Origin of the sequence: Glaesserella sp., from assembly GCF_041814905.1 — a bacterium.
In the GTDB taxonomy this organism is placed as follows: domain Bacteria; phylum Pseudomonadota; class Gammaproteobacteria; order Enterobacterales; family Pasteurellaceae; genus Glaesserella.
Genome location: NZ_JBGXYA010000036.1, coordinates 1 through 57,243, shown reverse-complemented (window position 1 = coordinate 57,243; position 57,243 = coordinate 1). Strand labels below are relative to the sequence as shown.

58 protein-coding genes and 1 other RNA gene (1 of these 59 only partly in view) are annotated in these 57,243 nt (G+C 42.2%); 23 read left to right on the top strand and 36 right to left on the bottom strand.

Annotated elements, in window-relative coordinates; all coding sequences use genetic code 11:
• A protein-coding gene (locus tag ACEYJ7_RS05650; RefSeq protein WP_373778110.1) for a cytochrome-c peroxidase crosses the window boundary here: on the top strand, positions 1-458 show its 3' end. The gene continues 706 nt to the left of window position 1, outside the view; the window shows 458 of its 1,164 coding nt (coding positions 707-1,164); its start codon lies beyond the left edge, outside the window; its stop codon occupies positions 456-458.
• 84 nt (positions 459-542) lie between these two features.
• Here ACEYJ7_RS05650 and tyrS read toward each other — a convergent pair whose 3' ends face one another.
• The 8 genes from tyrS to ACEYJ7_RS05610 all read right to left on the bottom strand — a co-directional run bounded on the left by tyrS (position 543) and on the right by ACEYJ7_RS05610 (position 5,164).
• Positions 543-1,733, bottom strand: coding sequence for a tyrosine--tRNA ligase (gene tyrS, locus ACEYJ7_RS05645; RefSeq protein WP_373778109.1), 1,191 nt, complete (start codon positions 1,731-1,733; stop codon positions 543-545).
• 249 nt (positions 1,734-1,982) lie between these two features.
• A complete protein-coding gene (locus tag ACEYJ7_RS05640; protein WP_373778108.1) occupies positions 1,983-2,738 on the bottom strand; it encodes a phosphotransferase in 756 nt (251 codons plus the stop codon).
• Complete coding sequence (locus ACEYJ7_RS05635; protein WP_373778107.1) at positions 2,735-3,106, bottom strand: YcfL family protein; 372 nt, start codon at positions 3,104-3,106, stop codon at positions 2,735-2,737. The genes ACEYJ7_RS05640 and ACEYJ7_RS05635 overlap by 4 nt, the downstream gene beginning before the upstream one ends.
• A 1-nt stretch (position 3,107) precedes the next feature.
• On the bottom strand, positions 3,108-3,467 hold the full coding sequence (hinT, locus tag ACEYJ7_RS05630; RefSeq protein ID WP_373778106.1) for a purine nucleoside phosphoramidase: 360 nt from the start codon (positions 3,465-3,467) through the stop codon (positions 3,108-3,110).
• Between the two features lie 93 nt (positions 3,468-3,560).
• The gene (locus ACEYJ7_RS05625; protein ID WP_373778105.1) at positions 3,561-4,004 is read right to left on the bottom strand and encodes an isoprenylcysteine carboxylmethyltransferase family protein; all 444 of its coding nucleotides are present in this window, start codon (positions 4,002-4,004) and stop codon (positions 3,561-3,563) included.
• Complete coding sequence (locus ACEYJ7_RS05620) at positions 4,004-4,582, bottom strand: 5-formyltetrahydrofolate cyclo-ligase (RefSeq protein WP_373778104.1); 579 nt, start codon at positions 4,580-4,582, stop codon at positions 4,004-4,006. Before ACEYJ7_RS05620 ends, ACEYJ7_RS05625 begins: the two co-directional genes overlap by 1 nt.
• Before the next feature lie 6 nt (positions 4,583-4,588).
• Positions 4,589-4,770, bottom strand: a non-coding RNA gene (ssrS, locus tag ACEYJ7_RS05615) — 6S RNA.
• 67 nt (positions 4,771-4,837) lie between these two features.
• Complete coding sequence (locus tag ACEYJ7_RS05610) at positions 4,838-5,164, bottom strand: cell division protein ZapA (RefSeq protein WP_373778103.1); 327 nt, start codon at positions 5,162-5,164, stop codon at positions 4,838-4,840.
• 74 nt (positions 5,165-5,238) lie between these two features.
• Here ACEYJ7_RS05610 and ACEYJ7_RS05605 point away from each other — a divergent pair, with 74 nt between their 5' ends.
• Complete coding sequence (locus ACEYJ7_RS05605; RefSeq protein ID WP_373778102.1) at positions 5,239-5,787, top strand: UPF0149 family protein; 549 nt, start codon at positions 5,239-5,241, stop codon at positions 5,785-5,787.
• Between the two features lie 103 nt (positions 5,788-5,890).
• On the opposite strand, the gene nrdD is transcribed toward ACEYJ7_RS05605, so the two are convergent.
• The 8 genes from nrdD to ACEYJ7_RS05565 form a co-directional block, all read right to left on the bottom strand.
• Positions 5,891-7,672: an anaerobic ribonucleoside-triphosphate reductase gene (nrdD, locus tag ACEYJ7_RS05600; RefSeq protein WP_373778101.1), complete on the bottom strand. Its 1,782-nt coding sequence runs from the start codon at positions 7,670-7,672 to the stop codon at positions 5,891-5,893.
• Positions 7,669-8,142, bottom strand: a complete 474-nt coding sequence (nrdG, locus tag ACEYJ7_RS05595; protein ID WP_373778100.1) for an anaerobic ribonucleoside-triphosphate reductase activating protein — start codon at positions 8,140-8,142, stop codon at positions 7,669-7,671. Before nrdG ends, nrdD begins: the two co-directional genes overlap by 4 nt.
• Before the next feature lie 173 nt (positions 8,143-8,315).
• Entirely contained in the window at positions 8,316-8,879 is a 564-nt protein-coding gene (locus ACEYJ7_RS05590) for an anthranilate synthase component II (RefSeq protein WP_373778099.1), read from the bottom strand.
• Between the two features lie 108 nt (positions 8,880-8,987).
• The gene (gene rmuC / locus ACEYJ7_RS05585) at positions 8,988-10,595 is read right to left on the bottom strand and encodes a DNA recombination protein RmuC (RefSeq protein WP_373778098.1); all 1,608 of its coding nucleotides are present in this window, start codon (positions 10,593-10,595) and stop codon (positions 8,988-8,990) included.
• A gap of 131 nt (positions 10,596-10,726) precedes the next feature.
• Positions 10,727-10,891, bottom strand: coding sequence for a DUF5363 domain-containing protein (locus ACEYJ7_RS05580; protein ID WP_373778097.1), 165 nt, complete (start codon positions 10,889-10,891; stop codon positions 10,727-10,729).
• An 81-nt stretch (positions 10,892-10,972) separates the two neighbouring features.
• Positions 10,973-12,928, bottom strand: coding sequence for a heme lyase CcmF/NrfE family subunit (locus ACEYJ7_RS05575; protein WP_373778096.1), 1,956 nt, complete (start codon positions 12,926-12,928; stop codon positions 10,973-10,975).
• Positions 12,925-13,446 (bottom strand): cytochrome c maturation protein CcmE, encoded by a 522-nt coding sequence (gene ccmE / locus ACEYJ7_RS05570; protein WP_373778095.1) that lies wholly within the window; start codon positions 13,444-13,446, stop codon positions 12,925-12,927. The genes ACEYJ7_RS05575 and ccmE overlap by 4 nt, the downstream gene beginning before the upstream one ends.
• 100 nt (positions 13,447-13,546) lie before the next feature.
• Positions 13,547-13,921: a winged helix-turn-helix transcriptional regulator gene (locus tag ACEYJ7_RS05565; protein WP_373778094.1), complete on the bottom strand. Its 375-nt coding sequence runs from the start codon at positions 13,919-13,921 to the stop codon at positions 13,547-13,549.
• Positions 13,922-14,392: 471 nt separating this feature from the next.
• Here ACEYJ7_RS05565 and ACEYJ7_RS05560 point away from each other — a divergent pair, with 471 nt between their 5' ends.
• Genes ACEYJ7_RS05560 through ACEYJ7_RS05535 form a run of 6 tightly spaced genes read left to right on the top strand, consistent with a single transcriptional unit; the run spans position 14,393 to position 23,494 of the window.
• Positions 14,393-15,592 carry a glycosyltransferase family protein gene (locus ACEYJ7_RS05560; RefSeq protein ID WP_373778093.1) on the top strand — a complete coding sequence of 400 codons (1,200 nt, stop codon included), beginning with the start codon at positions 14,393-14,395 and terminating at the stop codon, positions 15,590-15,592.
• Between the two features lie 35 nt (positions 15,593-15,627).
• Positions 15,628-16,857: a glycosyltransferase family 4 protein gene (locus tag ACEYJ7_RS05555; protein WP_373778092.1), complete on the top strand. Its 1,230-nt coding sequence runs from the start codon at positions 15,628-15,630 to the stop codon at positions 16,855-16,857.
• 11 nt (positions 16,858-16,868) lie between these two features.
• The gene (locus tag ACEYJ7_RS05550; RefSeq protein ID WP_373778091.1) at positions 16,869-18,050 is read left to right on the top strand and encodes a glycosyltransferase family 4 protein; all 1,182 of its coding nucleotides are present in this window, start codon (positions 16,869-16,871) and stop codon (positions 18,048-18,050) included.
• An 11-nt stretch (positions 18,051-18,061) separates the two neighbouring features.
• Entirely contained in the window at positions 18,062-19,927 is a 1,866-nt protein-coding gene (locus tag ACEYJ7_RS05545) for an ABC transporter ATP-binding protein (RefSeq protein ID WP_373778090.1), read from the top strand.
• Positions 19,928-19,968: 41 nt separating this feature from the next.
• A complete protein-coding gene (locus tag ACEYJ7_RS05540) occupies positions 19,969-22,269 on the top strand; it encodes a phosphotransferase (protein ID WP_373778089.1) in 2,301 nt (766 codons plus the stop codon).
• Positions 22,270-22,324: 55 nt separating this feature from the next.
• A complete protein-coding gene (locus ACEYJ7_RS05535) occupies positions 22,325-23,494 on the top strand; it encodes a nucleotide sugar dehydrogenase (RefSeq protein ID WP_373778088.1) in 1,170 nt (389 codons plus the stop codon).
• A gap of 148 nt (positions 23,495-23,642) precedes the next feature.
• On the opposite strand, the gene murA is transcribed toward ACEYJ7_RS05535, so the two are convergent.
• From murA to ACEYJ7_RS05480, 11 genes are all read right to left on the bottom strand, one after another.
• Complete coding sequence (murA, locus tag ACEYJ7_RS05530) at positions 23,643-24,917, bottom strand: UDP-N-acetylglucosamine 1-carboxyvinyltransferase (RefSeq protein ID WP_373778087.1); 1,275 nt, start codon at positions 24,915-24,917, stop codon at positions 23,643-23,645.
• Positions 24,918-25,029: 112 nt separating this feature from the next.
• A complete protein-coding gene (locus ACEYJ7_RS05525) occupies positions 25,030-25,287 on the bottom strand; it encodes a BolA family protein (RefSeq protein ID WP_373778086.1) in 258 nt (85 codons plus the stop codon).
• A gap of 17 nt (positions 25,288-25,304) precedes the next feature.
• A complete protein-coding gene (locus ACEYJ7_RS05520; RefSeq protein WP_373778085.1) occupies positions 25,305-25,628 on the bottom strand; it encodes a lipid asymmetry maintenance protein MlaB in 324 nt (107 codons plus the stop codon).
• Between the two features lie 6 nt (positions 25,629-25,634).
• Positions 25,635-26,273, bottom strand: a complete 639-nt coding sequence (gene mlaC, locus ACEYJ7_RS05515) for a phospholipid-binding protein MlaC (protein WP_373778084.1) — start codon at positions 26,271-26,273, stop codon at positions 25,635-25,637.
• A 76-nt stretch (positions 26,274-26,349) separates the two neighbouring features.
• Positions 26,350-26,859, bottom strand: a complete 510-nt coding sequence (gene mlaD / locus ACEYJ7_RS05510) for an outer membrane lipid asymmetry maintenance protein MlaD (RefSeq protein WP_373778083.1) — start codon at positions 26,857-26,859, stop codon at positions 26,350-26,352.
• 16 nt (positions 26,860-26,875) lie between these two features.
• Entirely contained in the window at positions 26,876-27,652 is a 777-nt protein-coding gene (gene mlaE / locus ACEYJ7_RS05505) for a lipid asymmetry maintenance ABC transporter permease subunit MlaE (RefSeq protein ID WP_373778082.1), read from the bottom strand.
• On the bottom strand, positions 27,645-28,448 hold the full coding sequence (gene mlaF, locus ACEYJ7_RS05500; protein WP_373778081.1) for a phospholipid ABC transporter ATP-binding protein MlaF: 804 nt from the start codon (positions 28,446-28,448) through the stop codon (positions 27,645-27,647). The genes mlaE and mlaF overlap by 8 nt, the downstream gene beginning before the upstream one ends.
• A 148-nt stretch (positions 28,449-28,596) precedes the next feature.
• Positions 28,597-29,187 (bottom strand): division/outer membrane stress-associated lipid-binding lipoprotein, encoded by a 591-nt coding sequence (gene dolP, locus ACEYJ7_RS05495; RefSeq protein WP_373778080.1) that lies wholly within the window; start codon positions 29,185-29,187, stop codon positions 28,597-28,599.
• A gap of 20 nt (positions 29,188-29,207) precedes the next feature.
• Positions 29,208-29,798 carry an SIS domain-containing protein gene (locus tag ACEYJ7_RS05490; protein ID WP_373778079.1) on the bottom strand — a complete coding sequence of 197 codons (591 nt, stop codon included), beginning with the start codon at positions 29,796-29,798 and terminating at the stop codon, positions 29,208-29,210.
• 1 nt (position 29,799) lies between these two features.
• Complete coding sequence (locus tag ACEYJ7_RS05485; protein ID WP_373778078.1) at positions 29,800-30,144, bottom strand: YraN family protein; 345 nt, start codon at positions 30,142-30,144, stop codon at positions 29,800-29,802.
• A 2-nt stretch (positions 30,145-30,146) separates the two neighbouring features.
• Positions 30,147-31,901 carry a penicillin-binding protein activator gene (locus ACEYJ7_RS05480; protein ID WP_373778077.1) on the bottom strand — a complete coding sequence of 585 codons (1,755 nt, stop codon included), beginning with the start codon at positions 31,899-31,901 and terminating at the stop codon, positions 30,147-30,149.
• Positions 31,902-31,977: 76 nt separating this feature from the next.
• On the opposite strand from ACEYJ7_RS05480, the gene rsmI reads away from it, so the two are divergent.
• Positions 31,978-32,841 carry a 16S rRNA (cytidine(1402)-2'-O)-methyltransferase gene (gene rsmI / locus ACEYJ7_RS05475; RefSeq protein ID WP_373778076.1) on the top strand — a complete coding sequence of 288 codons (864 nt, stop codon included), beginning with the start codon at positions 31,978-31,980 and terminating at the stop codon, positions 32,839-32,841.
• Between the two features lie 82 nt (positions 32,842-32,923).
• On the opposite strand, the gene parE is transcribed toward rsmI, so the two are convergent.
• Positions 32,924-34,840: a DNA topoisomerase IV subunit B gene (parE, locus tag ACEYJ7_RS05470; RefSeq protein WP_373778075.1), complete on the bottom strand. Its 1,917-nt coding sequence runs from the start codon at positions 34,838-34,840 to the stop codon at positions 32,924-32,926.
• Positions 34,841-34,979: 139 nt separating this feature from the next.
• Positions 34,980-35,366, bottom strand: coding sequence for a Cu(I)-responsive transcriptional regulator (locus tag ACEYJ7_RS05465; RefSeq protein ID WP_373778074.1), 387 nt, complete (start codon positions 35,364-35,366; stop codon positions 34,980-34,982).
• 69 nt (positions 35,367-35,435) lie between these two features.
• Between ACEYJ7_RS05465 and ACEYJ7_RS05460 the strand changes: the two genes are divergently transcribed.
• The 3 genes from ACEYJ7_RS05460 (at position 35,436) to ACEYJ7_RS05450 (ending at position 38,651) form a co-directional block, all read left to right on the top strand.
• Positions 35,436-35,639, top strand: a complete 204-nt coding sequence (locus ACEYJ7_RS05460; protein ID WP_373778073.1) for a heavy-metal-associated domain-containing protein — start codon at positions 35,436-35,438, stop codon at positions 35,637-35,639.
• Between the two features lie 151 nt (positions 35,640-35,790).
• Positions 35,791-37,944 carry a heavy metal translocating P-type ATPase gene (locus ACEYJ7_RS05455; protein WP_373778072.1) on the top strand — a complete coding sequence of 718 codons (2,154 nt, stop codon included), beginning with the start codon at positions 35,791-35,793 and terminating at the stop codon, positions 37,942-37,944.
• A gap of 26 nt (positions 37,945-37,970) precedes the next feature.
• The gene (locus ACEYJ7_RS05450; RefSeq protein ID WP_373778071.1) at positions 37,971-38,651 is read left to right on the top strand and encodes a hypothetical protein; all 681 of its coding nucleotides are present in this window, start codon (positions 37,971-37,973) and stop codon (positions 38,649-38,651) included.
• A 99-nt stretch (positions 38,652-38,750) separates the two neighbouring features.
• Here the strand turns inward: ACEYJ7_RS05450 and dctM are convergent, their stop codons facing one another.
• From dctM to ACEYJ7_RS05435, 3 genes are all read right to left on the bottom strand, one after another.
• A complete protein-coding gene (gene dctM, locus ACEYJ7_RS05445) occupies positions 38,751-40,034 on the bottom strand; it encodes a C4-dicarboxylate TRAP transporter large permease protein DctM (protein ID WP_373778070.1) in 1,284 nt (427 codons plus the stop codon).
• Positions 40,031-40,657 (bottom strand): TRAP transporter small permease, encoded by a 627-nt coding sequence (locus tag ACEYJ7_RS05440; protein WP_373778069.1) that lies wholly within the window; start codon positions 40,655-40,657, stop codon positions 40,031-40,033. Before ACEYJ7_RS05440 ends, dctM begins: the two co-directional genes overlap by 4 nt.
• Positions 40,658-40,735: 78 nt before the next feature.
• Positions 40,736-41,734 carry a TRAP transporter substrate-binding protein gene (locus ACEYJ7_RS05435; protein ID WP_373778068.1) on the bottom strand — a complete coding sequence of 333 codons (999 nt, stop codon included), beginning with the start codon at positions 41,732-41,734 and terminating at the stop codon, positions 40,736-40,738.
• 309 nt (positions 41,735-42,043) lie between these two features.
• On the opposite strand from ACEYJ7_RS05435, the gene trpE reads away from it, so the two are divergent.
• From trpE to ACEYJ7_RS05410, 5 genes are all read left to right on the top strand, one after another.
• Positions 42,044-43,591 (top strand): anthranilate synthase component I, encoded by a 1,548-nt coding sequence (trpE, locus tag ACEYJ7_RS05430; protein ID WP_373778067.1) that lies wholly within the window; start codon positions 42,044-42,046, stop codon positions 43,589-43,591.
• Between the two features lie 9 nt (positions 43,592-43,600).
• Positions 43,601-44,179, top strand: a complete 579-nt coding sequence (locus ACEYJ7_RS05425; RefSeq protein WP_373778066.1) for an aminodeoxychorismate/anthranilate synthase component II — start codon at positions 43,601-43,603, stop codon at positions 44,177-44,179.
• Between the two features lie 99 nt (positions 44,180-44,278).
• Complete coding sequence (trpD, locus tag ACEYJ7_RS05420) at positions 44,279-45,283, top strand: anthranilate phosphoribosyltransferase (protein WP_373778065.1); 1,005 nt, start codon at positions 44,279-44,281, stop codon at positions 45,281-45,283.
• A gap of 147 nt (positions 45,284-45,430) precedes the next feature.
• Positions 45,431-46,294 carry a DUF808 domain-containing protein gene (locus ACEYJ7_RS05415; protein WP_373778064.1) on the top strand — a complete coding sequence of 288 codons (864 nt, stop codon included), beginning with the start codon at positions 45,431-45,433 and terminating at the stop codon, positions 46,292-46,294.
• A 1-nt stretch (position 46,295) separates the two neighbouring features.
• Positions 46,296-46,904 (top strand): glutathione S-transferase, encoded by a 609-nt coding sequence (locus ACEYJ7_RS05410; protein WP_373778063.1) that lies wholly within the window; start codon positions 46,296-46,298, stop codon positions 46,902-46,904.
• A 70-nt stretch (positions 46,905-46,974) separates the two neighbouring features.
• Here the strand turns inward: ACEYJ7_RS05410 and plsB are convergent, their stop codons facing one another.
• A complete protein-coding gene (plsB, locus tag ACEYJ7_RS05405; protein WP_373778062.1) occupies positions 46,975-49,440 on the bottom strand; it encodes a glycerol-3-phosphate 1-O-acyltransferase PlsB in 2,466 nt (821 codons plus the stop codon).
• Between the two features lie 153 nt (positions 49,441-49,593).
• On the opposite strand from plsB, the gene lexA reads away from it, so the two are divergent.
• The 3 genes from lexA to recQ all read left to right on the top strand — a co-directional run bounded on the left by lexA (position 49,594) and on the right by recQ (position 52,432).
• Positions 49,594-50,223, top strand: coding sequence for a transcriptional repressor LexA (lexA, locus tag ACEYJ7_RS05400; RefSeq protein WP_373778061.1), 630 nt, complete (start codon positions 49,594-49,596; stop codon positions 50,221-50,223).
• Between the two features lie 79 nt (positions 50,224-50,302).
• A complete protein-coding gene (gene cyaY, locus ACEYJ7_RS05395) occupies positions 50,303-50,611 on the top strand; it encodes an iron donor protein CyaY (protein WP_373778060.1) in 309 nt (102 codons plus the stop codon).
• Positions 50,612-50,617: 6 nt separating this feature from the next.
• Positions 50,618-52,432: an ATP-dependent DNA helicase RecQ gene (gene recQ / locus ACEYJ7_RS05390; protein ID WP_373778059.1), complete on the top strand. Its 1,815-nt coding sequence runs from the start codon at positions 50,618-50,620 to the stop codon at positions 52,430-52,432.
• Between the two features lie 63 nt (positions 52,433-52,495).
• Here the strand turns inward: recQ and ACEYJ7_RS05385 are convergent, their stop codons facing one another.
• The 3 genes from ACEYJ7_RS05385 to ACEYJ7_RS05375 all read right to left on the bottom strand — a co-directional run bounded on the left by ACEYJ7_RS05385 (position 52,496) and on the right by ACEYJ7_RS05375 (position 54,877).
• Positions 52,496-52,909: a DUF2251 domain-containing protein gene (locus ACEYJ7_RS05385; RefSeq protein WP_373778058.1), complete on the bottom strand. Its 414-nt coding sequence runs from the start codon at positions 52,907-52,909 to the stop codon at positions 52,496-52,498.
• 117 nt (positions 52,910-53,026) lie between these two features.
• A complete protein-coding gene (eno, locus tag ACEYJ7_RS05380; protein WP_373778057.1) occupies positions 53,027-54,337 on the bottom strand; it encodes a phosphopyruvate hydratase in 1,311 nt (436 codons plus the stop codon).
• Positions 54,338-54,538: 201 nt separating this feature from the next.
• Positions 54,539-54,877 (bottom strand): carboxymuconolactone decarboxylase family protein, encoded by a 339-nt coding sequence (locus ACEYJ7_RS05375; RefSeq protein ID WP_373766182.1) that lies wholly within the window; start codon positions 54,875-54,877, stop codon positions 54,539-54,541.
• 132 nt (positions 54,878-55,009) lie between these two features.
• On the opposite strand from ACEYJ7_RS05375, the gene lolD reads away from it, so the two are divergent.
• The 3 genes from lolD to ACEYJ7_RS05360 form a co-directional block, all read left to right on the top strand.
• Positions 55,010-55,696, top strand: a complete 687-nt coding sequence (lolD, locus tag ACEYJ7_RS05370) for a lipoprotein-releasing ABC transporter ATP-binding protein LolD (RefSeq protein WP_373778056.1) — start codon at positions 55,010-55,012, stop codon at positions 55,694-55,696.
• Positions 55,696-56,946 carry a lipoprotein-releasing ABC transporter permease subunit LolE gene (gene lolE / locus ACEYJ7_RS05365; RefSeq protein WP_373778055.1) on the top strand — a complete coding sequence of 417 codons (1,251 nt, stop codon included), beginning with the start codon at positions 55,696-55,698 and terminating at the stop codon, positions 56,944-56,946. Before lolD ends, lolE begins: the two co-directional genes overlap by 1 nt.
• 51 nt (positions 56,947-56,997) lie before the next feature.
• The coding region (locus ACEYJ7_RS05360) for a transposase (RefSeq protein WP_373778054.1) at positions 56,998-57,243 on the top strand (246 nt) is incomplete at its 3' end.

The following is a 57,243-nucleotide window of genomic DNA, read 5'->3' as shown; positions in this document are numbered from 1 at the left end:
CGCAGACAAATCATCGACAAGAAACCTTTACTAACTATCGCTATTACAATATCGGTGTGCCAAGTAATCCGTATTTGATTGAACATAACCGACTGCCTGCAGACTTTGTTGATAACGGTTTGTTGGATAACCCGATGGTAAGAGGGGATATTAATCAAAAAGGTAAATTTAAGGTGCCGACGTTACGCAATGTTGCGGTTACCGCTCCTTATATGCACAACGGTGTTTTTCGTGAGCTACGTACAGTATTGCTTTATTTAGATCACTTCAATAATCCTGTAAGAACGCATAATCCGGAAACCGGTAAAGTGTGGGAGGCTTCGGAATACCATCCGACGATCGCTTTTGACGATCTTAAAAGTAAACCGTTATCCGATGAAGATATCGATGCGCTAGAAGCATTTCTAAAAACGTTAACGGATGCACGTTATGAAAGGCTAATCGGGAATAGCAAATAAATCGGAAGGCATTTTTGTCTCATTAAATAAAGCAAATTAAAAGCGTAGAATAAATCTACGCTTTAAATATATGGGGAAATAAGGCTATTTCACTGTTACTCTTGCAAATTTACGTTTACCGACTTGATAAACAAAAGTCCCTTTTTGCGCATTTTGTTTCACATCATCGATTTTTTCGCCATCAATTTTCACGCCGCCTTGCTGTGCAGAACGAATTGCTTCAGACGTGGAAGGTACTAAACCGGCTTCTTTTAACAATGCCGCTAAGCCGATTTCGCCTTCAAAGGTGAATTCAGGCATTTCATCCGGTAATGCACCTTTTTGGAAACGATTGATAAACTCTTGCTCTGCAGTATCGGCATCGGCTTCTGAGTGGAAGCGTGCGATAATCTCTTTCGCTAACAGAATTTTCACATCACGCGGGTTTTTTCCTGCTTCAACATCGGCTTTTAATTGGGCGATTTCTGCCAATGGACGGAATGAAAGTAAGTTATACCAATCCCACATCAATTCATCCGAAATCGACATAATTTTACCGAACATTTCGTTAGGAACTTCGGTCACACCGATGTAGTTGCCCAGGGATTTTGACATTTTTTTCTCGCCGTCTAAGCCGACCAAAAGCGGTAAAGTCATTGCCACTTGCGGTTTTTGCCCTGCGGCTTTTTGCAATTCACGACCGATCAACAGGTTGAAAGTTTGGTCTGTACCGCCAAGTTCAATATCCGCTTCCAAAGCAACAGAATCATGACCTTGCAATAACGGGTAGATAAATTCGTGAATCGCAATAGATTGGTTATTGGCAAAACGTTTTTTGAAATCATCACGCTCAAGCATACGAGCGACCGTATAGTTTGATGCTAAGCGAATCATACCAATGGTACCCAATTCACCTAACCAATCGGAGTTAAACACGATACGGGTTTTTTGCGGGTCGAGAATTTTGTAGATCTGTTCTTTATAGGTTTCCGCATTGCGTAGCACATCTTCACGAGAAAGCGGCGGGCGGGTTGTGTTTTTACCCGAAGGATCGCCCACGGTTGCGGTGAAGTCACCGATTAAGAAAATCACTTCGTGACCAAAATTCTGGAATTGACGTAGTTTGTTTAATACTACGGTATGACCTAAATGAATATCGGGAGCGGTTGGATCTGCGCCAAGTTTTACGCGCAACGGACGGTTTTCTTTTAATTTTTCGATGAGATCTGCTTCGGAGTAAACTTCTTCTACGCCACGTTTCAGTTCGGCGAGAATAGTATCAATAGATTGAGTCATTATGTGTCCTTATTCTGTATAAAGCGAAAAATACTCGGTATTATAACGGGATGAAATGAAAATCATAGGGAAAAGGCGAAAAAAAACGCCTCATTTTGTGGGGGAATGAGGCGTAAGAGTTGGAGTGATTACCTATTATTTTTGAAGTGACTAAATGATATTGATTCTCAAAAACAAAGACAAGTCGGTTTACACTCTTTTACAAATAAAAATGGTTCTCAATTGGGTGATAATTTTATCTACAATATGCTAAAGCGCAAACCATAATCGATTAAGTTTTTCAATTTCAGGCAGATATTCTTTCATTTTGGCGATACAAGCGGTGCGATTGAGCGGATTTTTTGCAAAATAACCGTTCAAAAAGACCGCTTGTTGTGCGGAAATCAGTGCGTTGCCGTGAATAATCATCGCAAGTTCCAATGCCGGATCGGAGACGGCTGCATATTCCCAATCAATTAAAAACAATCTATTTGAACGGGTAACCAAATTGGCAAGGTGGATATCGTGATGGCAAAGTGCCGCTGCAAACGGTTCGACCCGGTTAAATGGCGGTGAAAAGCCCAATTCAGCTTGTTGATTTGAGGAGAGTGTTTTCCATAAAGTATAACAACGCTCGGCAAGATCGAGTTTTGCCAATTTTTTGCCGAAAAAGACCGTTTGTAAATCCAAACGGTGCAGTTTGGCGAGCAATGCTGCCAGTTGTTGCAACAACTGATCGTCGAATTGTTTCGGCTGCTCGCCTTCAAGCCAGTGAAGCAAGGTTTCTTGTGAAGAGACGTAGCAGGGAACCGGTGAGAATCCGAATTCGGCTATGGCTGCCAATATCACCGCTTCTTGCGAGTAGTTTATGCCATAATCCGTTGCCCGTCTGCTCTGCTTGCGCCATACGTAGCGTTCGCCGTTTTCCAGTTCTATCAATTGGCTACACGCGGTCAATCCGTGCAATGGTTGCACGGAACGAACCGCTTGCGCTTTGGTTTGCGTCAACCATGCTAATGCGTTCATCGACTACTGCGTAGGTAAATACGGTAGTTTTCGCTTTCTGTACTCGGTTTGTCTAGCTGCAGGGCAGATTTCTGTTCCGCTTCGAGCTGTAAAGTATGCCAAGGCGGGTTTTCCGCGCCGTTTGTCGTTTGGGTTACACCATCTTTATCGTACCAAATCAGCGTATAGAGCAAGCTAAGCGGGCGAGCCGTTTTGTTAACGACGGTTAAGGCATTCGATGACGCTTCAACATTGATCAACGAATTGATATTCGCCTCAATGTTGACAATCGGCTGAGTTCCATTTGGCAAATAGCTGGTCGGCGAGCTGGAACAGGCACCGAGAAGTAAGCCAAATAGTGCAGGCATGAAGAATTTTTTGAATAACATATTATTTTGCCAACATTTTACCGAGCGGCTCGCCGCCAACAAGGTGCATATGAATATGGAATACTTCTTGTCCGCCATGTTTGTTGCAGTTCATGATCAAACGGTAGCCGTCTTCGGCAATACCTTCTTCTTTGGCAATTTTGGCTGCAACAGTGAATAAGCGTCCTAACGTTTGCTCATCTTCAGCCGTAACATGATTAACGGTTGGGATAAATTTGTTCGGAATAATCAAAATGTGGGTTTTAGCCTGCGGCGAAATATCGCGGAATGCGGTGACCAGTTCATCTTGATAAACAATGTTTGCCGGAATTTCTTTGCGGATAATTTTACTGAAAATAGTTTCAGGGTATTGAGTAGACATAATTTGTTCCTTTTAATCGATACAAGCGGTGAGATTGTCCGATTTTTTTGCAAATTTTGCAAAATTTTCTCACAAACCGACCGCTTGTCTGCGCTACCAAAGCCACCGTGGTACTTTTTGTTGATAGGTGCGGTATTCTTCGCCGAATTTTTGTTCGAGAATCCGCTCCTCCGGCAGAATTTGGAAGCGGGTGATGTAGGCGATAAATCCCCAAACGACCAAAAATGCGAAAGCATTGCCCAGCCACAGCGACCATGCAATCAATAAGCTTGCCAAACCGAGATACATTGGATTTCGGGTAAAACGGTAGATGCCATGCGTAGTGAGACGGACCGTTTTACTTGGATTTAGCGGATTAATTGTCGTTTTGTTTTGGTAAAACGCAATCAGCCCTGAAATATCGACAACCGCGGCAAATAATATAAAAAACAGTGCAGCGGCGCGGTAAATCAGATTGGGTTCGGCATAATTCGGAAGAAAATAGATAATGATTGCACAGATTAACGCCACAAGCGGTGGGGGAAGTTTGAGCGCCATTATTCGCAATCTCCGAGAATTAAATGCGTAAGAGGTTCATCCCAACTTTCAACGGGCAGTTGTTCAACTTGTTGGTTGCGATGAGCCAAACCTACGCTCACTAAATGTTTGGCTTGAGCAAGGGTTCTATCATAAAAACCACCGCCCATACCTAAGCGATTGCCTTGTTGATCACAGGCGACAAGCGGCACGAAAATCATCTCTAATTCGTTTAGCGGTAGAACATTACGTACATCAAGTTTGGGTTGAAGGATGCCGAAGCGGTTGGTTTCCAAATCCTGCGGTGAGTGATATTCCAAAAACAGCAGTTGATGTGCACTAAAAGGATGTAGTACCGGTAGATAAATTTTTTTGTTCAGCGTTTGTAGCCGTTCAATTAACGGAATCGGAGAAATCTCACCGTTAAAAGGCAGATAAAAAGCAAGACGGGTTGCTTGATAGTGTTCAATTAATGTTAATGCCTTAGGAATAATTTGTTGCGCGGCAAAGGTTTGTTGTACCGGTGTTAAGCCGAGACGCAATGCACGCATGGTTTGGCGTAATTGCTGACGAAGTTCGTAAGGGGAAGATTTTGTCATAAATAAAAAAGACCCGAAGTGCCGTCATTCGTTGTGGTCCTTGAACCAGACGGTTCAAGGGAGTCGAACATTACCGTTTTTAGGCTTCTCGTCGAACGAGCCTGCTCACCAACAATATAAGAGCTCAACTCAAAGTGTTTTAAATATCGGCTCAGGGACGTAACTCACAACGTACACCTCAGGCAATAAGAATACTAACGGAATTTGATCGTTTTTCCTAGTGTTCAGATCAAGAAAATGCAGGAATTTATGCTATTAGTCATTTTCTTGAGCAACAGACATGGCATCAATATTCGTTGACTGAAATTTTGCCAATGAATTGTCTAATTGCTGCACACATGCCATTAACACATTTTTATTTTCTACGTTTTTGCGCTGTTCTTGCTCCAGCTCGTAATTTAAATTCAGTGCCACGATAGAAAGCACTTTTTCAAGCTGGATAATGCCGGATTGCTCTTTAAGTACGGCGACACGTTCTTCTAAACGTTGCGCGGACGCTAATAACGCTTCTTGCTGTTCCGGCGGGCAGTAAAGGCGAAGCACCTGCCCAAAAAGCGATAATTCAATATTATTCTTCGACATTGTCGGGAAATCCTCACGAACACAAAAATTTTTGCTATTATGCCACCCTTTGAATAAATCACAAATAATAGGCTATGGCTATTTTGCAATCAAACGAATTTAAACAGCTGATTTCTCAGCTTCAAATCGATTATTCCCCAGCCGAATTTCACGGTTTTTTAAGCGGATTAATCGCCGGCGGTATTCAAGACGACTCTTGGAAAACCTTAACATATCAGTTTATGAACGATGGGCACGCCTTTTCTCAAGCGCCTTTAGCGGCATTGAGCGAATTTTACCGACAATTAAGCGAAAGTTTTGATGAAGCCAATACGCTTTTTTCATTGTGGCTACCTGAAGAGGAAGACGGTTTTGTCTTAGCCGATAATATTGCTGATTGGACGGGGCATTTTATTTCGGGGTTAGGTTTGGCTCAACCGAAATTGTCGCGTGAAAATGATGAAGTGAATGAAGCGATCGATGATTTAGATGAAATCGCCAGACTTGGTTATGATGAAGACGAAAGCAGTGAAGCGTTGCTTGATGCCGGTGAAGAGATTGTTGAATATCTACGCATAGTCACACTGTTTTTACACAGCCATTTTGCCTCACCGAAAATGGCGGAAAAGCCGAAGTTACATTAACGTCTTGAATTTGCAAAAAATCGTTGAAAACTGACCGCTTGTTTTTTCTTGTTTCCTCCTCCACTTGTGGAGGAGGCTTTTCTATTATGAAACTCAAGCGGTTTTACGCGGCTTTACGGTGATAATGCCTTAATGAATGTTCTTTCTGACGGGCGGAGCTGAAAGCGGAAACCCGTTTCAAATAACCAATGACTCTTGTGCCGTAATCAATGTTTTGTGAGCCGCAGCAACTACACAAGCGTAAAGTGCGTTTGTCGATATGCGCGCATTCGTTACAGATGGTGATTTTTACGTTGATACAGAAATAGTTGCAGCCGGTTTGCGCCGCGATATCCAATAGCGAGCGGTAGCCACTGAAACTGAGTGCTTCGTCTAAATTTAAATGCAAGGCAGAACCGCCGTCTAACCACTCCACAAGTTCTTTTCCGTGCAGCATAAATTTATCCAGCGCATTGATCTCTTCATCTTCCACAATATAGAAATAGGAATTGTAGCAATCGCGTGGCACAACATAACCCGCGGCTTTATCCCATTTGGCATTTTTTACCCCAAGATTTTCCGCCGGGACAAATTCGGTATTAAATTTCACGCCGTATTGTTTACAAGCGGTCTGATTTGCTGAATAAATTGCAAATAAACGTTGGCGGACAAAATCAACATATTCCGGATTATAGCCGACTTTAATGCTATGAAATTCCGCGGCTTCCGCCATACCGTTAATGCCGATGGTGAGGAATTGCTTATTCAGCGAGATAAATCCGGCATCATAAACCGGCAGCATTCCTGCGGATAAATATTCTTCCATCAATTTGCGGTACGCATATTGATATTGATGAATTTTACCGACTTCTTCAGTTAAATTCCGCCCGTCTTGTTCCAAACGGTTCATATTTAGGGTGATGACATTAATCGAACCGGTCGCCACGCCGCCTGCACCTAACGAGTAGGAAAACGTATGGTCGCTGATTTCGTTACGTAAACGGCAGCAGGAGGCGAGAGAATCAGGGTTATCCGATTGATAGATAAAGAAAGAATTTCCTTCGGACAGCTCTTGTGCCATTTTATCGGCAAAATGGCCGTCTTTACATTTGCCGTTTTCGGTCAGCATGGCGGCGGTCACGACCGGAAAAGTCAAGATGGCTTTGCTACGCTCTTTATTGAACCAACGCATAAAGAAATCTTGTAAAGCGGAAACGGTGTGCCAATTCGGTGCGGATAAATCGGGGAATACAAAATCACCGAACATTGCATCGAAATAATAGCGGTCGAAAACCGAAATATTCCAAAATACACTTTGATAACCGCGTGCTGCTGCGGGTTGGTTCAAACTATAGATGACTTGCTGTAGATGGCTTTCGACTTCATTATGGTGCGTTTCAAGATAATTCTCTCCATAATCTCGGCGGGCGAAATAGTCAAAATAAGTTAAAAACTCCACGGTAGCCACCGCCCCGGCAAATTGTGAGCTGATGGCGAAGACTAAATTGATAAAAGAACCGCAAAAAGATGCCAGATGGTTTGGCGCTTTGGATTCGCCGCCGAGCTTACTCAATCCGTCGTGCAAGAAAGGGTAGAGTGTCACTGAAACACAATAAGGTTTCAGGCTGGTTTCATCGTGAACGTAGATTTCATGATCTTCAATTTGACGTAAATATTCTGCGGCTAAATCTTTTCCGAAAAGTTCTGCTATTTTATTACTGACTTTAGCGCGATTAACCTGCACAAAGAAATCCTTCATAAGTTCATTTTCCATTGTAGCAATGTTCTTTTGGCTGACATTGGCATTAGCATCCATTTTTGAGCCGTCCGCCGCATTATTTGCTTGAATATAATGGTCGATAAAATCCAGCTTCCCTTGGAGTTGTTCCGCATTAAGTCTGATCATTTCGTTGTTTCCTTCAGAAAAAGAGGGTTGAGATTTTCGCCGCTGCGTAAATCGATAAAACGTTGATTCGTCGTTAAACTGTTCAGTCCGCCACGTTCGGCAATCCACCTGCCGGTTTTTAGGTAAGTGAGATACTTGATGAGTGCTTGCGGTAATTCATGCCGTTCCAACCCGGTATAAAGACAGGTTTTTAAACCGTGTTGACGAACTAACTTTAACAGACGGATGAGTGTTTCCGCTTGCCATTCGCCCCCCATAAACAGTACGCAACTGATCAAGCCTTGATATTGGGTTAAACGCTGTTGAAGATATTCTTCCGTTAAAAGTATGCCGCTATCAGCTTTCCAACTATCGGCACTATGGCAGCCTTTGCAACCTAGCGGGCAGCCGTTAATTAAAAAGGCAAGAGAAGTTTCATTCGGCACTTCCTGCCAGACAATTTGTTCGCTGCTGAATCTAAGCTGTTGCATATATTAATTCACTATATATTGTGTTTTTTTGTTGTTTGAAACACAATATGTAGTGTATAAGGTTTAAGGGTAAAGAAAATTGATAAAAATCAAAATTAGGCGAATCCTTTCAAACTGTCAAAAAACAGATTAAAGAAATCAATGAATTAGGATTTGTAAATTTGAGGCGTGAATTACTTCGTCAGCCAGTTGCGCAATATTTGTTCACCGTGTTCGGTGATAAATGATTCCGGATGAAATTGCACGCCGTAAATCGGCAAGTATTGATGGCGGATTGCCATCAATACGCCTTGATCGCAAGAAGCGGTCATGACAAGCGGTGTGTTTGCGAGAGAATTTTGCAAAATTGCCCAAGAGTGATAAAGCCCGATATGAAAAGAATCGGGTAACCCTTCAAACAAGGGATTAGGAGAATGCTGAACCAATGAGCGGCGCTGACCATGGCGGACTGTTTCAAGGTTGTACAAAGCTCCGCCGAAAAATTGACAGAGGGTTTGATGCCCAAGGCAAACGCCCAAAATCGATTTAGCATGGTGGTAACGCTCTAACAGGGCAAACAGTTGAGGATAAGCACTCGGCACATCAGGACCGGGTGAGATCATAATGTGGCTGAAATGTTCCACGGCGTCTAAATCAAGGTCTTCGACGGAGACGACTTGCATCTCAACCCCGATTTTTCGCACCAAATCAACTAGGTTAAATGTGAAGGAATCGTGATTATCAATAATAAGTAGCATGTTGTTGTGTGATACGGATATTCATAGCACGAAATTATACGTGATATTCGTCATCGCCAAAAATGATCTTGTTTGATTTTTCAAAAATCTGCTCGATGGTGATTTGCTTCATGCTTTATCTTCTTGCTCTTTTATTACTTCCAATTTTGCGACATCCCAATCGCTTTCCAGTAATTCTACTTTCGGAACGATTTGGCTTGCTTTGCTTGAAAGATGTTGGAAGCGGTCGACTTTGCCTAACAACCCTTGTCTGCCGACTAACGATGTAACTGTTTGGTTGTATTGATGACTGGCGCTGTTCAGAGTGCTGCCAAGTTTTGCCAAACGGTCAGCAACCATACAAACCTGATTGTAAATATCGCCTGCTTTTTCACTGATTTCACGCGCTTCCGTATTTCCGCGTTCGATACGCCATAAGTTTGCTACGGTGCGTAAAATCGGCATTAAAGTCGTATGCGAAACCAAAATGACATTACGTTCGTAGCCGTAGTTAAATAGTTGAGGATCGTGTTTCATCGCTTCAATATAAGCGGGTTCTATCGGCACAAACATCAGCACGAAATCGGGGCTTTTAATCCCAATAAGATTGCGATAGTCCTTTTTAGAAAGCCCGTCTATATGCGTGCGCAACGAACGGCAATGTTCATCCAACGCCTGTTGAATTGCAAAATTTTCTTCAGATCTGACCGCTTGATCGTAAGCGACCAGCGATATTTTACTGTCAATGATAAGATGTTTGCCGTCCGGCAAGTTCACCACAAAATCCGGCGCAAACCGTTTACCTTCTTCATCGCGATAACTCTCTTGTTCAACATAATGTTCACCTGCGAGTAACCCCGCCGATTGCAATGCACTTTCCAACTGAATTTCGCCCCAGTTACCTGCAATTTTATTATTACCTTTTAATGCGGTAGTGAGGTTTTGCGCCTCTTGCGACATGGATAAACCAATTTCCAGTACCCGTTTAATTTCCGATTCCAAATTGGTGTGACCTTTAATGGATTCGCTATGGATTTCGTTCACCCGTTTTTGAAATGCGTCGATTTGCTCTTTAAACGGCTTGAGCAGCAGGTCTAAAGCGGATTGGTTGGTTTCCGAAAAAGATTTGCTTTTTTCGTCCAAAATCTGTTGAGCCAGATGTTGAAATTCCACATTCAGTTGTTGGCGAACCTCCATAAATTGACGTTGTTGAGCATCAAAATTGCTCTGTTTTTCATGCAGTGTTGTGCGTAATTCCACTAATTCTTGTTGTACTTGAGAAAGTTGTACTTGTAGCGATTGTCTCTCTTTTTCCTTATTGATTAAGTTGAGTTGGGCATTTTGCAGTTGATCTTCCAACCCATCGGCTTTGGCTTGTGATGAACCGATGCGTTCTTTGAGTTCATTGATATAGCTTTCCAATTGGTTTTCTTGGTTTTCGGCAAATTCCAGTTTCTGTTGTAGTTTTTGAATGGAAAGATCCCGCTCCGCTAAACGTTCGTCAATAGACTCGGCGCGGGTTTGTTGTTGAATCGCCCACTGCTCAACCTGATTTTTTTCTGTATTTACGGCTTCGTATTTTTGTGAAAGCTGTTCAAGTTGAGTTTGGATTTGTTGGAGATCTTGCTGTAACTCAATGGCATCGCGTTTATAACGTGATTGTGTAAATAGCAGCAAAATTCCGATCAATGTTAAGCCGGCGATTGCCGCATATAGCCAAATTTCGTCAATAATCATAATCAAAATACTGTAAAAAAATATAGTGGTATTTTACGGATTTTTAAGGGCGGAAATCAATGAAAAAATGCGGGAGGGTAGAGGCATAAATCTGCCGGGATATGTGATACCCGACAGTGGTGTTAATGAGATTACTCTTTTTTCTCAGTTTTGTTATCGCCTTCTTCTTTTTCTGGATCGAATTTGACGACAGGAATACAACCGCGACATCCACCTTGGTCGACGCCGAGATCCTTGCAAAGCTCATCATATTTATCGAGTAGGTTTCGAAAAAAGCCTTTTTGTTGTTCCGCCATATTGTCACCTCTTTTTGCAAAAAATGGGGGAAAAATGACCGCTTGTAACGACTTTCCTCCAAACAAGGAGAAAAGGATAAACTATATCGTCGCAGTTTTGGGCACAACTTTCAAGCGGTAACGCTTATCCGCCATACACAGCACCCCGCCGAATACCATAAACAGACCGCCGAACCAGATCCAGCGGATAAACGGTTTGTAGTAAAGTCGTAGCGCCCAAGAACCGTCCTCTAAGCGCTCGCCTAATGCCGCGTATAAATCCCGAGTGAAACCCCAATCGATAGCGGCTTCAGTCATTCCCATTTTACTGACATTATAAAAACGTTTTTCTGCATATAATGTCGATGCATATTTGCCGTTTTGGGTAATTTCAAGCTCCGCTGTACCGCCGATATAGTTCGGGCCGTTGCTATCACGAATGCCTTTGAACGTGAAGTTATAATCTAAAATTTGTGTGGAATCGCCGACCTTCATTCGCACATCTCGTTCAATACTGAAGTTTTGGCTAAAGGCGATACCGAATACCGTGACCGCCACGCCCAAATGCGCGAGTATCATTCCCCAATGAGAGCGGGAGAGTTTCAATAATCCGGCAAAGAAAGTATGACGGTGGGTGGCGCGTTGATGTAACTCATACAGGCTCAGCGCCACGATGATCATAGACATCATGGTACCGAGAACGACGCTAACAGTGATTTTACTCGCAAAGAAATAAGGCAGAGCAAAGCCGAGAGCAATCATCACGACTAACGAAATGACTACCGGTTTACGGATTGCAGAAACTTGGTCGCGACGCCATTTGACTAACGGACCGATTCCTAATAAAAAGGCGAAAGGTACCATTAAAATCATAAACATTTGATCAAAGAATGGCGCACCGATAGATATTGTACCTAAACCGATCTGTTTGTGAATTAGCGGTAAAATCGTGCCTAAAAAGACTACTGATAAAAATGCCATCAGTAACACGTTATTCAATAGTAATAGTGATTCGCGTGAATAGCGTTCCGAATTGTCCGTACTTTTAATTTTGCTGCCTTGATAGGCGTAAAGCAGTAGTGAACCGCCAATCACGATCACCAAATAGGCCAGAATATATAAACCGCGGGTTGGGTCAGAAGCAAAAGCGTGAACCGACACTAAAATTCCCGAACGAACTAAAAATGTACCGAGCAAGCAGAGAGAAAATGCCATAATTGCCAATAACACAGTCCATGCTTTAAAGGTGCTGCGTTTTTCGGTGACGGCGAGTGAGTGAATTAAGGCTGTTCCGGCAATCCACGGCATTAAGGAAGCGTTTTCGACCGGATCCCAAAACCACCAACCGCCCCAACCGAGTTCATAATATGCCCACCAAGAACCAAGTACGATTCCTAATGTGAGAAACACCCAAGCAGCAATTGTCCATGGGCGAGACCAGCGCGCCCAAGCGGTATCTAAACGCCCGGTCATTAAGGAAGCGATTGCAAACGCGAAAGCCACAGAAAAACCGACGTAGCCCATATAGAGTAGCGGCGGGTGGAAAATCAATCCGATATCCTGCAACATCGGGTTGAGCTCACGTCCGTCAACCGGGAAATCCGGAAATGTGCGGTCAAACGGGTTAGATGTAAAAATAATAAATACTAAAAAGCCGATACTGATTAAGCCCATGACCCCCAGCACTCGCGCTACCGCTTCTTCCGGCATTTGACGACTGAATGTTGCCACTGCAACGCTCCACAAAGAGAGTAGCCAAATCCAAAGTAGTAATGAACCTTCATGGGAGCCCCATACCGCAGATAAACGGTATTCAAGTGGTAAGGTACTGTTAGAATTATTCACGACATATTGCACGCTGAAATCATTGACAGCAAATAAATAAAAAAGCGAACCGAACGAAATCGTCAGCGCAATGAACATCGCCCAAGTCATCGGGCGAGCAAGGGAGGTTAATGTGGCATTATGTTTTTCGGCACCGATAATCGGTAATACCGCAACCAACAATGCGATTGCCAAGCTGAGTGCAAGGGTATAATTACCTAATTCTGCAATCATTTGTTGTCTCCCAACTGATAGCGATCACGCTCCGATTTGCCTTTCAGATCCGCATCGGAAATCCCCATCGGTTGATGCTGTTTTTTCATTTGATCGTTTAATTCCGGCGGCATATAGTTTTCGTCGTGTTTTGCTAGCACTTCTGTTGCTTTCAGTTTGGTTGGTTCGATTAACGTCCCTTGTGCAACAATACCTTGTCCTTCACGGAATAAATCCGGCAGAATGCCTTCATATTCAACCTGAATAGACGGACCGATATCGTTAAGGTCAAATACCACTTTGAGGGTTTTATCATCACGTTTCACCGTTCCGTCAACCACCATTCCGCCTACACGAATACGTTGACCGACTTCCGGCTTGGTTTTTGGGTCATCATTTTTGCCATACACGATTTCTGACGGCGTATAGAATAAGTCAATATTTTGACTCAATGCATAGAGCGTTAGACCAGCGGCAACAGCAACCCCACTTAATACTGCTACTACCACTTTCAGTCTTGATTTACGTCTTGGATTCATAAATAACCCTTAAAAAATAAATAAGTAATCACACATATTGTTTTATATACAATCACATATATGAAAGTATTTTATCAAAATTCCCTCATCGGGTCGCTGGTTATTTTGTTGATTGGCGCGTTTGCAAAAGCCCGTTCACATTACATTCTAACCAATCGACTAGTTGATAAATCCGTTCAGCCGCTTGTCTGCCATAATCGGTTAGTGAATATTCCACGTGTGGCGGCACGGTATGAAAAGATTTACGGTTAATCATCCCGTCCCGCTCAAGTTGTTGTAACGTTTGCGTCAGCATTCGTTCACTTACACCGTCGATCTCTTTACGCAGCTCGCTGAAACGTTTCGTGCCTTTTAATAACACAATCATAATCAACCCGCCCCACCGACCGGTTAGGTGCAATAACATTGCTCGCGAAGGGCATTTTGCGGAGAGAACATATCCCCGCTTAATGTTCTGTGACGCTTTTTCTTGCATAGGATTTCCTGAGTATTTAAGCGATAAAAAATAGAACTTACCTTTTTAATGTACTTCTTAAAAGTAAGTTGGTGAATGGTAAGGTATCACGGTAGGAAAGACAATCCGAGAATCTGCTTTTATTGATTTATCGCAAACTCGTTACAGAGAAATACAAGCGGTCTGAATCGGCAAAAATTTTGCAAATTCAAATAGTTTTCATTGGTTGTGCAAATTAAAAATTCATTTTTAATTTGTTTTACATATCATTTACCTTTCTTGGGTTGAAATAACAATGTGTATAAATCATGATATTGCCAGTGATTTATTTTTATCCAATAAATTGGAATGCACCTAGAGTACCAAGGCTAAAATTATCTGAGAACTAAACATTTTTAGTTTTGTCTATCGGCGAAATAAATTAAAAACGATAAATAGATATGAACATTTTTTATCCATCTAATCTGTGCGAGTAATTTAGGAAGAATTATCGTGAAAAATACATTAACAGATCGCAATTTATTATCAATGGAGCAACGGATTGCATTCTATTCTCATGATACCATGGGGTTGGGGCATATTCGTCGTAATATGCTACTTGCTCAATCGGTACTCGAAGCCTGTCCTCAAGCGGAAGTGTTGTTATTATCCGGAGTCCGTGAATCGGGGGCTTTCCCTCTACCAAAAGGGGCTGATTCAGTAACGATGCCAACCTATTTCAAAACGAAGGAAGGTAACTACATTCCTCGTTCATTAGGTAGCGATATAAAACGTTTGGTTAATATCCGTAGCCAAATTATCCGTGCGGCGTTGGATGCTTTTGAGCCGACAGTTTTTGTAGTGGATAATGTCCCACGAGGTGCCATGAATGAATTGGACAGCATTTTGCCGGTTTTGGCTGCAAAAGGCGTACATATTGTTCTTGGCCTACGCGATATTATTGATGAACCGGATGCGGTATTACATCAATGGAATCGATTGAAGAATATAGAAATTATCCGTCTTTACTTCTCCGAAATTTGGGTTTACGGAGACCCTCGTTTATTTGAGCTTACTAAAGAATATGAATTTGATGCAGAAATTAGCACTAAACTTCGTTATGTCGGCTATTTAGATCAAGCTCGCCGGATTGAACATCATGGGGTAGATTCGGTTTTAACCGAAATTGAATCACCATATGTGCTTTGTGCGATGGGAGGTGGGCAAGACGGTTTCCAACTGGCTAAAGCCTTTATGCAATCTACTTTACCTCATGGCTGGAACGGATTGTTGATTTGTGGTGCGTTAATGCCAGAAGAACAACGTGATGAGATCCATGAGATGGCACAACAACGAGATGACATTCATGTTATTGATTTTGTCTCTGAGCCACTGAAGTTAATGCAGAATGCTGAGCGTATCATTTCAATGGGTGGCTATAACACTACGACTGAAATCTTATCTTTTTATAAGCCCGCATTAATTGTTCCACGAATTATTCCAAGAACGGAGCAGCTTATTCGTGCCGAACGTCTGGCGGAAATGGGAATTATTGATTGTTTGCACCCGAACGAATTAACTCCTAAAAAACTTACCGAATGGATGGCAACATCGAAATCTTTTTCTAATGCTCGTGATGTATTGGATTTTGATGGTTTGGATAATGTTGCGAACCAAATTCTCCATATTTTTAAAAATAGCTCATCTATTTAATTAGTTAACGACTTATTGTTAGGGAGGCCTTGGTTATGAATACACATTTAGATGTGACACCACTCTATATTGGTTATGTACTTAAACGTTATCCGCGTTTTTCAGAAACCTTTGTTGTAAATGAAATCCTAGCGCATGAACGCGCAGGTACAAAAATTGATATTTTTGCCCTTGGTCCGGTCATGGAAACCCATTTCCAAGACGGTATTTCGCAGGTTAGAGGACCGGTTACCCGCCTAATTGACAAACAGCGTAATACGGAAAGTTTATGGGAATTATTCCAACAGGCTTTTGTTGAATTACCTAATTTTGCAACTAAGCTTGCAGAAGCGAAAGGAAATATCCACGAAATTGCTCAAAGCATATTGCTAGCAATGGCGGTAAGAGAACGAGGTATTCAACATCTTCACGCACATTTTGGTACACAGGCAACTACAGTAGCAAGACAAGCAGCGATTTTTGCAGAGGTAACTTATACCTTCACAGCTCACGCTAAGGATATTTACTATCAATATAAGGAATCAACAGAGTTAGGGCTAAAAATGCACGATGCAGTGGCCACAGTCACAGTTTCTGATTACAATCTCTCCTATTTACGTGAGCAATATGGTAGTGACGCTGATAAAGCCGTACGTATTTACAATGGTATGGATTTACGTAAATTCCCTTATCACTCGATGGAATCGAGAGAGCGTCATATCTTAGCTGTAGGACGTTTAGTACCGAAAAAAGGATTTTGTGTATTACTCGATGCGTTAGCTATTTTAAAACAGCGTGGAGTGAATATGTATTGTACTTTAGTCGGTGATGGTGGTTTGAGAGAGTCATTACAGGAACAGATCGATACATTGAATATTGGCGATATAGTAAAAATGGTAGGACCGATGCCTCAGCCTGAAATTATTAATTTAGTCACTAAAGCCAGTATGATGGTTGCACCTTGTGTGATCAGTGATGATGGTGATCGAGATGGTTTACCGACAGTATTGCTGGAGTCTATGGCACTTGGAACACCGGTTATTTCCACACAAGTGGCGGGTATTCCGGAATTAGTGCAAGACGGTATAACGGGATTATGTATTGAAGCTCAGAATCCAGAAGCATTAGCTCAGGCAATCGAACGATTATTAAATGATAAAGAGTTGAGAAAACACCTTTCACAACAAGCAAGGGCTTTGATAGAACGTGATTATGATGAGGATAACAACTCAGCATTATTGCGTGAAATTTTTAAACAAGCCATTGTAAATACGGATGTTAAATAGTGGGGAGGGATATGATGCGAGTTGCTTATATTTGTGCTGATCCGGGTATTCCGGTATTCGGAACTAAAGGTGCATCGGTACATGTACAGGAAGTGATTAAAGGGATGCTAAAACGCGGATTAGAAGTCACTTTATTTGCTCAACGTTTAGATGGTGATGTGCCGGAAGAATTAAAAAATATCAAAATTCATACTTTGAATGCTCTACCTAATACTTCTAAGGAAGAGCGAGCTCGTGCAGCTTTGGCTGCCAATGACGAGGTTATCGCGTTGTTGGAAAAAAACGGCCCGTTCGATTTAGTGTATGAGCGTTATTCTCTATGGAGTAATGCAGGTATGCGTTTTGCTAAAAAACACGGGTGCGTCGGTTTGTTAGAGGTAAATGCACCGTTAATTGAAGAGCAGAAAAAACACCGAGAGTTGCCATTGGAGAACGAGGCGCAAGCAGTAGCAGAAGAAGTGTTTGCGAAAGCGAATGCAATGATTGCTGTTTCTCCGGGGGTACAACACTATTTAGATAGCTTTAAAAAAGCTCTTGGTAAAACCTATGTGGTAGCAAATGGAGTTGCATTAGAACGCTTTGTTCCTGCCGCCACAACAAATGCGTTAAGGTTAGCACAATTAGGCAGAGATTCTGAATTGACAGTTGGTTTTTTAGGTACACTTAAACCGTGGCACGGAGTTTCAATTTTAGTTGATGCTTGGTCGATATTACGTTCTCGAGGGTATAAAGTCCGCTTGTTGATTGTGGGGGACGGTCCTGAATACCAAACGCTTTATGACGATATCAAACGACAAGGATTATCCGATTATGCCCATTTTACTGGAGCTGTGCAGCCAGAAAGTGTGCCCGAATGGCTTGGTCAGATGGATGTTGCCGTTGCCCCTTATCCGAATATGGAGAAGTTTTATTTTTCGCCATTAAAAATTTATGAATATATGGCAGCAGGTATACCTGTTATTGCTACTAATGTGGGACATTTAGATAGTGTAGTAGAGCACAATCATAATGGTTTATTAGTTGAAGCTGAAAATCCTTCAAAAATGGCTGATGCGATTGCAACTTTATTTGATAATCCTCTTGAAGCCCAACGTTTAGGGGCTGCAGCTCGCTTAACTGCAGAACAACACCACAGTTGGTTAGCCGTGGTAGATCGTATTCTGGATATCGCATGTTCTTGCAGAGTTAGCTAAGCGAGGAATACATGAATAAAAAGAAAAGCGGGAATGCTTGGTGGGCGGTCGCTTATCGATTTAAAGATTATATCCGTCCGGAACGTATGCTGATCATCGGTGCTTTGTGTGCCTTATTACTCGCCACCGCAATGCGTTTACTAAAACCTTTACCATTAGCTTTTGTTGTCGATTATGTGCTATTGGATGCTGTGAATACTAGTGATATTAGTTCGACTAAAGAGGTTAAAGCCCATGGGGGGATTATTGATTCATTACTGGTAGGAATAGATTCTACCTATTTATTATGGGGATGTGCAGCTGCGGTAGTTGTTATTGCCTTATTAATGGCGGGAGCAAGCTTTTTTAGTACTGTAGGTTTAGCGTTAGCCGGTAGCCGTATGTTGAGTCATGTTCGCAGTAATTTATTTATTCATCTCCAGCGCCTTTCATTGAAATTCCATTCTCAGGCAAAAACTGGTGACCTGACGATGCGTTTGATTAACGATATTGGTATGTTACGTGAGGCTGTTGTTACTGCATTGATGCCAATGTTGGCCAATGTCTTTATTTTAGTCGGTATGTTTGGTGTGATGCTCTATATCAATTGGCAGTTAACATTATTAGCTATTGCTTCATTACCGATTATGTGGTGGACAACTAATCGAACGGGTAAACGTATTCACGAAGCAAGCCGAGCACAGCGTAAACAGGAAGGGGCTTTAGCTTCTAAAGCAGCAGAATATATGAGTTCTATTCGTACTGTGCAATCGCTTTCTTTAGAAGATGAAACGGTCCGTAGTTTTGCCGGAGACAATGCAAAAAGTCGCCAGCAAGATGTGAAATCTAAGCGTTTAGCAGCAGGTTTGGAACGCCGAGTTGATGTGCTGGTTGCTATTGTTTCTGCACTTGTATTATTACAAGGTGCTTATTCGGTATTAGCCGGCAAAATGTCTCCGGGAGATTTGCTTATTTTCGTCTCTTATTTGAATAATTCTTTTCGACCAGTACGTGAATATGCCAAATATACGGGGCGGCTTTCTAAGGCATTGGCAGCAGGAGAGAGAGTTGTTGATCTGCTAGATCAAGTGCCTGAAATCCAAGATAAACCGGATGCTAAGGAACTAACAAATGTTGTAGGAAGAATCAATTTTGAACATGTCAGTTTTGGTTATACCGAAATTTCTGAAAATCCAATGCCAGTACTCAAAGATATTCACTTCCAGATTGAAGCAGGTGAGAGTGTTGCAATTGTTGGTCCATCAGGAGCCGGGAAAACTACAATTACTAGTTTATTATTAAGGCTATATGAAACCAATAATGGAACGATACGTATTGATGGACATGACATTTGTGATTTTACCATTGCTAGTGTGCGTAAGCAGGTTGCAATGGTTCCGCAAGATAATTTACTGTTTGGACTAAGTATCCGTGAAAATATCGCATTAGGCGCAGCCAATAACTTTGAACAAGTGACAGATGAGCAGATTATTGAAGCGGCTAAATTAGCAAAAGCTCATGATTTTATTGTGGCATTACCTGAAGGTTATGACACGATATTGAGCGAACGAGGAGGGACACTTTCCGGTGGTCAACGTCAGAGAATTTCGATTGCTCGAGCTGCTATTAATCAAAGTGCGATTCTTATTTTAGATGAACCGACGGTCGGTTTAGATAAAGAGAGTGAAAGTTATGTGATTAATGCTCTCCATGAACTAATGAAAGGACGCACAACAATCATGATTACCCATGATTTAGCCTTTGCGGCACAAACCGATCGAATTCTTTTTGTTGATGATGGAGTCGTAGTCGAACATGGCAACCATAAAGAGTTATTAGCAAAAAACGGTAATTATGCTCATTGGTGGAAAATGCAAGTAGCCACTCAGGTTGTTTAACTACTATATTGGTCTATCAACAGGAATAGGTATTAGAAATTATGCTTATAAATGCAGATAAACAGATGATTGCAAGAGATTTGAGGTTACCCGGCTTAGTTGTGCTTCTAGACAGAGAATTATTACTAGAAAAAATTCAGCAAATTCCTCAATTGAAACATGCGCTGAATGCTGAAGTGCAATATTTACGCTACAAACCCGGCAATAGTTGTGCTTGCACAGTAAAAGTGGAATTTAGTGAGGGTAAAGCCAGCTACTATTTCGTTAAAGCCTTGACAAAAGCTCGTTTTGAAGAGTCATGGAATCACCCGCAACGACAAAAATTGATCCAAGAAAAAGATCCGAATGCACCTTTGGCGATCTTTGAACTAAATATTATGTTTTTACATCCGGCTTATGATCGAGGTATTCGCCATTTAGGTTGGTTGGTCGATGCTAAAGCTCGCCAACGTTTGTTGGCTCGGAGCGGGTTTTCCGAAATAGAAAATGGAGAATTTGAGATTGACATCCTGCGCTATAAACCTGAACGCAGGCTAGTGGCATGTATTCGTCAAGGAAAAAACGCTTTAGCGGTTATTCGCTGTATTAATCCGAAGGACTTCGGAAAAGTACTAACGGGAGCGACATTCGGTGCTGCGCAAGGGAGTATTAAATTATTGAATACAGACGGCGCACACTGTACTTTAGTCACCAATTGGCAACAGGGAATAAGTTTGTGCCCGGAAGACGGTATTTTGCCTTCTAAAGATATTATTGCTGAAGTGGCAAAACTACTTGCTTCTATACATGGTACGAGCTATCGACATCCAATTGAATATAAACATCAACATGAAATTAAATCGATACAAGGTGTATCGGAAACCTTCAGACATATTTTGCCACAATATTCAGCATGGTTTGATTCCTTAACCGAGCGAGTTACTCAGCATATCAACGCTCAGTCGGAACAATTTACTCTGATTCACGGAGATTTTTCGTTAGACCAGATAGTGTTAAATCAATCAAAGCAGACAGAATGCAAATTGGCGATATTAGATTGGGATCGTGCGGCAAATGGTAACCCGTTATTAGATTTAGCAACTTTTCAAGCCCGATTGGAGTTGCAAGTCATTGAAGGAGTCCTTGCTCGTTGGCAAGCTGATGAACTGTTACAAACATTTTTAACCGCATACCAGCAAGAGACTGCGTGCAGTTTAGACGGTTTAGATTTCTTTGTTGCTTCAGCGATGCTGCGTTTAGCGGCTGAGCCGTTTCGTAAACGCGGAGCTATGTGGGATCAATATAGCTTACAATTACTTCAACGAGTTGAACAAGTTATTGCGAAAGTCACAGTACAGTCCGAGATTATCACTGAAACTATCCAAGATTTTTCCGCCGATCCGTTGTTATCGACTTTTCTGGATCGTGACGAAATGCAACAGCTACTGATGAGAGCGTTACCGGAAACGGAACACGGTGAATTAGAAAGCATAAAACTAAGGCGTTACAAAACTCACCGTCGTGCATTGATTGACTACGTGATTAATGGTAAGCAAGGAAAAATCGGTGTCATTGGCAAATATCGTAGTAAAGGCCTGGATAAACGTTCCTACCTTGTTCAACAAGCCTTATGGAATGCTGGTTTTAACCATAATGCCCCCATTTGTGTGTCACAACCTTTAGGTGTATTAAATGAGCAACATATGTGGTTACAACGTCGGGTAAGCGGATGGAATATTGGCGAATTACTATTTCCTGAAAATCAACGTTTAGCTTTTTTAGGTGAAGCAGTTGCCAATGCTTTGATTACCTTACATCAGAGTAACGTTGCGCAACAACAAGGCTTGCCGATTTGGACCGCCGAACATGAAATGCAAATTCTTCGTGATCGTCTGAATCAAGCACAATCCTTGCTGCCTCAATGGAAGGAGCGTATCGCAGTGATATTAAGCAGCTGCGAATGTTTAGCGCAAAGCTTACCACCAATACCATTGGTTTCGGTACACCGAGATTTTTATCAGGATCAGGTTTTGGAATGCGACGGACAGCCCGGTTGTATGGTTTTACTTGACTTAGATCTGTTCTGTCAAGGTGTGCCGGCTCTTGATGCCGGGAACTATCTTGCCCATATTCAAGAGTTTGCTCTTCGCCGATATGGCGATATTGCTGCATTGGAAAAACATCAAAATGCCTTTGTTCGGCGTTTTTTAGCAGCAGATGGCGTCACTCAGTACGATATTGAGGTGTTTATCACACTGTCATTAGCCCGTCATATCTTTATCAGCACACAGTTTAATGATCGCCGTCATACAACGGAGAGTTTAATTGCATTGTGTGAACAAAGATTAGGGCTAACTCAATAAAACGTATTTTTTAAGTTAAACATCCAATATCCCAATGTAATACGAGAGGAAATGTATGAAAATTACAGTGGTAGGTGCCGGTTATGTAGGTATTTCCAATGCAATTTTATTGGCACAACAACATGAAGTGACCTTATTAGATATAAGTTTAGAAAAAGTCAATATGATTAATAATAAGATTTCACCTCTTCAAGATAACGAAATCAGCGAATATTTAGCGACTAAAAAGCTGGATTTACACGCAACGATTGATGCATCGGAAGCTTATATCGGAGCAGAGTATGTCATTATTGCGACACCGACGGATTATGATCCGATCACCAATTATTTTAATACTAATTCGGTAGAATCCGTGTTAAGAGCTGCAACTGAACAGAATTCGCAAGCATATCTGATTATTAAATCGACGATTCCTGTCGGTTTTACTCAAAAAATGCGTAAGCAGTTCAATACCGAACGCATTATATTTTCACCGGAATTCCTGCGCGAAAGTAAGGCGTTGTATGATAATTTGCATCCTTCACGTATCGTTGTGGGGGATACTCATGAAGCGGCAGCAAAATTTGCTCATACTTTAAGGGACTGTAGTTTGAAACCAAATGCTCGAATTATTTTAACCAATCCGACAGAAGCTGAGTCGATCAAGCTGTTTGCTAATACTTATTTGGCATTGCGCGTCGCATTTTTTAACGAGTTGGACTCTTTTGCTGCAACATACAACTTAGATACCAACCATATTATTGATGGGGTATCAGCAGATCCACGTATTGGCTCGCATTACAATAATCCGTCTTTTGGTTATGGCGGTTACTGCTTACCGAAAGACACTAGACAATTGCTAGCGAACTATGAAAATATTCCACAAAATTTAATCAGTGCCATTGTACAGTCGAATACGACCCGTAAGGATTTTATTGCCGATGATATTTTGAAAAGAAATCCTTTTGTTGTTGGTGTATATCGTCTCACAATGAAATCAGGCTCGGATAATTTCCGTAGTTCGAGTATTCAAGGCGTGATGAAACGGATTAAAGCCAAAGGCATTCCAGTAATTATTTATGAACCTGAATATCAAGAAAAAACATTTTTCAATTCACCGGTGATCAATGATTTGGAAGAATTTAAGCGAAGAGCAGATATTATTGTGGCAAATCGTGTAACAGAAGAGATCGAAGACGTTATCAAAAAAGTCTATACCCGCGATATTAAAGGTAGCGATCTATAAACGGTTTCAGAAAATCAACAAGCGGTCTGAATCGACAAAAATTTTGTCCACTATGCCGAAATTTGCAAATTTTTTGCCGTAACAGACCGCTTGTAATAAGGGGAAAATAAAAACAGCCCGCAGAGGGCTGTTTATTGATAGGATGGAATTATTCACTGAACGGCTCGTTGAAACGTTCGATACGTGCGCCTAATTTTTGTAGTTTGGATTCCACATTTTCATAACCGCGGTCGATGTGATAAATACGATCAACAATGGTTTCGCCGTTTGCGATACAGCCGGCAAGGACAAGACTGATGGACGCGCGTAAATCGGTTGCCATCACTTGTGCGCCGGAAAGCTGTTCAACACCGTGGCAAATGGCGGTGTTGCCCTCAATTTCCGCTTTAGCGCCCATGCGAATTAATTCGGGAATGTGCATAAAGCGGTTTTCAAAAATCGTTTCTGTGATTTTGCTGGTGCCGCTGGCAATGACGTTTAATAGCGTAAATTGCGCTTGCATATCGGTTGGAAAACCCGGGTGAGGCATTGTGCGTATATTTACTGCTTTCGGGCGGAAACCAAGAGAATCTAAGGTGATGGTATCTTCGGTGACATCAACTTGCATACCGGCTTCGCGCAGTTTTTCGATCACCGCATCTAAAGTATCCGCTTTGGTGCCGCGACAAGTGATTCGACCGCCGGAGATTGCAGCGGCAACAAGGAATGTTCCTGTTTCAATACGGTCAGGCACAATGTGATGTTGACAACCTTGCAGATGTTCAACGCCTTCAATGGTGATCATATCTGAGCCGGCACCGACAATTTGGGCTCCCATTTTATTTAAGAATACGGCGGTATCGACGACTTCCGGTTCGCGTGCAGCATTTTCAATAACGGTTGTGCCTTTGGCTAGAGTGGCCGCCATCATGACCGATAAGGTTGCGCCTACACTGACTTTGTCCATTAAGATGCGCGCACCTTTTAAGCGGTTGGAAACGTCAGCTTTTACATAACCTTCGTCAAGAGTGATATTCGCGCCCATTTTTTCTAAACCGGCGATATGCATATCAACAGGGCGTGCGCCGATGGTGCAGCCGCCCGGTAAGGAAACCTGACCTTGATGGAAACGAGCTAATAAGGGAGCGAGTGCCCAAATAGAGGCTCGCATGGTTTTGACTAATTCATAAGGAGCAACGTAATGGTTGATTTTGCTTGCGTCAATTTGTACTGCACCAGTGCTGTCACGTTCTACAACCACACCTAATTTACGTAGGATTTTGAAAGTGGTATCGACATCTTTGAGATTAGGTACATTAGTTAGGGTAACCGGTTTCTCAGCAAGAATTGAAGCAAAAAGAATAGGTAACGCGGCATTTTTAGCGCCGGAAATATCAACGGTGCCGTTTAAAGTAAACGGACCGTGAACACGAAATTTTTCCATTGGAGATTCCTTTAGTTATTAATGGAAAATTGAAAAAGGGCTTCAACAAGCGGTCGGTTTTTGTCGATATTTTGCAAATATCTACGCCGATTTTCAATTTTCTATCCGAAAATTAGCCCGGCATATTTAACAGGCGTTCTTTTTTCCACTGCTCGGTTGTGAAGGTTTTGATCGTTAATGCGTGAATTGCATTGGTTGCAAAAAATTCGGTTAACGGTGCGTAGATCATTTGCTGTTGTTTGACTTTAGAAAGCGAGGCAAAGGCATCACTGACGGCAATGACACCGTAGTGTGAATTTTCGCCTTGGACATAAACTTCGGTAAGATCGAGAGTATTTTTTAAAATCTCTTCAATTTGTTTTGGTTCCATTTGTTTTTATTCTCGTATTATAAAAATTGTTTAAACCATTCCGATAAGTCAAATACTTCCGCTAAACTGGTAACCGTTTCGGGCGGACTGATGACGTGGTTACGGTTTTTTTGTTGGTAGTGGTTAAGCATTTCAGCTAATAGAGTAAAACCGGCTGAATCAATCGCATCCAGTGATTTGAGATCCCAATAAATACGTTGGTTTGCTTTTGGCGATAAAAAAGAAGCACGTTGCTTCCATAATGGAAACAACGTGTCGCGGGTGAGCTTGCCATATATTTGGACTATCAGGCTTTCATTATTTTGCTGAATGTTCCATTGTAATGGTTTTTGGCTGTGCATAAAGAATTATTTGCTTAGAGTAATTGGTTGTTTTGCTGATTGTGCAACTTGTGCTGTAAGGGCATCGATCCCTTTTTGGCGTAAAATACCGCTCCATTCGTTCTGTTTTGTCGCTACCATGCTCACACCTTCCGCGGCCATATCGTATGCTTGCCATTCGCCGGTTCTGCTGTTTTTACGCCATTTAAAATCAAGTTTAATCGGCTGTGCATTGCCGGATTGCAAAACATTTACACGGATACTGACAATGGATTTGTCACCAACGGGTTTTTCACTTTCAATTTGCACTTGCTGATCGCTGTATTGAGTTAACACCTGTGCATAAGCTTGTTCGATAAATTGACCGAAGGCAGTAAAAAACGCTTCGCGCTGTGCTTCCGTTGCTGAAGATAAGTTTTTACCCAATACGAGCTGTCCTGCATATTTTACATGAATATGTGGCATTAAGTCGTTACGTACGATGGTACGTAAATAATTCGGATCTTTTTGGATTTTACTTTGATTCGCTTTGATGTCACCGAATAATTTATCTGCCGTTTGTTGCATTAATACATAAGGACTGGTTGATGCCAATGTGGTTGTTGAAATCAATGTAGAAAAAGCAACAACACCGGCTACAAGTATTTTTTTAAGGGTTTTGATCATATAAAAACTCCATATGTAAGGTGGATTATCGCCCACCAAGCTTATTTAATTGGTGAGCATTATTACTCACCTGTGGTTATTCCGCTTTAGGTTCTGCGGTATCTTCGCTTTTGTCAGATTTCTTATCGCCATATAAGAACTGACCGATTAAATCTTCCAATACCATAGCCGAATTGGTATCGACAATGGTTGCTCCGTTTTTGAGTATTTCCGTTTCTCCTTCAATCATAAAGCCGATATTTAGCGCAATATATTGTTCGCCAAGTAAACCTGCGGTTTTAATTGAAAGTGAGCTTGTGTCCGGAATTTTATTAAACTCTTCGTTTACAGCAAGTGTTACCTTCGGAGTATAAGTTTTGGAATCTAATTGAATTTCCGAAACCCGACCGACTACGACACCGCCTACTTTAATCGGAGCACGGACTTTTAGTCCCCCGATATTATCGAAAGTTGCATAAAGAGTATAAGTTTTTTCGGATGCAAAACCTTGTACGTTTGCAACACGCAAGCCTAAAAAGATGAGTGCTCCTAAGCCGAGAAGTACAAATAATCCTACCCAAAAATCATATTTAATTGATTGACGCATTTTGTTTCCTTTTAAATCATCCGCCGAACATAATCGCGGTTAATACAAAGTCTAATCCTAAAACAACCAGTGAAGAGTGTACTACTGTTCGGGTTGTGGCTTGGCTGATTCCTTCTGAAGTCGGTGTGGCATCGTAGCCATTGAAAAGTGCAATCCAAACAACAGCGAATGCAAATACAAGGCTTTTGATAAAACCGTTGAACAGGTCGTTGACAGTAACGGTACTTTGCATTACCGACCAAAAACTACCCGAATCAACACCTTTCCAATCCACTCCAACCAATGCTCCGCCCCAAATACCGATTGCGGTAAATATGACAGCTAAAATCGGCATCGCGATAATTCCCGCCCAAAAACGAGGTGCAATAACTCGTCTTAGCGGATCAATCGCCATCATTTCAAGGCTGGAAAGCTGCTCGGTTGCTTTCATTAAGCCAATCTCTGCAGTCAGAGCAGATCCAGCCCGACCGGCAAAGAGTAAGGCGGTAACAACCGGTCCTAATTCTCTTAATAATGAGAGAGAAACGAGTTGCCCTAAACTGGTTTCTGCCGAAAAATCAACCAAAACGACATAGCCCTGTAAACCAAGTACCATGCCGATAAATAAGCCTGAGAGCATAATGATCAGTAATGATTGTACCCCTAATACATAGAGCTGTTTCACTAATAACGGTGCATGTTTACGAATATTCGGTTTACCGACTAAAGCCCCCCATAACATAAAGCTGGAACGACCTAATGCACGAATAAACCGAGTAACGGGAGCTCCAAGTGATGAGATAAAATCATTCATTGAATAGCTCCTCCGTATATTCTTTGGCTGGGTAGTGGAATTTTACCGGACCATCCGTTTTACCGGATAAAAATTGCACGACTTGCGGATCCTGACTGGAACGTAATTCGGACGGTGTTCCCTCGGCGATAATACGTTTATCCGCAACAATATAAGCATAATCTGCGATACTTAATACCTCTGTAACATCATGTGATACGACAATGGAGGTAAGATTGAGGGCGTGATTTAACTTTTTAATTAAGTCAACGATGACGCCCATGCTGATAGGATCTTGTCCGGTAAACGGCTCATCATACATGATGAGATCTGGGTCTAACGCAATCGCCCTGGCAAGCGCCGCTCGACGAGCCATACCACCGGATAATTCAGATGGCATAAGTTGTGCGGCTCCACGAAGCCCTACGGCTTCAAGTTTCATTAGCACTAGTTTTCTAATGAGCTCTTCAGGTAAACGAGTGTGTTCGCGAATAGGAAAGGCGACGTTATCAAAAGTAGATAAATCCGTAAACAACGCACCGGACTGAAATAACATTCCCATGCGTTGACGAATTTTATAAAGCTCTTTATTTGACGCAGTACAAACATCTTGACCGTCAAATAAGATCTCTCCCGATTCAGGGATAATTTGACCGCCAATTAAACGTAGTAGGGTCGTTTTGCCAATCCCTGACGGCCCCATAATTGCGGTTATTTTACCTTTCTGTACGCGTAAATTGAGGTTGTTGTAAATTACCCTTTCTCCCCGTTTAAAGGTAAGGTTTTTTACTTCAACAAGATTTATGGTTTCACGCATTGAATATTTTTGTCTCTTATTCTAAATGAGCTCGGGATAATCCGTTAGGATAACGTGAATGTCAAATTATTTAATTTTATTTGACAAAACGATTTCAATTCAAAAAGCATATTGAAGTCATATTCAATATGCTTTTTTATTGAATTTATCATTGAGCGTAGGTAATTACTTTAATGACTTTTTTGACACCACTGACATGACGAGCAACTTCGGCTGCCGCATTAGCTTGGGTTTCCGATAGATTTCCCATCAAGAATACTTCACCGTTTTCAGTAATCACTTTAACCTCAGTGGTTTTAACTTCAGCATTGACGAGTAATTTTGATTTAATTTTAGTGGTAATCCAGCTGTCTTCGCTAATTTGAGCTACGCCAATTTTTTCACCGATACGAATTTCGTTATATACCATTGATACACCTTCTACGCCGGCTGTAACACTTTTGGCTGCATCTTTAACGGACTCATTAGGTGCCTGCCCGATTAAAAGTATTTTTCCGTTATAGGATACAACACTAATTCGAGCTTCCTCTTTGATTTGTGCATCTTTATTTAAATTATAAGCGACTTTTTCTTCTAAGGTTTCATCATCTAATTGACGACCCGCAGTACGCGGATCCGTCGCTACTTTGGTTGCAACGGCAGCTCCGCCAACCACTGCAGTGGCAAGACAACCTTGTAAAGAAACAAAAGTCATTGCAAGTAGGCTTGCTAAGCAAACACGTTTAATGATTTTTACCATAATAAAGAGCTCCTTTTATGTTAATGGGAAGCAGGGTTAAACAATAAATTATCGACTAATTCACAAAGTAAGTTAACGCAAAATTGATGCCCTTCGATAATTCGCATTTCATTAATCGAGGGCATTTCAATTTCAAGATCATTTTCTTCGAGTAAGCCTTTAGTGTGGTCGTTTAGACTACTGGTAAAGGCGAAAATTTCTAAATTTTCGTTATTTGCACAATGAATTGCACTTAATACCGCTTCTTCATTACCAATCGGAGAAAATGCAATAAATAAGTCGCCTTGTTTGGCAATAACTTGAAGCTGTTTTTTGTATATTTGTGATAATTCATTATCTTGATTTAAACATCCTACAAGCATTCCGTCGAATTGTAACAGATGCGCGGAAAGGCTTGGGCGAGCTAAATCATATCGGTGCAATAGGTTACTTACTAATAATTGAGCATTTGCATAGGAACGTCCATATCCACAGACAATAACTTTATTACCTCTTAACAAGCAAGCCGCGATACGGTTTGCGGCTTCATTCAGGGTTTTGGGTAATAATTCTGCGGTCGCTATTTGAATTTGGATACTTTCACTAAAGCGATCTTGTATTTTTTGTAACATACTATCCTAAAAAATTCTTTATCCACAAAGGCGGATCATTTCCTTCAAATACAACAACATCAAAGCGGCAATCAGCCGTCTCTAGGCTTTGATTTCGCTGAGCCAACCATAAGTTTGCCGCTTGCAACCACTTTTTTTGTTTTGAATAATTAATACTTTCCAATGCAGAACCGAAATGGGCGTTTTTACGCTGACGAACTTCAATAAATACGATGGTATTACCTTGGCCCATAATCAAATCCAGTTCACCGCATTTAAATGATTGGTTTTGAGCAATAAAGGACAACCCCTGAGCTTCTAGAAAAGCTTTTGCCTGTTGTTCAAAGCGTTGCCCTTGTGATCGCATAACTAGTTTACATTTACGATAGTACCGCTACGGTATTGTAGCCACGTCATTTCACGTTCAATGTTACAGTTCGGGCCTGCGCTTAAAATACCGGTTAAGCCGTAAACTTTATAACCCGGAATTTGGCGAAACTCGTTAAATTTGTTGGCAATAGACCAAGCATCTGAACCCATTGCATATAAGCGCATCATTGAAAAATCACTTTCGGCTAAGCTTTCGGCCTTTTTATATTCCTCTGAGGACGGATCAGAAAGTAGAGGTATTTCACTGAATTTTACTCCTTCCATCGTCATACGGAATTCCGGTCCGTTATTCGGTGAATTACTACGAGAGGATGTATAAATCGGGAATTGGTTTGCCAAACTGGAATTATCAATGCCTTGTTTTAATTCAAGTAATTGCTCTGCACTACCCAAAGCATAGAGCGCACTACCTTGCCCTAACCCGGCATTCTGTAGCGAGGCAGCAATATCTAACGGTTGGTGATAATAACGGATATCGGCATCTTTATCCGTTAATTGACGCCAACGTTGGGCGAAGGCATCTGCAGAACGTTGACCGAAATCACCTTGCGGAGCAGCGACAACTGCATAAGAAATGCCGTCTTGATAGAAACGATCCGCTGCGGAACGGGCTTCTGCTTCAGGGGATAATCCGTAGTAACAAACTTTCGCAACGGCTCTTACACTTGGTGTAGAATTCAATGCTAATACATTGATATTGTTAATTTCAGCGCTAGTAAGCATTTCATCGACGCGCGATTTTAATAACGGGCCGATAATCGTTTGTGCGCCGTTTTGTTTGGCTTGAGATAATAACGATTCAACAGGAGCGCTATCCGTGTCATAAGTTTGTACCGCAATAGAATCTGCTCCTTTCGCATCATCAAAGCCACGTTTGATAATTTCTCCCAAAACTTTTGCATCTCCACTGAGAGGTAAAAGTAATGCAACTCCATTAAGCTGAGTTTGTTGGAAGTTCGTGACATTCTGTAATTCGGTAGGCAGTATACGTGCGGCAGTATGGTTCGGATATTGTCGCTTCCAATTCTCAATAACTTGCGACAATTGTGCCGGATCCGACATATTTTGGTTATAAGCAACAACTAATGCCAACCAACCTGCCAGTCCCATTTCACCCGGTCCCGGCGTTGCTTTTTCCAGCATACCGCGGTTGGCCTTGCGTAAGGTTTCCCAGATTTTGTCATTATTTTCTTGGCGGGCCCGATTATCCGTAATGTAATTATCCATTAGTGAGCGTGCTCTCACCGTTTCGATGACATCTTTTTGGTTTTCTGCGATACGGGCTTGAGTTTGATAAGCGCGTAACATTTGTGATTGGCTGAGCTGACCTAACGGTAAACGCAATAAGAGATCACGCGCTTGTTGATTATTTCCTTGTAATGCGGCTAATTGTGCGGTTAACAAATTATATTCTAAACGTTGGTCGTCATTGAGTTTGGCAATATTAAGGTCATCAAGGGTATTTTGAGCCTCAACCATTTTGTTTTCATCAATTAACTTACGGATAGCCAATAGGCGGTAGCTTTGCTGATCTTCTAATTTTGTGCTCTGTTCCGCTTTATTAATATAGAATTCAGAAGTCGCGTAGGCTTCTCCTTTTAATGATTCTGTGACTTGATTTGTGAAGAAGCTGCTGCCGCTACACGCAGATAAAAAAAGGGCGATAGCAGTCGGAACGAAAACAGCCTTCATTTTTTGGCTAAAGGTGCGAGTTTGTACTAAAATAGTCGACATTTTTATAACTCCATTACGGAAATTGAAAAATTCTATGAATGGGGGTGATCTTACTTATCAAATAACTGAAAAGCAAATGAAAAACGGATATAACAGCAATCAACAAGGGACATTATATATTGTCGCCACCCCTATCGGAAATTTAGAAGATATCACGCAGCGCGCTTTAAATACCTTTCAGCAAGTTGATTTAATCGCTGCGGAAGACACCCGCCACAGTGGATTATTACTCAGCCACTACGGTATTAAAAAACCGTTTTTTGCGTTACACGACCATAATGAACAACAACGCTCAGCCGTATTGGTTGAGAAGCTTCAGCAGGGCAGCAATATCGCTTTAATTTCCGATGCCGGCACACCGCTTATCAGCGATCCCGGTTTTCATCTTGTCCGTGATTGCAGACAAGCAGGAATTAAGATTGTTCCTATTCCGGGTGCTTGTGCGGCAATTACTGCATTATGCAGTTCGGGTATTGCCTCCGATCGTTTCTGTTTTGAAGGCTTTCTGCCCGCAAAAAGTAAAGGGCGTACGGATAAATTACGTGAATTAGAAAATGAATCTCGCACCTTAATTTTCTATGAATCAACCCACCGTATCTTGGAAACCTTAAAAGACATGCAAAGCATATTGGGAGATGACCGTTATGTCGTCATGGCGCGAGAATTGACAAAAACTTGGGAAACCATTCAAGGCGATAAATTGATTCACCTGATTGAATGGCTGACTCAGGACAGCAATCGCATTAAAGGGGAAATTGTGTTAGTGGTGGAAGGTAAAACGCAACAAGTCGATGCTGAAATTTCGGCACAAGCCGTTCAGCTACTGCGTTTATTACGTGATGAGCTTCCGCTAAAAAAGGCTGCGGCAATTGTGGCGGAATCCTTTGGTTATAAGAAAAACGCCTTATATCAATATGCGTTGGAACATTTTAAATTCTAAGCGTGTAACAAGCGGTCGGTTTCCGCTATTATTTTGCAAATTGAACACCCACCGTTCGGTGGGTTTTGCTGTTTGACCGTCATTAAACGCTTAAATCTGCTTCATCGCCACGGGTTTGTAACCACTGCTTACGATCTTCCGCGCGTTTTTTGGCAAGGAGCATATCCATTAATTCAAACGTATTCGGCTCATCATCTTGCTCATCATTCTCTGTTTCTTCAAATGTCAGTTGTACTAAACGGCGGGTATTCGGATCCATCGTGGTTTCACGTAATTGACTCGGATTCATTTCGCCCAAACCTTTAAAGCGCTGCACGTTCGGTTTGCCTTTTTTCTTAGCAAGACGCGCTAAAATGGCTTCTTTTTCATTTTCATCTAACGCATAGTAAACATCGTCTTTGCCGATATCTATTCGATAAAGCGGAGGCATTGCGACATAAACGTGCCCGTTTTTCACGAGGTTCGGAAAATGGCGTAAAAACAGTGCGCAGAGTAGGGTTGCAATGTGTAAACCGTCCGAATCCGCATCGGCAAGGATACAAACTTTACCGTAACGGAGCTGACTGAGATCATCATTATCGGGATCGATCCCCATTGCGACGGCAATATCGTGAACCTCGGTAGAGGCAAGCACTTGATCCGGCGATACTTCCCAAGTGTTGAGAATTTTACCGCGAAGCGGCAGAATCGCTTGATATTCTTTATCACGCGCCTGTTTCGCCGAGCCACCGGCGGAATCTCCCTCAACTAAAAACAGCTCGGTACGACGGAGATCTTGCGAAGTGCAATCCGCTAATTTGCCCGGCAGAGCAGGACCGCTGACCAATTTTTTACGCACCACTTTTTTTGCTGCACGTAAACGGCTTTGCGCCGAACTAATTGCCATTTCGGCAATTTGCTCACCCAGTTGAACGTGTTGATTAAGCCATAAGCTGAAGCTGTCTTTAATCGTATTAGCGACATAGCCGGAGGCTTGGCGCGAAGAAAGGCGCTCTTTGGTTTGTCCGGCAAATTGCGGTTCTTGAATTTTGAGCGACAGTACGTAGGCACAACGGTTCCAAACGTCATCCGCAGTCAATTTTACCCCGCGAGGCAGTAAGTTTCGGAACTCACAGAATTCGACCATCGCATTCAGTAAACCGGTACGCAAACCGTTAACGTGGGTTCCACCTTGCGGTGTCGGAATTAAGTTAACATAACTTTCGGCGATCAATTCACCGCCTTCCGGTAACCAACAAAGCGCCCAACTGACCGCCTCGGTGTCGTTGACTACATCGCCGATAAAAGGCGGATTAGGCAACGATTCATATTCTCTTAATGCTTCGCTTAAATAGTCGGATAAACCGTCTTCGTAATACCAGGTTTCTTGGGTATTATTGATGTGATCGGTAAAATTGATAGTCAGTTTCGGGCAAAGCACGGCTTTGGCCCGCAATAAATGGCGTAAACGGCTGACCGAAAATTTCGGCGAGTCAAAATATTTTGGATTCGGATAAAAACGGACGGTGGTTCCGGTTTGGCGTTTCGGGCAGTTGCCGATTACTTTGAGTTCTTCGATTTTAACGCCGTTGGCAAATGCAATCGTATAAATTTCACCGCCGCGTTTAATCGTAATTTCAACGCGTTCGGAAAGGGCGTTTACCACCGAAATGCCCACACCGTGCAAACCGCCGGAGAAGGTATAGTTTTTGTTGGAAAATTTGCCGCCGGCATGTAGTTTGGTCAAAATCAGTTCCACACCGGAAATTTTTTCGGTTGAGTGAATATCTACCGGCATACCGCGCCCGTTATCAACTACTTCGAGGGAATTATCAGCATGCAAAATCACATCAATTTGGTTAGCAAAGCCCGACAACGCTTCATCGACACTGTTATCGATAACTTCTTGCCCCAAATGGTTCGGGCGGGTGGTGTCGGTATACATTCCCGGGCGGAGTTGTACGGGTTCAAGATCTTTTAAAACGGTAATTTCATCGGCACCGTAGCGTTTTTCAGACATTTTAAGCTCTTATTGTTATCAGACGTAAATAAAAACAGCGGGGGATTTTAACGAATTCCCCCCGCTATCACAATGAAAAAAGACAAGCGGTCGTTTTCGCACGGAAATTTGCAAATTTTGGCTTCAAACAGACCGCTTGTTATTGTTGTAAGCCGCGTAAAATCGAGCAATTCGGATTGTCATTGCCACAGCAGGCGTGGCTCCAGCGTTGTAAGAGTGACAGCATATTTTGTAAATCGGCGATTTTAGCTTGCAGTTCAACGATATGCTGTTCGGTCAGCCGTTTTACTTCTCGGCTGGTTCTGTGTTCGTCATCGTTTAATTTAAGTAATTCTCGAATCTGCGCGAGAGAAAAACCGACTTTGCGCGCATTGCTAATGAAATGTAGGCGCGTCAAATCCTTTTCGGCATATTGACGATAGCCGGCGTCACTGCGTTGTGTGCGTGGTAATAAGCCGGCTTTTTCGTAATCACGAATTTGTTTTGCAGAAAGTTGGGTTAATTTTGCAATTTCACTGATATTCATACTTGACCTTTACGTAGGGTTAAGGTTTAAGATAGCCTCACTTTAAACAAAAACCAAGAGGAAAACAACATGGCGACAATAACATTGCAACTAGACGGTTTACATTGCAGTCATTGTGTGAAAAGCGTGGACAATGCCTTGCGCGGACTGCCGACGGTACGTGAAGTGAGCATTGACTTGACATCGCAAACCGCAGTGATTGAAAGTGATGAAAATGCACAAATTTTGATTGATACGATTGTGGATATCGGGTTTGACGCGAAGGTTATCTAAATCGTTCCTACTCCTTTTCTGCAGGAAACGGAGGGCGTGTTACAAGTGGTCGGTTTCGGTGATTTTTTTGCAAATATCGGCTGGAAACAGACCGCTTGTTTAGGCTCTTTAAAATGCCGTGGCTCATTATGATGATTCGAGAGTTATAAATATGATGGAACAACAATTTCTTCTCAGCGGGTTGCATTGCGCAGCGTGTGTGCGTCGTGTCGAAACCGTGGTCAACCGTATTCCCGACGTTGAGTTTGCGTCGGTCAATCTTGCTGATCAAACCGCTTTTGTACAAGGTAACGTTGCTTCTGAAGCGGTGATTCAAGCGATTACCAAAATCGGCTTTGGCGCGGAGTTATTGGAGAGTGAGCAGGAGCGCCGCGAAAAGCAGCAGGCACAAACCCGAGCAACGTTAGCGGAGAAAAAACAACAATTTATTTTAGCGTTGGCGGTGGGCTCCGCATTAATGATTTACGGGTTGATTTATGGCATGGAAGCGACCGTTGAAAATCGTTGGATTTGGTTGTTTTGGGCGGCAATGACCGCCGGAACGATGTATTTCAGCGGTAAACACTTTTTTTCAGGTGCGTTGAACAGCTTGAAAAACCGCGTGGCGACAATGGATACGCTGATTGCGTTGAGTACCGGCGTGGCGTTTTTTTATTCACTTTATTTAACGTTGCTACCGCAACTTCATTCCCACCTTTATTACGAAGCTGGCGTTATGATTATTGGCTTTTTAAATTTAGGTAAGTATTTGGAATTAAAAGCAAAACAGCGTTCTTCATTAGCTTTGGAGAAATTACTTGATCTCGCTCCGCAACAAGCGGTTGTTTTGGAAGGAAATTTTGCAAAAACCATTCCGGCAAAAGGCATTAAACCGGAAATGCGGATACAAGCCTTAACCGGTGACCGCTTGGCGGTTGACGGCACTTTGGAAAGCGGGACGATTTGGGTTGATGAATCCATGCTGACCGGTGAAGCGTTGCCGATTGAGAAAAAAGCAGGAGATAAAGTGCGTGCCGGCACGATTGTGCAGGACGGAGCCGGTATTTTTATCGCTGAACAGGTCGGTTCGCAAACCACCTTGGCGCGGATTATTACCGCCGTTCGCCATGCGCAATCCAGTAAACCGCCGTTGGCGCAGTGGGTGGACAAAGTCGCAGCCGTCTTTGTGCCTGCCGTGGTGAGTATTGCGTTAGTCAGTAGCTTGATTTGGCTGGCTCTGGGAAAAGACGTTGAGTTTGCATTATCGATTTTCACCACTGTGCTTATTATCGCTTGTCCTTGTGCGTTGGGATTGGCGATCCCGCTTTCAACCATTGCGGGCGTTGCGCGTTCGGCAGAATTCGGCGTGTTGGTGCGCAATATTGACGCGCTACAGGCAAGCAGTGAAATTGATACGTTGGTGTTCGATAAAACCGGTACGCTCACAACCGGTGAAATGCAGGTTTCCAAGGTGGAAACATTTAACGGTTTTGCTCAAACCGAATTATTACAACTGGCTAAAAGCCTTGAACAACAAGCTTCTCACCCGATTGCTAAAGCCATTGTAAAATTTAGTGAACATCTGACCGCTTGTAAAATGAGCGATATACAAATCGTTAAAGGAATGGGGATCTCTGCGAAATATGGTAAGGATGAAGTTAAAATCGGTAATGGAAAATTTGCAAACTTTTTGCCGAATCAGACCGCTTGTAGTGAGGATATCGGTACACAAGTATTTGTTGCGATTAACGATCAAACCGTCGGTGTGCTTTATTTACAAGATCAACTCCGCCCTGAAAGTAAAACGATGATTGCCGATTTCCAAGCGCAAGGTTATCAATGTGTTATGTTGACCGGTGATCGTCAAACGACTGCGGATTATTATGCCAAGCAGTTAGGGTTAAACGGTGTGATTGCCGATGTTTTGCCCGAACAAAAAGCCGAGCGGATCGCCGAACTTCAGCAACAGGGTAAAAAAGTGGCGATGATTGGTGACGGAATTAATGATTCTCCGGCGCTGGCTCAAGCTCATGTCGGTATTGCTATGCATAACGGTAGTGAAGTGGCGATTGAAACGGCGGATTTATCGCTGATGAAAGCGGGATTAACACCGCTGGTGCAAATTCTGCCGTTCTCAAAACGTGTGTTGGTCAATATGAAACAAAGTTTGCTCGGTGCATTTATTTATAATATGGTAAGCATTCCGATTGCCGCGGGTGTTTTGTATCCGTTGGCGGGATGGTTGCTCAATCCTATGATTGCGGCGGTTGCCATGGCGCTATCATCCATTACTGTGGTATTAAATAGCCAAAGGCTACTGAAGTAATCGCGGTTTCATTAAAAGGGAACATTATGAAAAAATATCTATTTTCTTTATTGGCTTTAACTTGTGTCGGCAGTTATGCACAAACGGATGCAGCGCCGGTTAAATCCATCGATATTTATGTGGCGCCTTATTATTCTGCGGCAAACGGTGTACCCGAATATGTGCAGGTGTATACGAAAATCGATGCATTATTAATGAAAAATACGCGAGAGAGTTTTCAGCAAGCAGTCAACATTGTTGAGGCGGATCCTGCGTTTGTGACGCCGATGACGATGTATGCTTTGGCTGCAAGAGCTTATGATTTAGGCTTAAGAGATGAAGCGGTTTTTTGGTATTATGTCGGTCAAAGTCGTTTATCCATGGTCGATCACGTGCTTGATTTATCGAAAATGTCTATGGCGGAATATGCCGGTTTCGATCGGTTAGTGGGCGCCGTGGTGAATCCTTATGCTTTTTGTCGCATTGAAAAACAGCGAGAATTACAGCTTAAAGCGGTGAATTGGGTGAAGTCTCATCCTTATCAAGCTTTGTTTGAAGCGAGTATTCCGTCAAAACAGCAAGATCGCCAAAAAGCACTTGCAGACGCAATCAATAATCTTGATAAGTCGCTTGCCGATACTAAAGCATATTTCGATGTGGCTAAAAATAGAGCGGAGTTTGAGCTGCAACGTCAGGAAAACAAGGTTGATCAGCGTTTTTGTTGGTGATGTTAATTTGTTGTACCTTCGTCACTTATTCGTAAAAGTAAAAGGACTGATTCTTCAGCAGAATCAGTCCTTTTTTATGCTTGGGGGTGAATCCGAATATTAGTTGATACCAATCCAGTTCGGTAAGGCTAATGAAATTGCCGGGATGTAAGTGATGACGATCAAGAAACCAAGTAAGATCATCAACCACGGCATTGCTGCACGTACCACATCGGTTAATGGCATTTTCGATACTGCCGACGCCACGAATAAGTTCAAGCCGATTGGCGGAGTAATTAGCCCGATTTCCATGTTGACTACCATGATGATGCCGAGGTGAATTGGGTCAATACCTAATTGCATTGCAATCGGGAATAAGATTGGTGCAAGAATTAAGATAATCGCAGACGGTTCCATAAATGCGCCGGCGATAAGCAATACAATGTTCACAACCAATAAGAATGTCCAAGGTTGTAGATTCCATTCAACAACACTCGCCGTAATTAATTGTGGGATTTGTTCTGTCGTTAATACGTGAGCAAATAACATTGCGTTAGCGATGATGAACATTAACATTACGCTTAATTTTGCAGACTCAAGTAAGACTTTCGGGCAATCGCGTAATTTTACGTCTTTATAGACAAATACCGCGACGAAGAATGAATATACTGCTGCAACCGCCGCCGCTTCTGTCGGTGTGAAGATACCGCTGTAAATACCGCCGAGGATAATGACCATCAATAATAAACCCCAGATCGCTTTACGAGCTGCGGCAAACCATTCTCTTACCGTTGCTCTTGGTTGAGCCGGTAAGTTTTTGACGCGGGCAACAATATAAATGGCGATCATTAACGCTATGCCAAGCAGAATCCCCGGAATAACGCCCGCCATAAATAAACGACCAACGGAAGTTTCTGTTGCCGCAGCATAAACAACCATAACCACAGATGGCGGAATCAAGATCCCTAACGTACCTGCGTTGCAGATAATACCTGTACCGAAAGCTACCGGATAGCCTGAACGCACCATTCCTGCGATTGCGATCGAACCTACCGCAGCTACGGTTGCAGGGCTGGAACCTGAAAGTGCTGCAAAAAGCATACAGGAAAGTACCGCTGCGATTGCTAAACCACCACGAATGTGACCTACGGTCGCATTAGCAAAATCGATTAAACGTTTTGCTACACCACCGGTTGTCATAAATGCGCCGGCAAGTAAAAAGAACGGAATCGCTAAAAGCGTATAGTGTTCTGATGTTTCAAATAATTTAATGGCTAATGAGCTTACGGAGTCTTGGCTAAACAGCATAATCGTAATTGCACCGGATAAACCTAGTGAAATTGCGATCGGCACACCAATGAACATGAATACGAACAAGAGCACGAATAAAACTAGGATGGTCATTTTTCTTCTCCTTGTGTTAATTTCAACGCATCTTCACTTTCATCAGCAAGGCCTAAGCCTGATTGCTTACCTCGTGCAATACGGACTAAAATTTCAATAAAACGAATAGAAACAAGAATAAAACCGATCGGCATAATTAAACCGACTTGCCATAATTTAATGTTGAAATGATGTAAATCATCGGCACCGACATCGGTAACATACATCGCATGAATCCATTCATAACTTGCGATAGCGATGAATACACCATAGGTTAAAGAACATAGAGCAGCGATAAAACTAACTGCTTTTTGGCTGGACGGAGATAATCTTTTCACTAATACATCAACCCCGATATGTCCAGCAGTACGTACGCCATAAGATGCACCGAAGAAAATTAACCAACCGAAACAGACTTTAGTCAGTGCAATACTCCAAGTCATTTCTTGGGCGGTGGTCATAATAACATCACCGATTGGCTCAAAGACACCTGCCATACTTGGGTAGGCATCCGCTAAATCAAAGAAAACATTGTAGAGGTTATTAAAAATAACATAAAAGAATGTTACCAGTGTCATTACCATTAAGAGAATGGCAATAAAACACTCCTCAAAACGCTCCCAAAACCACTTTAAAGAAGACATTTTTTACTCCTAGGATGTAACGCAAAGTGCGACGAGCTAGCCATTAGCCGTCGCACTCAAAGATTAGCAATAATTCGCTTATTGTTTATTTGACGCTTCAGCAGCTTGGATCAAATCAGCACCAATTGCTGCTTCAAACTCTTTCCATACCGGTTTCATTGCTTCACGCCATGCATTACGCTCTTCCGGTGTTAAGGTAACGATTTTAGTGGTACCGGCTGCTTCGATTTTCGCTTTATCACCAAGGTTGAGATCATGAGACTGTTTGTTCACCTCGATAGAAACTTCGTCTAAGATTTTAACTAATTCGGTACGAATATCTTCAGGTACTTTTTTCCAGAAATCGGTATTCACGATAACCATATAAGAGAGTAAACCGTGATTAGATTCAGTGATATATTTTTGAACTTCATGAATTTTTTGCGAGAAAATGTTTGAATACGGATTTTCCGCACCGTTTACTACGCCGGTTTGTAAACCTTGGTACATCTCACCGAATGCCATTTTACGTGGAACTGCACGTAGTGCTTTAAACTGCGCATCTAACACTTCAGAGTTTTGTACACGGAATTTTAAACCGCGCGCATCTTTAGGTAGTTTTAATTCTTTATTTGCCGAAAGTTGTTTCAAATCATTGTTCCAATAAGCAAGACCGGTAATCCCTTTATCTTCCATTGAGGTGAGTAATGATTTACCCGCTTCGCTTTGTTCAAAACGTTCAACGGCTTTGATGTCATCAAACAGGAACGGAAGATCGAATAATTGAATTTTTGGCGTATATTTATCGAATTTCGCCAGTGATGGAGCAAGCATTTGTACGTTATTCAATAATAGTGCTTCCATTTCTTTACCGTCACCATAAAGTGAAGAGTTTGGGTAAACTTCGACTTTCACTTTTCCTGCTAAACGCTCGTCCACTAATTTTTGGAACATGAGCGCCCCTTGCCCTTTTGGTGTTTCATTTGAAACGACATGTGAAAATTTGATCACGATAGGCGCATTTGCCCAAGCAGAAAGAGAAAGCGCCGCACTGATAGCAATCGCACTGGCGATTTTTTTTAGTTTATTACCTAACATGGTGTACCTCATTAAATATTTAGAGAGAGTTATGATGCTGAGAATGCGTTGCACAATTTGCCGTAAATTCCAAAAAAGTAAACAATATTTTTACAAAATTTTGACATAGATCTCAAAATTTTTTAGCTTTTGAAACGATATTTCAGCAATTTGAACGTTTGATTAAAATACGCCAAAAAAAGTTTTTTGTTGAGTGATTCGATTAATAAGATAAATTGATATGCAGTGAGGCATTTTGTGTAAAATCTTGCTTGACTTATTTCTATTGTACTAGTTTAATAGTACAAAAGTTTAAACAAGGATAGCGAAATGAGCGTGCAGATTCAACAAAGGGAACTTCCTTATTACGCCGATACTACGGCGATTTTTCACTATTTATGTGGTAATCAACCCCATACTCTTTTACTGGATTCGGCAGAAATTCAAAGTAAAAACAGCGTAAAAAGTCTGCTCTTTGCTCAATCTGCGCTACATATTTTTTGCGAAGGGCAACAGGTGAATTTCCAAGCTCTAACGGTGAATGGTAAAGCAGTTTTGCCGTTGATCGAACAAGCCTTACATCAGTTAAATCCAGTTCCAGTCTGCAAATTTTTTGCAGAATCAGACCGCTTGCAAGCGAATTTCCCTGTGCTCAACGAAGCCTTAGATGAAGACAGCAAATTAAAAACCACGACAATTTTTGATGGTTTGCGTAGTGTGAGCCAGCTCTTTGCCAATTCAGTTTCACCGATCTATTTAGGCGGTTTGTTTAGCTATGACTTGGTGGCATCGTTTATACCAATGGAAAATATTGAGTTAAAAGATGATGGATTGTCTTGCCCTGATTACAGTTTTTATCTTGCGGAACAGTTGATTTTTATCGACCATCAACAGCAACAAGCTACCTTACACACCTTCTGTTTTGATCCGAGTGAGCAGGATCATTTAACCGAACAAGCGGTACGATTTGCCGAGAAATTAACAAACAATGTAGGGAAAGATCTCGATCTTGACGTGACATCTGCTTCGACCGATGTTCAAGTAAATTTAGACGATGAGCCGTTTAAAGACATTGTCCGCCGGCTTAAACATCATATTCATATCGGTGATGTGTTCCAAATCGTACCCTCTCGCCGTTTCAGCTTGCCTTGCCCGAATACCCTTGCGAGCTATCGCCAACTAAAAGCGAATAACCCAAGTCCGTATATGTTCTTTATGCAAGGGGAAAATTTCACGCTGTTCGGAGCTTCTCCTGAAAGTGCATTGAAATATTCACAACAAAATCGCCAATTAGAAATTTATCCGATTGCCGGTTCACGTCCACGTGGGTTTGATGAGCAAGGTAACATTGATTTAGAGCTGGATTCTCGCCTTGAGCTTGAACTACGTTTGGATCAAAAAGAGTTAGCCGAACATTTGATGTTGGTGGATTTAGCCCGAAATGATGTGGCTAGGGTGTCTGTTTCCGGTTCTCGCCGTGTTGCTGATTTGATGCAGATCGACCGCTATTCACACATTATGCACTTAGTTTCACGTGTGATCGGTACACTTCGTCCCGATCTTGATGCCCTACACGCTTACCAAGCCTGTATGAATATGGGAACGCTTACGGGCGCACCGAAAATTAAGGCAATGCAACTGATTTACCAGTTTGAACAGCAAAAACGCCATAGTTATGGTGGGGCTGTCGGCTATTTAACCTCTGACGGCAATTTGGACAGTTGTATTGTGATTCGTTCCGCCTTTGTGCAAAACGGCACGGCTTATGTGCAAGCAGGCTGTGGTGAAGTGTTGGATTCCGATCCACAATTAGAAGCCGATGAGACCCGCCATAAAGCCAGAGCGGTGTTAAAAGCGATTACTCAAGTGAATCAGTAGGAGATCAAAATGGCAAATATTCTTTTCGTTGATAATTTCGATTCCTTTACCTACAACTTGGTCGATCAATTTCGCCAGCTTGGACATTCAGTAACGATTTTTCGCAATGACTACCCGTTGCAAGCCTTTTTACAGAAAGCGTTAACCACTGAAGATTGTATTGTTGCGTTATCTCCCGGACCAGGTAATCCACAGGAAGCTGGTAATTTACTGGCAATTATCAGAGAGCTGAAAGGCAAAGTGCCGATGATTGGGATCTGTTTAGGACACCAAGCGATTATTGAAGCCTTAGGCGGTGATGTCGTCCATACGGGGCAAGTCCTTCACGGTAAAGTGTCGAAAATCGAACACGATAACCAAGCGATGTTTGCAGGACTCAATAATCCGATGCCTGTAGCACGTTACCATTCGTTGATGGGTGATAATTTACCCGATGAATTAGAAGTGAATGCCCGTTTCGGCGACATTGTGATGGCAATTCGTCATAAACATTTACCGATTTGCGGTTTTCAATTTCACCCTGAATCGATCTTGACGGTAGAAGGGACAAAATTACTGAAACAGTCGGTTGAGTGGTTATTGAATTAAGTTATAAACGCTGGCGCGAGCATCTTGCTTGTACCTGAACAAGCGGTCAGTTTTAATGAAAAATTTGCAAATTGTCTTATGTAAACAAAAGGATTTCCTATGCAACACGAATCACTATTAGAAAAACTCTTTAGTCGCCAAACCTTATCCCAAGCAGAATCCCACTTTTTATTCCAACAATTAATGCAAGGGCAACTGTCTAACGAGCAGTTAGCCGCTATGCTTATCGCTCTAAAATTGCGTGGTGAAACCATTGAAGAAATCGCAGGAGCCGTCACGGCTACCCTTGAAAATGCACAACCTTTTGCAAGACCCAACTATCCTTTTGCGGATATTGTCGGCACCGGTGGCGATGGAGCGAATACGATTAATATTTCAACGGCAAGTGCTATTGTTGCGGCAAGTATGGGGCTGAAAATTGCTAAACACGGTAGCCGTAGCGTGTCGAGTAAAACCGGTGCAAGCGATCTATTAACGGCATTAGGTATTAATGTAGGTATTTCTGCCGATACCGCCCGCCAAGCACTTGATGAGATCAATCTCTGCTTTTTATTTGCACCGCAATATCATCAAGGCTTTAAATATGCCATTCCCGTTCGCCAAGCCTTAAAAACTTGTACGCTTTTTAATATTTTAGGTCCGTTGGTAAACCCCGCCCGTCCGAAACATCAATTACTCGGCGTTTATGCCCCTGAATTACTGAAAACCTACGCCGAAACAGTCAATAGCTTAAATCATCAGCATACGATTGTCGTTCACGGCTCAGGTTTGGACGAAGTGGCGATTCACGGTGAAACACAGGTTGCCGAAGTAGAAAACGGAGAAATCCGTTACTTCACATTAACCCCTGAAGATTTTGGTATTCAACGCCATTCTCTTGAAGCGTTAAAAGGCGGAGAACCCGCTGAAAATGCCGAAAAAATCACCGCTTTGTTGCAAGGAAAAGGTGAACCTGCTCATATTGACGCAGTGGCAGTGAATGTTGCAATGGTAATGCGTTTATTTGGAGAAAGGAATTTAAAAACCAATGTTGAAAAAGTAAAAGCTCATTTAGCCACAGATAAAGCGTTTGAAACATTGCAAAAATTAGCGCAGTACAAATAATTAACAGCTCGCGATAGGCGGGCTTTTTGTTTTTCAGACGTGCTAAATCCGATTCATTACTGAAAAAACAGGTTCAGTGACTTGACTTTTGAATAAGAAACGTGAAGATAAGCACCTTTGCCACAAGGATAAAAAAGGAAAACAAAAATGGCATTTAGCTCATTATTTACATTATTGGATGATATTGCTTCGGTACTTGACGATGTATCGGTGATGTCTAAAGTTGCTGCGAAAAAAACAGCGGGCGTAATTGGTGACGATTTGGCGTTAAATGCCAATCAGGTCAGCGGCAAAGATATTCGTCCGGAACGGGAATTGCCGATTGTTTGGTCGGTTGCCAAAGGTTCATTCATCAATAAAGTGATCTTAATTCCGATTGCATTATTACTTTCTGTTTATTTACCTGTATTGATTAATCCGCTGTTAATGATCGGCGGGGCTTACCTCTGTTTTGAGGGGGTTGAGAAGTTATTGCATAAATTTCTACATAAAAAAGATGCGGATGAGCCGCAAGAAGTGGTGTCGGAAAGTGACAAAATCAAAGGCGCAGTCCGTACCGATTTTATTCTGTCGGCAGAAATTATCATTATCGCTCTCGGCGTATTACAAGATTCACCGACGTTAACCAAAATCTTATCGCTTTCTGCTATCGGTATCGGTATTACCGTATTTGTATATGGTTTGGTTGCGTTAATTGTCAAGTTAGACGATATCGGTTTATGGATGTTACAGAAGAAAAGCCAATTTTCCCAATTCGTCGGCAAAGCGTTACTGTTTATTATGCCGTGGTTTATGAAGAGTTTATCGGTAATCGGCACCATCGCCATGTTCTTAGTCGGTGGTGGAATTTTTACCCACACATTACCGTTTGTACATCACTTTATTGAAGGGTTAAATTTAGCACCAAGCTTAGTCAGTCTTGCTGACTTGGTCGTCGGTGTCATTGTCGGACTAATTGCTTGTGCAGTATTGCTGCCGTTAATAAAACTATTCAGCAAAAAAGAGGCTTAATATGTTACAACTTTATGTGAATCCACCGAAATCCTCTTGGTCGCTCCGTCCGTGGATTTTACTTAAAGTATTGGATATTCCGTTTGAGACAAAAATCGTACGTTATTTGGACGATTTGGCCGAGCAACGTAAACAATTTAAACAATTTTCACCTACTGCAAAAATCCCAGTGTTATGTGTCGAAGGCAATGTGGTTTGGGATAGTTTAGCGATTGTAGAATTTTTAGCTGAACAGTATCCGCAGGTTTGGGCGGAAGACCGATTTGCCCGAGCTTGGAGTCGTTCTGCTTGTGCAGAAATGCATTCCGGGTTTGAGCATTTGCGAAATATTTGCAATTTCCAACCGCTTGATCACATTGCATTGGTAAAAATCCCGACAGAATTGGAAAAAGATCTCGCAAGAATTCATGAGCTGTGGGAAGAAGGGTTGAATCGTTTTGGCGGTGAGTTTTTATGTGGCGAACGTTTTACCGCTGTTGATGCATTTTTCATGCCGGTCGCCGGCAGAATTGAAACCTATGGTTTGCACCGTTATTTGAGTGAGCAAACGTTAGCTTATCAACAACGCTTGCTGGCTTTACCTGAATGGCAGGCGTGGTTATCTCTTTAAGCTAACAAGCGGTCGGTTTGGGCCGATTTTTTGCAAATTATCGCTTCAAACTGACCGCTTGTAGTAGGAATTATTCCTGATCGCTTTCTTCGGGGTGTTCTTCTTCCGACTTTTTCTCCGCTTCTTCTGTTTTTTCCATTGCACCTTGAATGGTTTGTTGAATTTCTACAGAAATCAAGCCGCGTAACAGTTCTTCGGTTGTTTCCACTTTACTGTGTACGCTGTGCCCTTCTTCATCAAAATAGCCTTGTTCTTTCAAAGTTGTGCTAAAGGTGGAGAACAGCGCTTTATCAAAGAACTCCGGCGCATTGATTCCGTGCAACACCGAAAGACGCTGCGCAATCGAACGACTCTCTTTTTCCAACGCATTACGACTGATTTCCGGCTGTTCAATCAAAATGCTTAAGCTGATGTAATAACGTTGTAACAGTTCTCTGACCCCGGCTGCGTGCAACTGTAATGCACGCAAACGGCGACGATTGATCACAAACATATCGCTTTCGTTTTTAATTAAACCTTGTTGAGTAAACTCGGTTAAAGTCGCTTCAATATGCGAGCGAACCTGATCTTCTTCAAAATGGAGGAAGAGTTCTGCTTTTAAGAACGGATAAATACGTTTAACGCTTTGTAAAATCAAATCTTTGGATACCGCTTCATGGTGTAAAACAATGCTTGCAACCAATGATGGCAATACAAACAAGTGCTGAATATTGTTGCGGTAATAAGTCATCAATACTGCAGATTGGCGCTCTAAACGAATGATTTCACCAAAGTTATCTTTTTCTGATATGACACCGGAACGAGGCAAGGTTAAGACGTGATTTAACATCTTTTCCGCCGAGTCATTCGGTATGGTAATATCTGTAGAATATGGAACATTTTTGAATAACTGCAAATAACTTTCTACCTGTTCGATCAGCTGCTCTCGGGTGAGTGAACGTTGGCGCGAACCTAATAACACTGAACCGATTAAGTTTTTTGCGTTGACCGCAGCGGCTTTATTGATGTTAACCATCACTTGTTCGGATACGGATTCAACCGCACTATTCAGCCATTTCGGGCGATGATTTTCCGAGTTTTCTTTCCATTCAGGGAAGTGTTGATTTAAATAGTGATTTAGCAAAATCGGTTCACCGAAATTCACATAACCTTGACCAAGGTTGCGCAATTTTTTAATTACGCGTAAAACCAAACCGGCATTTTCTTTTTCTTTTTCCGCACCGCGCAGTTCTTTTTCGTACGTGTCCACTTCTAATACGTGTTCATATCCGATATAAACCGGCACAATACTGATTGGGCGTTTTAAACCGTGTTGTAAGGCTTGTAGCGTCATCGACATCATACCAGTTTTAGGTTCGAGTAAACGCCCGGTACGTGAGCGACCGCCTTCAATAAAGTATTCAACCGAATAACCGCGATAGAACAGTTCCGTTAAATATTCACGGAAAATGGTTGAATAGAGACGATTCCCTTTAAAAGTACGGCGAATAAAAAATGCGCCCCAGCTTCTAAAAATCGGACCGGCAGGCCAAAAGTTCAGGTTAATCCCGGCAGCAATATGTGGCGGTACCAAACCTTGATGATAAAGAATATAAGACAAAAGCAAGTAGTCTATATGGCTACGGTGACAAGGAACATAAACCAGTTCGTGTCCTTCCAGCGCCAATTTCCGCACGCGCTCGGCATATTGCACGTTAATCCCTTGATAGAGTTTGTTCCATAGCCAACTAAGCAGACGATCTGCGGTACGCAAGCTTTCGTGGCGAACGTGGGCTGCAATCTCATCCAGAATTTTTTCGGCCTCTTTACGGGCTTTTTCCAGAGAGCCTTTGGGTTTTTGCGCTTCATCTTCAATTGCAGCTAAAATTGCAGGCGATTGCAGTAATTTGTTAAACATTGCTTGACGATCCGGCAGCCGTGGACCAGTTGCCGAATAACGTTGTTTGGCAAAGTGTATTTTGGCTACACGCGCAAGTTTTTGTGCAATTTTAGCGTCATCACCGTGGGTGGAAACCATATAACGCAATGAAACAGCCTGCGAAAAGCGGATAAAATTATCGCGTCCGAACCAAATCATGGTGACTAAACGCTGAAACGGACCAAGCAAACGTAAGACAGGAATACCTTTTTCTTTACCCGGTGCGCGTCCCCATAATACTGAAACCGGGATAACTTGCACATTTAACTGCTCATTTTGGCGGTTAAGATCCAGATAACGATAGAAAATGGATTCGGTTTCACTTTTCGCTCCTTTAGATTTAAAGAAACGGCGACCTTCATCCAAAAAAACATAACGCGGTAAAGTTTGACCTTGAATTTCATTTGGTTTTAGCGGATCAGGCAAATTTAGGCTCAAACAGTTTTTTTGCAGAATTAATAAATCACTTTGAGACGTATAAGGTAAAACGTAAACAATAGGTTGATCAAGGTTCAATTCCAACTCATTAATCGGATTAGTCGGAATGGAACGGGATTTTACTAATAGTGAAAGAGGTAAATTTAAAATTTTATGATATAAACTGAGTAAACCAGACATATTTTATATCCTTTTGAATAATTATGATTGGATTAATATCAGCAAGAATATTACCACAAATTTATTAGATAAATCTGAATTTATTTAGTTACAAATTGATTTTTACTGTATATAATGTCAATGTTTTCTGTATATAAAGACAGTGAGGATGAAATGAAACGTCAACATTTAACTGCCCGCCAACAAGAAATTTTCGATTTTGTTAAAAATCATATTGAAACTACCGGAATGCCGCCGACTCGTGTCGAAATCGCCCGTGAAATCGGGTTTAAATCACCTAATGCGGCAGAAGAACATTTAAAAGCGCTTGCTCGTAAAGGCTATATTGAAATGCTTTCGGGTACATCTCGCGGTATTCGTATCTTAATTGAAAATGAAGCAGCTAATGATGAAGAAGGGTTGCCTTTAGTCGGGAAAGTAGCTGCAGGCTCGCCGATTATGGCTATTGAGCACGTTGAAAGCCACTATCCGGTAAACGGGGCAATGTTCTCCCCGCATGCTGATTATTTACTGCGTGTAAACGGTAATTCAATGGAGAAAATCGGTATTTTAGACGGTGATTTATTAGCTGTTCACAAAACCAACAGCGCTCGCAACGGGCAAGTCGTCGTGGCGCGAGTGGATGATGAGGTAACGGTAAAGCGTTTAGAGAAAAAAGGTGAATTAGTCTATCTTCATCCGGAAAATGATGAGCTCAAAGCGATTGTGGTCGACCCGAAATCTTCTTTTATTGAAATTGAAGGTATTGCCGTCGGTATTATCCGTAATAATGCATGGATGTAGAAAATCGTTGAAAAGCGAGCCGGAAAAACTCAAAATAGCGAACTCATTTTTTCGATATTTTGTATTTAAGAGACCAATTATGAATTTAGCTGAATTTCACCAAGAAATTGAACAAGTGTGGGCGCAAATCGAAGAACAGTTGGAACAACAGGACTGTGATGTTGATTGCGAATCACAAGGTGCTGTATTTACCATCACTTTTGATGATGATTCTCAAATTGTTATCAATAAGCAAGAGGCAATGCTGGAACTTTGGCTTGCAAGCAAATTAGGCGGTTTTCATTTTGCTTATCGAGACGGTGAATGGCTTAGTTCCGAGGGGCGTTCTTTCTGGTCTCATTTAGAAGAAGCGGTTGCCCGCCATGGCGAAACCGTTTCTTTTAACTAACGAATAATGCCTATATCCAATTCCGAAAAAGCCAAAGAGGTTTTACATAACGTCTTTGGCTATCAATCTTTCCGCCAAGGTCAATCTGAAGTGATTGAAGCTGTTTTATCTGGCGACGATTGCTTGGTTATTATGACGACAGGCGGTGGAAAGTCTTTATGTTATCAGGTTCCCGCACTCTGTTTAGAGGGCATTACGCTGGTTATCTCACCACTCATTTCATTGATGAAAGATCAGGTCGATCAGCTTCTTACCAATGGCATTGAAGCCGCTTATCTTAATTCCACTCAAACCTTGGAAGAACAACAACAAGTCGAGCAAAAAGCCCTCTCGGGGCAATTAAAATTACTCTATCTTTCGCCTGAAAAAGTGATGACTTCCGGCTTTTTCCAGTTTATTTCGCTCTGTCAAATCAGCTTGATTGCCGTTGATGAAGCGCATTGCGTTTCTCAATGGGGACATGATTTTCGCCCCGAATATACATTACTCGGCGGTTTGCGAAAAACCTTCCCAAATATACCGCTTGTAGCACTTACCGCCACTGCCGATCCGACAACCCGTGCGGATATCATTCAACATCTTAAGCTGGAAAATCCTCATACATATTTAGGAAGTTTTGATCGCCCGAATATTCGTTATACGGTGCAGGAAAAATTTAAGCCGATGGAACAACTGATTAAATTTATCAGTGGTCAGCCGGGAAAAAGTGGGATTGTGTATTGTAACAGCCGTAAAAAAGTGGAAGAAATTACCGAAAAATTGTCTGCTCGTCGTTTTTCTGTGATGGGTTATCATGCAGGCATGACAATTCAGCAGCGAGAAACAGTACAAAATGCGTTTCAGAGAGACAATATTCAAATTGTCGTTGCGACCATCGCTTTCGGAATGGGAATTAATAAATCAAATGTACGTTTTGTTGTACATTTTGATTTGCCGCGCAGCATTGAATCCTATTATCAGGAGACCGGTAGAGCGGGGCGTGATGATTTACCGGCGGAAGCATTGCTGTTTTACGATCCGGCTGATTATGCATGGCTGAATAAGATTTTACTGGAAAAACCGGAAAGCGATCAGCGTCAGATCGAACAACATAAATTGCAGGCAATAGGCGCTTTTGCAGAATCGCAAACCTGCCGTCGTTTAGTACTGCTCAATTATTTTGGCGAGTCACGACGGGAACCGTGTAAAAATTGTGATATTTGTTTAGATCCTCCGAAAAAGTATGATGGATTGTTAGATGCACAAAAAGTGATGTCGGTGATTTACCGTACCGGTCAAAAGTTCGGTTTACATCATGTAATTGCCGTGTTGCGCGGGTTGAATCAGCAGAAAATCCGTGAATATCAGCATGACAGTTTGTCTGTTTACGGTATCGGTAGGGATAAATCGCAAGAATATTGGATGAGTGTGGCACGTCAATTGATTCATTTGGGGCTTATTCGACAAAATATTGTTAATCATTCGGCGTTACAACTCACGGAAGAGGCAAGACCGATTTTGCGAGCTGAAACAGGATTGGAGCTGGCAATGCCGCGCTTGAGTTTTTCCGCCTCGGCTTACCTACAAAAACAGCAATCGTCACGGCGTTACGACAAAGATCTGTTTGCCCGTTTGCGCTTTTTGCGTAAGCAAATCGCCGATAATGAGAATATTCCGCCTTATGTAGTATTTAACGATGCAACATTGCAAGAAATGTCAGAGTTTTTACCGACTACTGAAGATGAAATGTTGGAAATTAACGGTGTTGGGGAACGTAAATTGGAGCGCTTCGGGCCAGCATTTTTGTCGTTGATTCGTGAACATGTGCAAAACCGTCAATAAAACAAGCGGTCGTTTTCGGATGATTTTTTGCAAAAAATTACGCGAAAATGACCGCTTGTCGCTTTAAGACCGAAACCATTTATCGACTAATTCAGGCGTTGTTTCTTTATGTTGCCACATGCTTCCCAGTTCAGGTTCGGGGAACTTGCTGCGGTTATAACCGACGAATTCTCGGAAGTCAAAAACGGCGTGAGGGTAGTCGTTCAGCATTAAGAACGCTTTATAGCCTTCTTCATCCCAACAAATTTGGAAGCGGCGCGGTTCTTTTAAGGTGTGTTGTTCAATGTTGGCGATGTTATACACGAATAGACTGTCCACCACCGGTTGAGCAGCTTGGTGTAAATCCATCGCGTAGAAATAACCGGTTTCGCCGTCGTCTTCAAACATCACTACCAAATGTTCATGTTTAATGGAATGTGCACCGTTGCGATAGGGGGTGCCAAGAGTGATATGATCGTTTAGCACTGAGTAGAGCATTGTTCTTTTTCCATTTGCAAATTTTTATCGATATCTTACCGCTTGTAAACGGTAATGTATGAATAAAAAAGCCACCCGGATTGCTCAAGGTGGCTGTATTTAATCAATCAACGCCGATTATGCTTGACCTTTAATCGCTTTACGACCAGGGAACGGTGCCGGCGTACCTGCACGCTCTAAAGCTTCTTCGATACGGATTAATTGGTTGTATTTCGCAACACGATCTGAACGGCTCATTGAACCGGTTTTGATTTGACCTGCCGCTGTACCGACCGCTAAATCTGCAATAGTCGCATCTTCGGTTTCGCCTGAACGGTGTGAGATTACCGCGGTGTAACCTGCGTCTTTCGCCATTTTGATTGCCGCTAAGGTTTCGGTTAATGAACCGATTTGGTTGAATTTAATTAAGATGGAGTTCGCAATCCCTTTTTCGATACCGTTTTTGAGGATCTTCGTATTGGTTACGAATAAGTCGTCACCGACTAATTGAACTTTATCACCCAATACTTTAGTTTGGTATGCGAAGCCTTCCCAGTCTGATTCGTCTTGACCGTCTTCGATAGACACGATCGGGTACTCTTTGCATAAGCCTTCTAAGTAGTGTGTGAACTCTTGAGAAGTGAATGTTTTACCTTCGCCTTTCATGTCATATACGTTACGTTCTTTGTCGTAGAACTCGGAAGACGCACAGTCCATAGCTAAAGTTACATCTTTACCTAACACGTAACCCGCTTTTTCTACCGCTTCTTTGATACATGCAAGAGCGTCTGCGTTAGACGCTAAGTTCGGTGCGAAACCGCCTTCGTCACCTACTGCAGTATTTAAACCTTTGCCTTTTAATACTTTAGCTAAGTTGTGGAATACTTCAGCACCGATACGAAGTGCTTCTTTTAATGTTTTTGCACCAACAGGTTGAATCATGAACTCTTGGATATCAACGTTGTTGTCTGCGTGCTCACCACCGTTGATGATGTTCATCATTGGTAATGGCATAGCGTACACGCCCGGAGTACCGTTAAGCTCTGCAATGTGAGCATAAAGCGGTAAACCTTTTGATGCCGCCGCAGCTTTTGCGTTTGCTAAAGAAACCGCTAAAATTGCGTTTGCACCGAATTTAGATTTGTTTTCCGTGCCGTCTAGGTCGATCATAATTTGGTCGATTTCAGCTTGGTTAGAGGCATCTTTACCGACGATTGCATTAGCAATTTCGTTGTTGACTGCAGAAACGGCTTTTAATACACCTTTACCTAAGAAACGTGATTTGTCGCCATCACGCAATTCTAATGCTTCGCGTGAACCTGTTGATGCACCTGACGGCGCAGCTGCTAAACCAACAAAGCCACCTTCAAGATGAACTTCCGCTTCTACGGTTGGATTACCACGTGAGTCAATGATTTCACGACCGATTACTTTAACGATTTTTGCCATTGTTAATATCCTCTTAATTGAGAGTTAATGTGAAAAAAACAGCTATATACTAAATGGATTTTGCAGTTTTGTCTTGTAAAAAAGTGATGTGCGTCACAAAAACTTACGGGATATTTGATCGAAACGGGCGTTTTTAGCGCGAGAACGGAGAAGAAAAAGCGGCATAGCAGATATGCCGCTAAATTTGTTTATGGTATCGCCTTATTTTTGCTCTTCAATGGCTTCCAATGCTCTTAATGCGTAGGTATAGGCAGCCCCGGCGTTTAAGGCAATTGCCGTGGCTAATGCACCGGCAATTTCACTTTCCGTTGCACCGGCTTTCGCCGCTTTTTCGGCATGAACACTGATACAACTTTCACAACGTGTTGTGATCGCGACCGCAATCGCAATCAATTCTCGCGTTTTTTCATCCAATGCTTCCGCGGCAGCCGCTTGATCTAAAGCCGCATAAGCTTGCAACATTTTCGGGTGCTTTTTGCCTAATTCGCCGAATGATTTTTTCACGTGGGCCGTATGTTCAGTCCAATTTTGAAATGACATAATAATTTTCTCCGATTAATAGAAGTAGAAAGAGGATGTAAGTCCGATTTAATTTTACTGTTTTCGGGTGGCATCCGTCACGTTTTTTGTTTAAGATGAAACGTAATAATTTCTTTCAAAAAGTAAAACAGAATGTCTTCAAACGAACTTCTTCGCTGTGAAAATATCAGCAAATTTTATCAAGAGGGCGAAAATGCCACTCAGGTGCTTAACAACGTCTCCTTTTCAATGAATGCAGGTGAGCTTGTGGCGATTGTCGGTAGCTCCGGATCAGGCAAAAGTACCTTATTACACACCCTTGGCGGTTTAGATCAACCGAGTGACGGCGAGGTCTTTATCAAAGGACAATCGTTGCAAAAGCTCAGTAGCAATGCCCTTGCAAAATTACGCAATCAACATCTTGGCTTTGTCTATCAATTTCATCACTTAATGGCGGATTTTTCTGCGTTGGAAAATGTGATGATGCCGATGTTAATCGGAAACCAAAATAAAACGGAAGCGAAAGATCGCGCAGAGAAGATGTTACAAGCGGTCGGATTGGCTCATCGAATTACCCATCGCCCTTCAGCGTTATCGGGCGGTGAACGCCAGCGTGTCGCGATTGCTCGTGCGTTGGTGAATAACCCTGCGTTAGTCCTTGCTGATGAACCGACGGGTAATCTCGACCAAAAAACAACCGAGAGTATTTTTGAACTGATTCAACGTTTAAATCAAGAACAGCAGATTGCTTTCCTATTAGTGACTCACGATTTGAATTTAGCCAACAAACTAAACCGCCGTTTGATTATGCAAGACGGCGTATTACGTGAGGGAAACTAATGAATACCCCATTTTTTATCAGTTGGCGTTATCAGCGTGGTAAACAGAAAAATCGCTTGGTATCGCTGATTTCCCTGTTTTCAAGCGTAGGTATTGCGTTGGGTGTTGCCGTGTTGATTATTGGTTTAAGTGCGATGAACGGCTTTGAACGGGAGTTAAACCAACGGGTTCTTTCGGTTGTTCCCCATGCTGAGATTGTTGCCTCTTCCACCGATAAACAAGGGATTCTCGAAAAGAGTCAGGATTTGATCGAATATCTTGAGAAAAAGCCGGAAATTATTGCGGTGTCTCCTTTTGTGAGCTTTACGGCGTTGATTGAAAACGGTTCGAAACTCAAAATTGCGCAGGTGCGGGGCGTTGAACCGCTTAAACAAGACAACGTCAGCACATTGGGACAATTTGTTTTGCCCGAACAGTGGCAGGCATTTCACCAACATGGAGGGTTGATTCTCGGAGCGGGTATTGCGCGTGATTTGGGCGTTGAAGTCGGTGACGAAGTGAGCGTGGTTTTACCGCAATCAACGGATGACGGTAAATTAGCGCAACCGTTACGTTTTGGTTTGGACGTTACCGGTATTTTGCGTTTAGACGGGCAGCTTGATCACAGCTATGCGTTGTTAACTTTGGAAAAAGCTCAAGAACTGCTCGAACTCAATCCGAATCAAATTTCTGGTGTAGAGTTAGCGGTTAATGCCCCCTTCGACATACGTCAAATAGCATACCCTGAATTAGCCTCTTTCCCCGAATCGCTTTATTTGCAAACGTGGATCGATAAGTTCGGTTATATGTATAACGATATTCAGCTTATTCGTACCGTTATGTATATCGCCATGGTATTAGTGATTGGTGTCGCTTGTTTTAATATTGTTTCCACCTTGGTGATGGCGGTAAAAGATAAACAGGGCGATATCGCCATTCAGCGTACACTGGGTGCCAATAACCGTTTTATTCGGCAGATTTTTTTATGGTATGGTTTGCTGTCCGGAATGAAAGGTGCGCTGTTTGGCATTATTCTTGGGGTGATTACCTCGCTGAATTTAACGACGATTATCAAATGGATTGAAGGCTTGGTCGGGGCAAAACTACTGTCTGACGGAGTCTATTTTATTGATTTCCTACCAAGTGAAATTCATTGGTTGGACATTGTGTGGGTTTTACTTGCAACCATTGTGTTAAGTTTGGTTGCCAGCCTTTATCCGGCGGTTCGCGCATCGAAATTAGAACCGGCGAAAGTGTTAAGTGGACATTAAAAAACATGATCTGCACCCCAAAACTTGGATACCTAATTTGAAGTGCAGATTATGTCCCATCCTTATCAATTTCGTTTAGACATTATCAAATTGGTCATCGAGCAGGATGTTGGTATCCGCGAGGTGGCAAAACTTCATCACATTCCCCATTCTGTAGTAATTCATTGGCTAAAAGCCTTTCGTGAAAGAGGACTTGATGGCGTAAAATCCCCTTATAAAAAGCCTCAACCCCCGAAAATAGTGAAACCGAAGAAAAAGAAAGAAATTGAAGTGCCGGAGCCAACCGACCTTTCGCCC

Coding starts and splice junctions, on each gene's coding strand:
- lexA (WP_373778061.1), top strand. CDS start 49,594: ATGAAACGTCAACATTTAACTGCCCGCCAACAAGAAATTTTCGATTTT.
- ccmE (WP_373778095.1), bottom strand. CDS start 13,446: ATGAATCCAAGACGTAAATCAAGACTGAAAGTGGTAGTAGCAGTATTA.
- ACEYJ7_RS05555 (WP_373778092.1), top strand. CDS start 15,628: ATGAATACACATTTAGATGTGACACCACTCTATATTGGTTATGTACTT.
- hinT (WP_373778106.1), bottom strand. CDS start 3,467: ATGTCTACTCAATACCCTGAAACTATTTTCAGTAAAATTATCCGCAAA.
- mlaC (WP_373778084.1), bottom strand. CDS start 26,273: ATGATCAAAACCCTTAAAAAAATACTTGTAGCCGGTGTTGTTGCTTTT.
- ACEYJ7_RS05575 (WP_373778096.1), bottom strand. CDS start 12,928: ATGATTGCAGAATTAGGTAATTATACCCTTGCACTCAGCTTGGCAATC.
- parE (WP_373778075.1), bottom strand. CDS start 34,840: ATGTCTGAAAAACGCTACGGTGCCGATGAAATTACCGTTTTAAAAGAT.
- ACEYJ7_RS05410 (WP_373778063.1), top strand. CDS start 46,296: ATGTTACAACTTTATGTGAATCCACCGAAATCCTCTTGGTCGCTCCGT.
- lolD (WP_373778056.1), top strand. CDS start 55,010: ATGTCTTCAAACGAACTTCTTCGCTGTGAAAATATCAGCAAATTTTAT.
- ACEYJ7_RS05590 (WP_373778099.1), bottom strand. CDS start 8,879: ATGCTACTTATTATTGATAATCACGATTCCTTCACATTTAACCTAGTT.
- mlaD (WP_373778083.1), bottom strand. CDS start 26,859: ATGCGTCAATCAATTAAATATGATTTTTGGGTAGGATTATTTGTACTT.
- murA (WP_373778087.1), bottom strand. CDS start 24,917: ATGGAAAAATTTCGTGTTCACGGTCCGTTTACTTTAAACGGCACCGTT.
- ACEYJ7_RS05465 (WP_373778074.1), bottom strand. CDS start 35,366: ATGAATATCAGTGAAATTGCAAAATTAACCCAACTTTCTGCAAAACAA.
- ACEYJ7_RS05490 (WP_373778079.1), bottom strand. CDS start 29,798: ATGTTACAAAAAATACAAGATCGCTTTAGTGAAAGTATCCAAATTCAA.
- ACEYJ7_RS05565 (WP_373778094.1), bottom strand. CDS start 13,921: ATGCAAGAAAAAGCGTCACAGAACATTAAGCGGGGATATGTTCTCTCC.
- cyaY (WP_373778060.1), top strand. CDS start 50,303: ATGAATTTAGCTGAATTTCACCAAGAAATTGAACAAGTGTGGGCGCAA.
- ACEYJ7_RS05435 (WP_373778068.1), bottom strand. CDS start 41,734: ATGTTAGGTAATAAACTAAAAAAAATCGCCAGTGCGATTGCTATCAGT.
- ACEYJ7_RS05460 (WP_373778073.1), top strand. CDS start 35,436: ATGGCGACAATAACATTGCAACTAGACGGTTTACATTGCAGTCATTGT.
- trpE (WP_373778067.1), top strand. CDS start 42,044: ATGAGCGTGCAGATTCAACAAAGGGAACTTCCTTATTACGCCGATACT.
- ACEYJ7_RS05625 (WP_373778105.1), bottom strand. CDS start 4,004: ATGGCGCTCAAACTTCCCCCACCGCTTGTGGCGTTAATCTGTGCAATC.
- ACEYJ7_RS05450 (WP_373778071.1), top strand. CDS start 37,971: ATGAAAAAATATCTATTTTCTTTATTGGCTTTAACTTGTGTCGGCAGT.
- ACEYJ7_RS05640 (WP_373778108.1), bottom strand. CDS start 2,738: ATGAACGCATTAGCATGGTTGACGCAAACCAAAGCGCAAGCGGTTCGT.
- ACEYJ7_RS05485 (WP_373778078.1), bottom strand. CDS start 30,144: ATGCGATCACAAGGGCAACGCTTTGAACAACAGGCAAAAGCTTTTCTA.
- mlaF (WP_373778081.1), bottom strand. CDS start 28,448: ATGCGTGAAACCATAAATCTTGTTGAAGTAAAAAACCTTACCTTTAAA.
- ACEYJ7_RS05520 (WP_373778085.1), bottom strand. CDS start 25,628: ATGCACAGCCAAAAACCATTACAATGGAACATTCAGCAAAATAATGAA.
- recQ (WP_373778059.1), top strand. CDS start 50,618: ATGCCTATATCCAATTCCGAAAAAGCCAAAGAGGTTTTACATAACGTC.
- eno (WP_373778057.1), bottom strand. CDS start 54,337: ATGGCAAAAATCGTTAAAGTAATCGGTCGTGAAATCATTGACTCACGT.
- nrdD (WP_373778101.1), bottom strand. CDS start 7,672: ATGATCAGACTTAATGCGGAACAACTCCAAGGGAAGCTGGATTTTATC.
- ACEYJ7_RS05425 (WP_373778066.1), top strand. CDS start 43,601: ATGGCAAATATTCTTTTCGTTGATAATTTCGATTCCTTTACCTACAAC.
- trpD (WP_373778065.1), top strand. CDS start 44,279: ATGCAACACGAATCACTATTAGAAAAACTCTTTAGTCGCCAAACCTTA.
- ACEYJ7_RS05385 (WP_373778058.1), bottom strand. CDS start 52,909: ATGCTCTACTCAGTGCTAAACGATCATATCACTCTTGGCACCCCCTAT.
- ACEYJ7_RS05605 (WP_373778102.1), top strand. CDS start 5,239: ATGGCTATTTTGCAATCAAACGAATTTAAACAGCTGATTTCTCAGCTT.
- ACEYJ7_RS05455 (WP_373778072.1), top strand. CDS start 35,791: ATGATGGAACAACAATTTCTTCTCAGCGGGTTGCATTGCGCAGCGTGT.
- dolP (WP_373778080.1), bottom strand. CDS start 29,187: ATGGTAAAAATCATTAAACGTGTTTGCTTAGCAAGCCTACTTGCAATG.
- ACEYJ7_RS05480 (WP_373778077.1), bottom strand. CDS start 31,901: ATGTCGACTATTTTAGTACAAACTCGCACCTTTAGCCAAAAAATGAAG.
- ACEYJ7_RS05540 (WP_373778089.1), top strand. CDS start 19,969: ATGCTTATAAATGCAGATAAACAGATGATTGCAAGAGATTTGAGGTTA.
- ACEYJ7_RS05580 (WP_373778097.1), bottom strand. CDS start 10,891: ATGGCGGAACAACAAAAAGGCTTTTTTCGAAACCTACTCGATAAATAT.
- ACEYJ7_RS05415 (WP_373778064.1), top strand. CDS start 45,431: ATGGCATTTAGCTCATTATTTACATTATTGGATGATATTGCTTCGGTA.
- ACEYJ7_RS05440 (WP_373778069.1), bottom strand. CDS start 40,657: ATGTCTTCTTTAAAGTGGTTTTGGGAGCGTTTTGAGGAGTGTTTTATT.
- nrdG (WP_373778100.1), bottom strand. CDS start 8,142: ATGCAACAGCTTAGATTCAGCAGCGAACAAATTGTCTGGCAGGAAGTG.
- ACEYJ7_RS05620 (WP_373778104.1), bottom strand. CDS start 4,582: ATGACAAAATCTTCCCCTTACGAACTTCGTCAGCAATTACGCCAAACC.
- ACEYJ7_RS05610 (WP_373778103.1), bottom strand. CDS start 5,164: ATGTCGAAGAATAATATTGAATTATCGCTTTTTGGGCAGGTGCTTCGC.
- dctM (WP_373778070.1), bottom strand. CDS start 40,034: ATGACCATCCTAGTTTTATTCGTGCTCTTGTTCGTATTCATGTTCATT.
- ACEYJ7_RS05545 (WP_373778090.1), top strand. CDS start 18,062: ATGAATAAAAAGAAAAGCGGGAATGCTTGGTGGGCGGTCGCTTATCGA.
- lolE (WP_373778055.1), top strand. CDS start 55,696: ATGAATACCCCATTTTTTATCAGTTGGCGTTATCAGCGTGGTAAACAG.
- ACEYJ7_RS05375 (WP_373766182.1), bottom strand. CDS start 54,877: ATGTCATTTCAAAATTGGACTGAACATACGGCCCACGTGAAAAAATCA.
- ACEYJ7_RS05635 (WP_373778107.1), bottom strand. CDS start 3,106: ATGTTATTCAAAAAATTCTTCATGCCTGCACTATTTGGCTTACTTCTC.
- ACEYJ7_RS05535 (WP_373778088.1), top strand. CDS start 22,325: ATGAAAATTACAGTGGTAGGTGCCGGTTATGTAGGTATTTCCAATGCA.
- rmuC (WP_373778098.1), bottom strand. CDS start 10,595: ATGATTATTGACGAAATTTGGCTATATGCGGCAATCGCCGGCTTAACA.
- plsB (WP_373778062.1), bottom strand. CDS start 49,440: ATGTCTGGTTTACTCAGTTTATATCATAAAATTTTAAATTTACCTCTT.
- ACEYJ7_RS05525 (WP_373778086.1), bottom strand. CDS start 25,287: ATGGAACCAAAACAAATTGAAGAGATTTTAAAAAATACTCTCGATCTT.
- rsmI (WP_373778076.1), top strand. CDS start 31,978: ATGAAAAACGGATATAACAGCAATCAACAAGGGACATTATATATTGTC.
- mlaE (WP_373778082.1), bottom strand. CDS start 27,652: ATGAATGATTTTATCTCATCACTTGGAGCTCCCGTTACTCGGTTTATT.
- ACEYJ7_RS05550 (WP_373778091.1), top strand. CDS start 16,869: ATGATGCGAGTTGCTTATATTTGTGCTGATCCGGGTATTCCGGTATTC.
- tyrS (WP_373778109.1), bottom strand. CDS start 1,733: ATGACTCAATCTATTGATACTATTCTCGCCGAACTGAAACGTGGCGTA.